General features: G+C 46.3%; 52 protein-coding genes and 1 other RNA gene (1 of these 53 running past the window's edge). 29 read left to right on the top strand and 24 right to left on the bottom strand.

Annotation, left to right across the window (positions count from 1 at the left end; all coding sequences use genetic code 11):
* Positions 1 to 125, bottom strand: partial view of a hypothetical protein gene (locus B5D42_RS17120; RefSeq protein WP_139367224.1) — the 5' end (the start) only. Its footprint begins 649 nt before the window's first position; only the first 125 of its 774 coding nucleotides appear in the window; it begins with the start codon at positions 123 to 125; its stop codon lies off the left edge, out of view.
* A 184-nt stretch (positions 126 to 309) separates the two neighbouring features.
* Here B5D42_RS17120 and B5D42_RS17115 point away from each other — a divergent pair, with 184 nt between their 5' ends.
* Genes B5D42_RS17115 through B5D42_RS17105 form a run of 3 tightly spaced genes read left to right on the top strand, consistent with a single transcriptional unit; the run spans position 310 to position 5,969 of the window.
* A complete protein-coding gene (locus tag B5D42_RS17115) occupies positions 310 to 1,425 on the top strand; it encodes a DUF3667 domain-containing protein (RefSeq protein WP_078832764.1) in 1,116 nt (371 codons plus the stop codon).
* Between the two features lie 9 nt (positions 1,426 to 1,434).
* A complete protein-coding gene (gene mazG, locus B5D42_RS17110; protein ID WP_078832763.1) occupies positions 1,435 to 2,229 on the top strand; it encodes a nucleoside triphosphate pyrophosphohydrolase in 795 nt (264 codons plus the stop codon).
* On the top strand, positions 2,226 to 5,969 hold the full coding sequence (locus B5D42_RS17105; protein ID WP_078832762.1) for a sensor histidine kinase: 3,744 nt from the start codon (positions 2,226 to 2,228) through the stop codon (positions 5,967 to 5,969). The genes mazG and B5D42_RS17105 overlap by 4 nt, the downstream gene beginning before the upstream one ends.
* Here the strand turns inward: B5D42_RS17105 and B5D42_RS17100 are convergent.
* The 5 genes from B5D42_RS17100 to rplU form a co-directional block, all read right to left on the bottom strand.
* Complete coding sequence (locus B5D42_RS17100) at positions 5,932 to 9,066, bottom strand: sensor histidine kinase (RefSeq protein WP_078832761.1); 3,135 nt, start codon at positions 9,064 to 9,066, stop codon at positions 5,932 to 5,934. The two genes, B5D42_RS17105 and B5D42_RS17100, sit on opposite strands and share 38 nt — an antisense overlap.
* Positions 9,067 to 9,136: 70 nt before the next feature.
* Positions 9,137 to 10,810 (bottom strand): DNA polymerase/3'-5' exonuclease PolX, encoded by a 1,674-nt coding sequence (locus B5D42_RS17095; protein WP_078832760.1) that lies wholly within the window; start codon positions 10,808 to 10,810, stop codon positions 9,137 to 9,139.
* A gap of 93 nt (positions 10,811 to 10,903) precedes the next feature.
* Complete coding sequence (locus B5D42_RS17090; protein WP_078832759.1) at positions 10,904 to 11,134, bottom strand: hypothetical protein; 231 nt, start codon at positions 11,132 to 11,134, stop codon at positions 10,904 to 10,906.
* Positions 11,135 to 11,206: 72 nt separating this feature from the next.
* The gene (gene rpmA / locus B5D42_RS17085) at positions 11,207 to 11,473 is read right to left on the bottom strand and encodes a 50S ribosomal protein L27 (protein WP_078832758.1); all 267 of its coding nucleotides are present in this window, start codon (positions 11,471 to 11,473) and stop codon (positions 11,207 to 11,209) included.
* A 70-nt stretch (positions 11,474 to 11,543) separates the two neighbouring features.
* Positions 11,544 to 11,849 carry a 50S ribosomal protein L21 gene (rplU, locus tag B5D42_RS17080; RefSeq protein ID WP_078832757.1) on the bottom strand — a complete coding sequence of 102 codons (306 nt, stop codon included), beginning with the start codon at positions 11,847 to 11,849 and terminating at the stop codon, positions 11,544 to 11,546.
* Between the two features lie 270 nt (positions 11,850 to 12,119).
* Here rplU and B5D42_RS17075 point away from each other — a divergent pair, with 270 nt between their 5' ends.
* From B5D42_RS17075 to B5D42_RS17045, 7 genes are all read left to right on the top strand, one after another.
* Positions 12,120 to 13,613 (top strand): GH3 auxin-responsive promoter family protein, encoded by a 1,494-nt coding sequence (locus B5D42_RS17075; protein WP_078832756.1) that lies wholly within the window; start codon positions 12,120 to 12,122, stop codon positions 13,611 to 13,613.
* Between the two features lie 92 nt (positions 13,614 to 13,705).
* On the top strand, positions 13,706 to 14,863 hold the full coding sequence (locus B5D42_RS17070; RefSeq protein WP_078832755.1) for a 1-deoxy-D-xylulose-5-phosphate reductoisomerase: 1,158 nt from the start codon (positions 13,706 to 13,708) through the stop codon (positions 14,861 to 14,863).
* A gap of 46 nt (positions 14,864 to 14,909) precedes the next feature.
* Positions 14,910 to 16,259: an RIP metalloprotease RseP gene (gene rseP, locus B5D42_RS17065; protein ID WP_078832754.1), complete on the top strand. Its 1,350-nt coding sequence runs from the start codon at positions 14,910 to 14,912 to the stop codon at positions 16,257 to 16,259.
* A 589-nt stretch (positions 16,260 to 16,848) separates the two neighbouring features.
* Positions 16,849 to 17,222: a transfer-messenger RNA gene (gene ssrA / locus B5D42_RS17060) on the top strand.
* Positions 17,223 to 17,370: 148 nt separating this feature from the next.
* On the top strand, positions 17,371 to 17,988 hold the full coding sequence (locus tag B5D42_RS17055; RefSeq protein WP_078832752.1) for a YceI family protein: 618 nt from the start codon (positions 17,371 to 17,373) through the stop codon (positions 17,986 to 17,988).
* Positions 17,989 to 18,398: 410 nt separating this feature from the next.
* On the top strand, positions 18,399 to 18,689 hold the full coding sequence (locus B5D42_RS17050; RefSeq protein ID WP_078832751.1) for a helix-turn-helix domain-containing protein: 291 nt from the start codon (positions 18,399 to 18,401) through the stop codon (positions 18,687 to 18,689).
* Between the two features lie 7 nt (positions 18,690 to 18,696).
* Complete coding sequence (locus tag B5D42_RS17045; protein ID WP_078832750.1) at positions 18,697 to 19,947, top strand: type II toxin-antitoxin system HipA family toxin; 1,251 nt, start codon at positions 18,697 to 18,699, stop codon at positions 19,945 to 19,947.
* A gap of 147 nt (positions 19,948 to 20,094) precedes the next feature.
* On the opposite strand, the gene B5D42_RS17040 is transcribed toward B5D42_RS17045, so the two are convergent.
* Positions 20,095 to 21,414, bottom strand: coding sequence for a serine hydrolase domain-containing protein (locus B5D42_RS17040; protein ID WP_078832749.1), 1,320 nt, complete (start codon positions 21,412 to 21,414; stop codon positions 20,095 to 20,097).
* Positions 21,415 to 21,600: 186 nt separating this feature from the next.
* On the opposite strand from B5D42_RS17040, the gene B5D42_RS17035 reads away from it, so the two are divergent.
* Positions 21,601 to 23,781 carry a TonB-dependent receptor domain-containing protein gene (locus B5D42_RS17035; protein ID WP_139367223.1) on the top strand — a complete coding sequence of 727 codons (2,181 nt, stop codon included), beginning with the start codon at positions 21,601 to 21,603 and terminating at the stop codon, positions 23,779 to 23,781.
* A 173-nt stretch (positions 23,782 to 23,954) separates the two neighbouring features.
* Here the strand turns inward: B5D42_RS17035 and B5D42_RS17030 are convergent, their stop codons facing one another.
* Positions 23,955 to 25,181: an exo-beta-N-acetylmuramidase NamZ family protein gene (locus B5D42_RS17030; protein WP_078832747.1), complete on the bottom strand. Its 1,227-nt coding sequence runs from the start codon at positions 25,179 to 25,181 to the stop codon at positions 23,955 to 23,957.
* A 316-nt stretch (positions 25,182 to 25,497) separates the two neighbouring features.
* On the opposite strand from B5D42_RS17030, the gene B5D42_RS17025 reads away from it, so the two are divergent.
* Complete coding sequence (locus tag B5D42_RS17025; RefSeq protein WP_078832745.1) at positions 25,498 to 26,592, top strand: Fic family protein; 1,095 nt, start codon at positions 25,498 to 25,500, stop codon at positions 26,590 to 26,592.
* Between the two features lie 97 nt (positions 26,593 to 26,689).
* Positions 26,690 to 27,244, top strand: a complete 555-nt coding sequence (locus B5D42_RS17020) for a dihydrofolate reductase family protein (RefSeq protein ID WP_078832744.1) — start codon at positions 26,690 to 26,692, stop codon at positions 27,242 to 27,244.
* Between the two features lie 52 nt (positions 27,245 to 27,296).
* Here the strand turns inward: B5D42_RS17020 and B5D42_RS17015 are convergent, their stop codons facing one another.
* Positions 27,297 to 27,710 carry a VOC family protein gene (locus B5D42_RS17015; RefSeq protein WP_078832743.1) on the bottom strand — a complete coding sequence of 138 codons (414 nt, stop codon included), beginning with the start codon at positions 27,708 to 27,710 and terminating at the stop codon, positions 27,297 to 27,299.
* A 284-nt stretch (positions 27,711 to 27,994) separates the two neighbouring features.
* Here B5D42_RS17015 and B5D42_RS17010 point away from each other — a divergent pair, with 284 nt between their 5' ends.
* The 3 genes from B5D42_RS17010 to B5D42_RS17000 are packed head-to-tail and all read left to right on the top strand — an operon-like array spanning position 27,995 to position 30,824.
* Positions 27,995 to 28,351, top strand: coding sequence for a response regulator transcription factor (locus tag B5D42_RS17010; protein ID WP_078832742.1), 357 nt, complete (start codon positions 27,995 to 27,997; stop codon positions 28,349 to 28,351).
* A gap of 44 nt (positions 28,352 to 28,395) precedes the next feature.
* Complete coding sequence (locus B5D42_RS17005) at positions 28,396 to 29,652, top strand: YaiO family outer membrane beta-barrel protein (RefSeq protein WP_078832741.1); 1,257 nt, start codon at positions 28,396 to 28,398, stop codon at positions 29,650 to 29,652.
* Positions 29,634 to 30,824: a hypothetical protein gene (locus B5D42_RS17000; protein ID WP_078832740.1), complete on the top strand. Its 1,191-nt coding sequence runs from the start codon at positions 29,634 to 29,636 to the stop codon at positions 30,822 to 30,824. Before B5D42_RS17005 ends, B5D42_RS17000 begins: the two co-directional genes overlap by 19 nt.
* Here the strand turns inward: B5D42_RS17000 and B5D42_RS18045 are convergent.
* Positions 30,821 to 34,387, bottom strand: a complete 3,567-nt coding sequence (locus B5D42_RS18045) for a sulfatase-like hydrolase/transferase (RefSeq protein ID WP_217698856.1) — start codon at positions 34,385 to 34,387, stop codon at positions 30,821 to 30,823. The two genes, B5D42_RS17000 and B5D42_RS18045, sit on opposite strands and share 4 nt — an antisense overlap.
* Entirely contained in the window at positions 34,384 to 35,505 is a 1,122-nt protein-coding gene (locus B5D42_RS16985) for a HEAT repeat domain-containing protein (protein ID WP_078832739.1), read from the bottom strand. Before B5D42_RS16985 ends, B5D42_RS18045 begins: the two co-directional genes overlap by 4 nt.
* A gap of 252 nt (positions 35,506 to 35,757) precedes the next feature.
* On the opposite strand from B5D42_RS16985, the gene B5D42_RS16980 reads away from it, so the two are divergent.
* The 4 genes from B5D42_RS16980 (at position 35,758) to B5D42_RS16965 (ending at position 38,334) form a co-directional block, all read left to right on the top strand.
* The gene (locus B5D42_RS16980; protein ID WP_176113050.1) at positions 35,758 to 36,798 is read left to right on the top strand and encodes a TolB family protein; all 1,041 of its coding nucleotides are present in this window, start codon (positions 35,758 to 35,760) and stop codon (positions 36,796 to 36,798) included.
* 347 nt (positions 36,799 to 37,145) lie between these two features.
* Positions 37,146 to 37,655, top strand: a complete 510-nt coding sequence (locus tag B5D42_RS16975) for a hypothetical protein (protein WP_139367222.1) — start codon at positions 37,146 to 37,148, stop codon at positions 37,653 to 37,655.
* A gap of 26 nt (positions 37,656 to 37,681) precedes the next feature.
* Positions 37,682 to 37,888 carry a hypothetical protein gene (locus tag B5D42_RS16970; RefSeq protein WP_078832736.1) on the top strand — a complete coding sequence of 69 codons (207 nt, stop codon included), beginning with the start codon at positions 37,682 to 37,684 and terminating at the stop codon, positions 37,886 to 37,888.
* A gap of 23 nt (positions 37,889 to 37,911) precedes the next feature.
* On the top strand, positions 37,912 to 38,334 hold the full coding sequence (locus B5D42_RS16965; protein ID WP_078832735.1) for a hypothetical protein: 423 nt from the start codon (positions 37,912 to 37,914) through the stop codon (positions 38,332 to 38,334).
* Positions 38,335 to 38,413: 79 nt separating this feature from the next.
* Here the strand turns inward: B5D42_RS16965 and B5D42_RS16960 are convergent, their stop codons facing one another.
* The 4 genes from B5D42_RS16960 to B5D42_RS16945 all read right to left on the bottom strand — a co-directional run bounded on the left by B5D42_RS16960 (position 38,414) and on the right by B5D42_RS16945 (position 42,799).
* Entirely contained in the window at positions 38,414 to 38,761 is a 348-nt protein-coding gene (locus B5D42_RS16960; protein ID WP_078832734.1) for a hypothetical protein, read from the bottom strand.
* Positions 38,762 to 39,011: 250 nt separating this feature from the next.
* Positions 39,012 to 41,159 carry a catalase gene (locus B5D42_RS16955; protein WP_078832733.1) on the bottom strand — a complete coding sequence of 716 codons (2,148 nt, stop codon included), beginning with the start codon at positions 41,157 to 41,159 and terminating at the stop codon, positions 39,012 to 39,014.
* Between the two features lie 99 nt (positions 41,160 to 41,258).
* Positions 41,259 to 41,987, bottom strand: coding sequence for a DUF72 domain-containing protein (locus tag B5D42_RS16950; protein WP_078832732.1), 729 nt, complete (start codon positions 41,985 to 41,987; stop codon positions 41,259 to 41,261).
* A gap of 257 nt (positions 41,988 to 42,244) precedes the next feature.
* Positions 42,245 to 42,799 carry a hypothetical protein gene (locus B5D42_RS16945; RefSeq protein ID WP_078832730.1) on the bottom strand — a complete coding sequence of 185 codons (555 nt, stop codon included), beginning with the start codon at positions 42,797 to 42,799 and terminating at the stop codon, positions 42,245 to 42,247.
* A gap of 188 nt (positions 42,800 to 42,987) precedes the next feature.
* On the opposite strand from B5D42_RS16945, the gene B5D42_RS16940 reads away from it, so the two are divergent.
* On the top strand, positions 42,988 to 44,583 hold the full coding sequence (locus B5D42_RS16940) for an ABC-F family ATP-binding cassette domain-containing protein (protein ID WP_078832799.1): 1,596 nt from the start codon (positions 42,988 to 42,990) through the stop codon (positions 44,581 to 44,583).
* Here B5D42_RS16940 and B5D42_RS16935 read toward each other — a convergent pair.
* On the bottom strand, positions 44,578 to 45,141 hold the full coding sequence (locus tag B5D42_RS16935) for a DUF4256 domain-containing protein (protein ID WP_078832729.1): 564 nt from the start codon (positions 45,139 to 45,141) through the stop codon (positions 44,578 to 44,580). The two genes, B5D42_RS16940 and B5D42_RS16935, sit on opposite strands and share 6 nt — an antisense overlap.
* 236 nt (positions 45,142 to 45,377) lie before the next feature.
* Here B5D42_RS16935 and B5D42_RS16930 point away from each other — a divergent pair, with 236 nt between their 5' ends.
* Complete coding sequence (locus B5D42_RS16930) at positions 45,378 to 47,756, top strand: ABC transporter permease (protein ID WP_078832728.1); 2,379 nt, start codon at positions 45,378 to 45,380, stop codon at positions 47,754 to 47,756.
* 83 nt (positions 47,757 to 47,839) lie between these two features.
* Here the strand turns inward: B5D42_RS16930 and B5D42_RS16925 are convergent, their stop codons facing one another.
* From B5D42_RS16925 to B5D42_RS16895, 7 genes are all read right to left on the bottom strand, one after another.
* Positions 47,840 to 48,289: a heme-binding domain-containing protein gene (locus tag B5D42_RS16925; protein WP_078832727.1), complete on the bottom strand. Its 450-nt coding sequence runs from the start codon at positions 48,287 to 48,289 to the stop codon at positions 47,840 to 47,842.
* 65 nt (positions 48,290 to 48,354) lie between these two features.
* On the bottom strand, positions 48,355 to 49,056 hold the full coding sequence (locus B5D42_RS16920) for a VIT1/CCC1 transporter family protein (protein WP_078832726.1): 702 nt from the start codon (positions 49,054 to 49,056) through the stop codon (positions 48,355 to 48,357).
* A gap of 54 nt (positions 49,057 to 49,110) precedes the next feature.
* Positions 49,111 to 49,812: a hypothetical protein gene (locus B5D42_RS16915; RefSeq protein WP_078832725.1), complete on the bottom strand. Its 702-nt coding sequence runs from the start codon at positions 49,810 to 49,812 to the stop codon at positions 49,111 to 49,113.
* A 58-nt stretch (positions 49,813 to 49,870) separates the two neighbouring features.
* Positions 49,871 to 51,028, bottom strand: coding sequence for an FAD-dependent oxidoreductase (locus B5D42_RS16910; RefSeq protein WP_078832724.1), 1,158 nt, complete (start codon positions 51,026 to 51,028; stop codon positions 49,871 to 49,873).
* A gap of 30 nt (positions 51,029 to 51,058) precedes the next feature.
* The gene (locus tag B5D42_RS16905; protein ID WP_078832723.1) at positions 51,059 to 51,814 is read right to left on the bottom strand and encodes a helix-turn-helix domain-containing protein; all 756 of its coding nucleotides are present in this window, start codon (positions 51,812 to 51,814) and stop codon (positions 51,059 to 51,061) included.
* 85 nt (positions 51,815 to 51,899) lie between these two features.
* Positions 51,900 to 52,271 carry a VOC family protein gene (locus tag B5D42_RS18205; protein ID WP_078832722.1) on the bottom strand — a complete coding sequence of 124 codons (372 nt, stop codon included), beginning with the start codon at positions 52,269 to 52,271 and terminating at the stop codon, positions 51,900 to 51,902.
* A gap of 48 nt (positions 52,272 to 52,319) precedes the next feature.
* Positions 52,320 to 52,916 (bottom strand): dihydrofolate reductase family protein, encoded by a 597-nt coding sequence (locus B5D42_RS16895; protein ID WP_078832721.1) that lies wholly within the window; start codon positions 52,914 to 52,916, stop codon positions 52,320 to 52,322.
* Positions 52,917 to 53,050: 134 nt separating this feature from the next.
* Here B5D42_RS16895 and B5D42_RS16890 point away from each other — a divergent pair, with 134 nt between their 5' ends.
* Both B5D42_RS16890 and B5D42_RS16885 read left to right on the top strand, forming a co-directional pair.
* Positions 53,051 to 53,473: a type II toxin-antitoxin system HigB family toxin gene (locus B5D42_RS16890; protein WP_245825747.1), complete on the top strand. Its 423-nt coding sequence runs from the start codon at positions 53,051 to 53,053 to the stop codon at positions 53,471 to 53,473.
* Between the two features lie 10 nt (positions 53,474 to 53,483).
* Positions 53,484 to 53,915, top strand: coding sequence for a helix-turn-helix domain-containing protein (locus B5D42_RS16885; protein ID WP_078832720.1), 432 nt, complete (start codon positions 53,484 to 53,486; stop codon positions 53,913 to 53,915).
* Between the two features lie 22 nt (positions 53,916 to 53,937).
* Here B5D42_RS16885 and B5D42_RS16880 read toward each other — a convergent pair whose 3' ends face one another.
* Positions 53,938 to 54,510: a dihydrofolate reductase family protein gene (locus B5D42_RS16880; protein WP_078832719.1), complete on the bottom strand. Its 573-nt coding sequence runs from the start codon at positions 54,508 to 54,510 to the stop codon at positions 53,938 to 53,940.
* Positions 54,511 to 54,738: 228 nt separating this feature from the next.
* On the opposite strand from B5D42_RS16880, the gene fabF reads away from it, so the two are divergent.
* The 5 genes from fabF to B5D42_RS18035 all read left to right on the top strand — a co-directional run.
* Positions 54,739 to 55,977: a beta-ketoacyl-ACP synthase II gene (gene fabF / locus B5D42_RS16875; RefSeq protein ID WP_078832797.1), complete on the top strand. Its 1,239-nt coding sequence runs from the start codon at positions 54,739 to 54,741 to the stop codon at positions 55,975 to 55,977.
* Between the two features lie 137 nt (positions 55,978 to 56,114).
* On the top strand, positions 56,115 to 56,309 hold the full coding sequence (locus B5D42_RS16870) for a hypothetical protein (protein ID WP_078832718.1): 195 nt from the start codon (positions 56,115 to 56,117) through the stop codon (positions 56,307 to 56,309).
* The gene (locus B5D42_RS16865) at positions 56,306 to 56,788 is read left to right on the top strand and encodes an RNA polymerase sigma factor (protein WP_078832717.1); all 483 of its coding nucleotides are present in this window, start codon (positions 56,306 to 56,308) and stop codon (positions 56,786 to 56,788) included. Before B5D42_RS16870 ends, B5D42_RS16865 begins: the two co-directional genes overlap by 4 nt.
* Before the next feature lie 3 nt (positions 56,789 to 56,791).
* Entirely contained in the window at positions 56,792 to 57,337 is a 546-nt protein-coding gene (locus B5D42_RS16860; protein ID WP_139367221.1) for a hypothetical protein, read from the top strand.
* 128 nt (positions 57,338 to 57,465) lie between these two features.
* Positions 57,466 to 57,671, top strand: a 206-nt coding sequence (locus B5D42_RS18035) for a hypothetical protein (protein WP_217698855.1), incomplete at its 3' end; no start/stop codon positions are given.

The following is a 57,671-nucleotide window of genomic DNA, read 5'->3' as shown; positions in this document are numbered from 1 at the left end:
TCCTGCTGCAGGGAGATTTCGTCGGATACATTGCCTGCGTTGTCGTAACTGGTTATCTTTACCGTTTTAATCCTGTTGGCGCGCAAAAGCTTGTACTGTTCTGCGCCCTGCTGCAGGGAAATCATATCATTTAAATAATATTGGCCTGAACCCGCTATGAAAAAACAGGAAAACAACATTGCCAGCAACACTTTCATACATCAATTATTTATTCAAAAATAAAGCTTGAGTTTTCAACATTCAAAAAAGACGGTTGGAGAGCTCTTGCCGCTACCATTTAGTTCTGTATTTTTAATCAAACGTTAACAAGTGTCACATTTCCCCGAGAGAAAAGAAAAGGTTTGTCTGAATTGTGGTGCAGAAACCCATGGCCGGTTCTGCCATGTCTGCGGCCAGGAAAATATTGAGCCCAAAGAGAGCTTCTGGCACCTGCTCACCCATTTTGTTTATGATATTACCCATTTCGACGGTAAATTCTTCAGTACCATCAAATACCTGCTCTTCAGGCCCGGGTTCATCTCGCATGAATACCTGAAAGGCCGCAGGGTTGCTTACCTGCATCCGATCAGGATGTATGTATTCACATCCGCCTTCTTTTTCCTGATCTTTTTCGGGTTTTACCAGAAAGATAAATCCATCGTAGAAAAAGAAGAACCGCGCACGGCCGCCCAGGTGATGAAAAAACTGGAAAAGCAGAAGAAAAACCTGGAGAGATCTGTTGCCGACAGTTTTATAGCCGGCATCGCTAAAGACCAGATCAAAGCAAGGATCGCGGCTACCGACAGTGATATCGCAAGACTCCGCGCAGATACTTCCGTTAAGGATAATATGCCCAGTCTGAAGAGTAACGGCGGCACGGTGTTCGGTCCTACCGATAAGAAATACAAAGACCTGAAAAGCTACGATTCGGTACAGAAGGCATTGCCTGCCGCACAGCGCGACGGGTTCTTCTACAGGCGCATCAGCCGGCAGGCGATTCATCTGAAGGAAGTATACAAAGGCGATACGGGTGCGATCATAGAAGCGATCGGGCAAAAATTCATGCACCTTTTCCCACAGATGCTTTTCGTATCGCTGCCGCTGTATGCACTGCTGCTTTTCCTGCTGTATGCGCGCCGAGACCGGTACTATTATGTGAATCATGTGGTTTATACCATACATCTGTACTGCGCCACTTTCATTATCCTGCTGCTCGCAATGTGGATCGGCAGCCTTTTCGATCTGATGCATGTGGATGCAGACGGCTGGATGTCTTTAATCAGCAGCCTGGTTCTGCTCTTTTACTGGTATAAGGCGCAAAGGAATTTTTACGAACAATCCAGGCTGAAGACCATACTCAAATGCATCCTGTTGTTCTTTATGTCGCTGATTATGATGGTGTTTATTTTCGCCATATTCATTGCATTTTCTGCAATGACCATTTAACCTGAGTGTATGAGTGAAACAGAAAAAAGTTTTGGCAGACTGGTGCAGATCATGGATGAATTGCGCGAACAATGCCCCTGGGATAAAAAACAGACCATCCATACTTTAAGACCATTAACGCTGGAGGAAACTTATGAACTGGCCGATTCCATTACCGGCGACGACTGGAAAGGGATCAAGGAAGAGCTGGGCGATCTTTTCCTGCATCTTGTTTTTTACGCACGTATCGGGAAGGAGCAGGAACAGTTTTCCCTGAAAGACGTGCTGGACGGCGTATGCGAAAAACTGATCCGGCGGCATCCGCATATTTACGGTGATACCAAAGTAACCGGCGAAGATGATGTTAAGCGCAACTGGGAGCAGATCAAACTGAAGGAAAAAGAAAAGCAGGGCGCGGAAAAAAAATCAGTTCTTTCCGGTGTGCCGGCATCGCTTCCGGCTATGGTAAAAGCCACCCGGATCCAGGAAAAGGCCAAACAGGTGGGTTTTGAATGGGATAACAGGGAAGATGTATGGAAGAAAGTGCAGGAGGAAATGGGCGAGTTGCAGGAAGCAATGGCCGAAGAAAACCAGGCACATATTGAAGAGGAATTCGGAGATGTGCTGTTCAGTCTCATCAATTACGCACGGTTTTTGCAGGTTGATCCCGAAGGCGTGCTTGAAAAGACCAACCGTAAATTCATAACACGTTTCCAGCTGATGGAAGAGGCTGCCGCTGCAAAGGATAAAAACCTCGCAGACATGACACTGGCAGAAATGGATGCCATCTGGAATGAGATAAAAAAACAAAAAGACCGTACTTGATCCAGACATTACGCAAGGCTGCCTATAAACACGGATACCTGGTTATTACAGCCGCGTGGTTGTATACGATCTCTTTTATCTTCATCAACTACTGGAATTATAATGCTTCGCCGCAGAAGGTACGGTCCAGGCTGGAGCAGCGGCTCAACAACCAGGAGCATAAGATCCGGGATATCCTTACCGATACGGCTGTTCTTACCAGCCTCACCGACAGCAGCGCCAATGCCGAGAAAGATGAAATGGTGAAAGAGCCTTTTGGTCTCTTCATCTATCAGCTGACTGAAGATGGCACACCGGTACAGATCTACTGGAATACCAACCGTATCTATATTACAGATGATGATCTTTACCGCGACGACAGCAGTTATTTTTCCGAAAAAAGAAATGGTCAGTTTGAAGTGATCCGCACGCCGGTGAAGCTGCGTGGTAAAGAACTGCTGGTAATGGCGGCCATCCCGATCCGTTGGGCTTATTTCATAGAGAATAAATACCTCCATTCCGATTTTGCCGGTTACCAGGGGCTCGATCAGCAATATGCGATCAGTATGGAAGACGATGCCCTGCCTGTTCACAGCAGCAACGGCAAAGTATTGTTCAGCATACAGCAAAAGCCCGGAAAATCCTTTATTTCCTATGATAGTGTAACGGTCTTATTCCGTGTACTGGCTGTGATCTTCCTGCTGGTGTTCTGCAATGCAATAGGGCAGGAACTGAGTGCTAAATACGGGTTCAGGCGGGGTTTTATTTTCCTGCTCAGCGTAGTATTGCTTTTGAGGCTGATCGCTTACCGGTTCAGCTTCCCGTTCGATTACAGCAAACTGCCTTTGTATGATCCTGCTATTTACGGTTCCAACTTCCTGCATCCTTCGCTGGGCGACCTGCTCGTGAATTCCATATTGCTGTTCTGGCTCGTTAACTTTTACCGGACCCATACCGATGGCCGTACCTGGCTGCCAAGACCTTTTCCGCGGCATATACGCAGTTACGGAAGTATTATGCTGCTCACCGTGATCTGCTTCCTGCTTACAGGCGTGGTACGGAGCCTGGTACGCGATTCCAAAGTATCGCTCGATGTAACCAACCTTTTCAGCCTCAGTATTTACAGTTTTGTCTGTTTCCTGATCCTTTGCTTTTTAGTACTCACGTTCTTTCATTTCTCGCAGATACTCATCAGCCCTTTAAAAGAACCGCTGCTCAACCAACTGGCCGCTGCTGCCATTACGGGATTTCTTTACCAGGTACTTTTTGTAAAAGCGCCTTCCATTCCCATGCATATGGCGGTACTGGCCTGGCTGCTGCTTTACCTGGTGTTGTTGTATTACAGGAGGAAAGATATGGCTGCGCCGCTGATCCAGTCGGGCTTTTTCATTTTCTGGGTAATGCTTTTCGCTCTTTCTATTTCGGCAATGGTCATGTACCAGAACCGGCTGGTAGAACTGGGGCAACGTAAAAAAATTGCAGAGAAACTGGCCCAGCAGACCGATCCTTCCGGAGAGAACCTGCTGAACATTGCGGCAACCAATTTCAACGATCATTTCCTGCCCGATAATTTTCACCGGCTGGAAAGTGAATATTCCAACAAATTCATCAAAGACAGCCTGATCAATCAGAATTTTTCCGGCTACCTGAATAAGTATGATACCCGTATCTACACGTTCGACAGTCTTTATCATCCCTTGTACAATGAAGATTCAACGGGTTATGCGGCTATCAAAACCATCATACTCAACCAGGCCGATCCTACGGGTATACAAGGATTGTACAGTTATGACGACAACGCGATAGATGGCTTCAGTTACCTGTACGAAAGAGAGATCAGCAACGGCGACCGTACGCTGGGGTATCTCTATGTGATCATGAAATCGAAAAGGTACAAAAGCGAGGCCTTGTATCCCGAGCTGTTTAACCAGGCGCAGGATGTATCTGCCGATCTCAACATCAATTATGCGTATGCCGTATATAACAAAGGGCGGCTGATCAATCATTTTAATAATTACAGTTTCCCGGCCCAGCTTACCAGTAAACAGATCCCCGGCTTTGAATTCACTTATGTGAAAGGTAACCAGTACAATGAACTCTGGTATAACAGCGGCGGCAACAAACAGGTGGTGATTGTAAAACGCAACACCTGGATGATGGAATTCATTACGCTTTTCGCCTACCTGTTCTGTTCCTTCCTGGTGATCATTTTCCTGTTCCATATCAGCAGTTATTTTCTGAAAGCGAGGTTTAAATGGTCGGGCATGAAGAAGATCTTCCTGCTTACGATCCGCTCGCAGATCCAGGCAACCATCATATTCCTGAGTGTGTTCTCTTTCCTGGTAATTGGTGTGGCTACCATTTCTTTCTTTATACTAAGGTTCAACAGGAACAATGAAGAGCGACTGTCTAAGTCGATACAGGTAATGGCCAACGAGATCAACAACAAAGTGAATGCACAGATCAGTTTCGATGATATGTTCACCGCGCATAATATCGGTGTAACGAGTGAGATGGAGCGGACCATGTCCGATATATCTGATCTGCACAATGTAGATATCAATTTTTACGATGTATCGGGCAATCTGAAGCTTTCCACGCAGCCTTATATCTACAATAAATTCCTGCTGAGCGGGAAAATGGAACCACGCGCATACCAGCAGATGCATTTCGACCGGAATATCCGTTATGTGCAATCCGAAAAAGTAGGCGCATTCAGTTATCTGAGTATTTACGTACCGCTCACGGATGATGCAGGTAATAATTATGCCTATCTCAACATACCTTATCTCAACTCGCAGAGCGAACTGAACCAGGAGATCTCCGGCTTCCTGGCCACGCTGATCAACCTGAATGCATTTATCTTCCTTGTGGCAGGTGCGATCGCATTTTTCCTGACCAACCGCATCACAGCGTCTTTCAGCCTCATCGGCGATAAGATGCGTAAGATGAACCTTGGTACCATCAATGAAGAGATCCAATGGAACCGGAACGATGAGATCGGCATGCTGGTAACCGAATACAACAAGATGGTGAAAAAACTGGAAGCCAGCGCCCGCGCACTGGCCCAGAACGAACGCGAAGGCGCATGGCGCGAAATGGCACGCCAGGTGGCGCATGAGATCAAAAACCCGCTTACACCAATGAAGCTCAGCATCCAATACCTTCAGAAAGCCATCCGCAGTGGTGCTCCCAATGTACAGGAGCTTTCTGAAAATATGGCGGAAACACTTATAGAGCAGATCGACCAGCTATCGAAGATCGCCGGCGACTTCTCACAGTTCGCCAACATCGGTAATGCGAGAATGGAAACCTTCGATCTTATGGAAGTAGTGACTTCCGTGCTGCGTTTATACCAGTCGAACCCGCGCGTTGAGATCAGCTGGCAGAAACCGGAAGAAACATATATGGTGTTCTCGGATCGTGTGCAGATGAACCGGCTTTTTACCAACCTGCTGCAGAATGCGGTAGAGGCCTGCGAAGACACGGAAAGCAAAGTACATGTGGCCATTGAACAGCAGGCTGCGGGCGGTAAGATACTGATAGCCGTTAAAGACAGCTCCGGTGGTATTCCGGCAGCCATGCGAAAAAACATATTCACGCCTAATTTTACTACAAAATCCTCGGGAACGGGGCTTGGACTGGCCATCTGCAAGGGGATCGTTGAGAACGCCAATGGGAGGATCTGGTTCGAGTCTGAAGAAGGCGCGGGAACAACATTCTTTATTGAACTCCCGCTGGCTGATCGTCATCAGCGCTGATCACTGCATGCTGCAATGTCAATTTGATGGTACTGCCTTTTCCCGGTTGACTGCTGATTTCAAGCGATGCAGAAAGCAGGGGTAATATTTCCTTGATGATGGCAAATCCCAGTCCGTTCAGTTTGCGCAGGTCTTCCGATAAGTTTCCGGTGATGATCTGTTCGGATGCAGCCGAACTGAAATGCCTGTTATAACCTGCTACCTGCCATTCGGGAATGCCATTGCCGGTATCCGTTACACTGATGATCAATGCTGTGCCCTCTATGCGGCAATCGATGGTAACGCTGCCGGTACCGGTGAATTTTACCGCGTTATCGAGCAGGTTCTGAATGACGGTACCCAGTAGTTCTTCCTTGTCATGAATATAAAGAGAAGGGGGTACCTTGTTGATCAGTGCAATGTCACGGGCCTGTGCTACTGCTGCAAAGACACGGATTTTCTGTTCCACCAGTTCATGAACGGAAAAACGGCTTGCTTTCAGTTTACCTGCTTCGATATTGGTCTTGATATACTGTAGCATTTTTTCTGTAAAATGATATAGCCTGTCCGAGGTCTGGTAAATAATACGCGCTTCTTCCATGGAGATCTGCCCTTTATTTTCTTTTGTACGCAGGCTGCGCTCGGTTGCCATGAGCAGGAATTTGAGTGGTGTCCTGATATCATGAGAAATGCTCGCGATCAGTTTCTCCTGCAGGTGCATGCCTTTGCGAAGACTGGCTTCTGATTCCTGTAAAGCATGTACAGACATATTCAGTTCCTGGGTGCGCGCTTTCACCAGCCTGTCGAGCCTTTCATTCTTGCGGCGTAAACGTTGTGTGCGCAGACGGATGAAAAGATAGATCAGGAGCGCTGCCAGTAGCAGTATTGCGGTCTGGAACAGCGGACGTTCATAAAAAAGCGGCGGGATATCAATGTAGAGTGTTTTATACAGGTAAGTATTATAACTGAAATTATTTTTCTCCCGGATCACCAGCTTGTAAAAACCCGAAGCGATCCTTGTAAAGGTAATGGTCTTGTTTTCCACACGTAGCCATTGCCCTTCTTTACTGTCGGAGCCGATATTGTATTCGAGATTAATGTTGTTGGGGTTGTCGATAAAAGGAACACTGATGCCGATCCGCAGCCGGTTCATATTATTCGAGAGCACGATGGTGTCGCTGATGGGCAGCGGCTTGTCGTCTATGGCAAGGCTGCTGAGATAAATATTTTTCTGCAACGACTCGTTATTTACCTGCAAAGGATTAAAAACGGTGATGCCGTTCAATGCGCTGAAGGCAAAATCGCCATTGTTTAATTTAATGGCCGCCGGATCGCCGCCGCCATTAAATTCATTGGTGGCGAATCCATCCTGGATCGTATACTGCGCATAATAAGGCGTTGCATTTTTATTTGCGGCGTATTGCTGTAATTCTTTGTAGGATGCTTTGAACAAACCGTTATTGGTAGACATCCAGAGAAAACCCTGCCTGTCGAGCAATATCTTGTGACAGGTAGCCAGGTACCTGTTCTGATCCAGCGGAAATTTTGTGAGCTGTCCGTTTTTATACAGGTAAAAACCGTCTTCATAAGTTGTGATCCAGATCTCGCCCTGCCTGAACATCGAAAAGCTGCGTACATAAGTATTGGCAAGTGCATGCAGGGTATCGGTGCGGCCGCTTTGCACGTTCAGCCTGTAACAGCCCGTTCCGGTACCTACCCAAACTGTATTGCTGTTCTCGGGCAATATGGCGGAAATCCCTTTCAGCGAATGATTTACTGTTACAATCCTGGCGTCATTGACAAGCGGAATATAGTAAATGCCAACATTGCCGCCTATCCACAACCTGTTGGCGGCGGTATCCATATGCAGGCCCGTAACCTTCGACGGCATTTTCCAGCTGCGTACGGGTGGCTGCTCTATATTCCGGAAGCGGTATACGGTTGAGTCTTCAAATAGTTTGCTGTATACGTTCCCGGAACGATCCGTACAAATACTGTAAGTGTCGCTTTTTTTAATCAGTTCAGGAAGCAACCTGTAACTGCCGTCGCGAAAAAACTGGTATCCGCTTGAGGAAAGCAGGGTATTATTATAATCGATGATGGCATAAGTGGAGACGGGATAGCCGGCTTTTTTTACAATATGACTTTTGAAATATTGCCGGGTAAATAAGTATAAGCCGTTGGTGAGGCTTCCCAAAAAAAGCATTTGTTTGGTTGGGTCGTAAGTAGCAGAACAAATATTTTCAAGTGCCGCATCGAAACCGCTCAATACAAGCTGGGTATGCATGCTGTTGTCTTTGCTGGCCGTAAGTCTGTACCAGCATTTATTGAGGTAGATCAGAATTTCCTTTTGTCCGTTCATCCAGAATAGTGCCGGCGCCTGCAGGGAGTGGCCGTATGCTTTGTTGTTTAAGAGATCGCCTGTAATAGCCACTTTTTGTTTTCCCGCTGCAGAATATAAAGTGATCTCACAGTTGTTATCGATATTATAGAACTGGTTATGCAGTACGAAAAAACGGCGCGCATTGGATTCGCCCATTCTGGTCACCTGTTGTGCGAATGGCTGCTGCCATTCCGTTTTGTTATTGTTGAGCAGGAGTACTCTGTCGTGTTCTACCACAAAGTAAGTGGCGGCACCGGCGGCGATATAAAACGGCGGAATCTCGGGTCCTCTTTTTCCTGCGGCAGCAACCGCCGGGAGGGGATTATGATAAGACAACCGTTTGCCGGGTGTGCCCGGGAATGTATCACGGCGGTAACGTTCATTCAGCAGCGTAGCTTCGGCATTGCTGATGCGGAGCATTTCGGAATTATTGGTAACGGCAATATAACAGTTGCGCTGGTAATCGTATGTAATAATGGAGAACCGGTTTACAGTGATGCCGGTATTCAGCTTATTCCATACTTTAAAGTCGATCCCGTCAAACCGCACAAGACCGTTCTCCGTAGTGATCCATAAAAAGCCCTCATTTGTATATAAAAGTGACCTGGCGCTGTTCTGCGGCAACCCGTTCTCGGCAGTAAAATGCTGCAGGTGATATTGCAGGCTGTCTTGTTGCGCATAAGACCGCACGGTGCAAAACAGCAGCAGAAAAAGCAGGTAGCGGGGGGAGAGCATATCTTTTTACAGTACTAATTTTTTAAAAGATAAGCAAAACAATCGTTGGTTGTTGTGCAGCGAACCGATTTTATCGTTTACGTTGCTGTAGCTGCACGAAAGATTCAAATTCAGCAAGCGAAAAGCTGCTGAGATTCTGTTCCCTTCTTAAACCGGCTTTCTGGGCAACGAAAACACCATAACGGCAATCGTTGAAGCCGTCTATGGCATGCGCATCAGGGTCGATCGAGATCAATACGCCCTTCTCGGTAGCCAGGTCTATCCACCTCCAGTCGATATCGAGCCTGCGTGGATGGGCATTCAGTTCAATTACTACCTGATTGGCTGCACAGGCATCGATGATCTTCCTGTGGTCTACCGGGTAGCCGTTCCGGCTCAGCAACAGCCTGCCGGTCATGTGGCCAAGAATACTGGTATAAGGATTTTCGATGGCTTTGATCAGTCGCATCATCGCTTTCTCCTCGCTCATCTTAAGGTTGGAATGCACCGAAGCGATCACCAGGTCGAAGCTGGCCAGTACTTCATTGCTGTAATCGAGGCTGCCGTCGTTCAGGATATCGCTTTCAATACTTTTGAAAATACGGAAAGGGGCAAGCCTGCTGTTCAGCTCTTCGATCTGTTTGTGCTGGGCCATTACTTTTTCCTCGTTCAGTCCGCCTGCATAAAAGGCAGATTTAGAGTGATCGCTGATCACAAGGTACTGGTAACCCTGGTCGATGGCCGCCTGAGCCATATCATCGAGGGCGCTTGCACCATCGCTCCATTTACTGTGGCAGTGGATAATGCCGGTGATATCCTGCGGAGTGATCACTTCAGGTAAAACACCATTGCGCGCCTGTTCAAGGATTGCGGCTTTCTCGCGGCGGTAAGCGGGAATAAAAGTTATGCCGGCTGCTTCGAAAATTTTTTCTTCATCCGGGTAATCAGCAACAGCTTCTATATCATGTAGCTTTTTCCAGGCCTGCAGGAATTCTTCGCTGCAACTGGTAAGGAATAATTGCCTGTGTATGGCTTCAGGTGTACAGGAATAAAAGGAGAGGGAAACGTTTTCACGGCCTTTCAGGGAAATGAAGTTGCCGTCACTGGCAGTGATCTCATATTCCTGTTCGGTAAAAAAATCTTTGATGGCACCGGCGGGCACGGTAGTAACCCATTCCAGCCTGTTGATAATTTCAAGTTGCCGCCTGTATTCCCCGGTGAGAAAAAACTGCTGGCCACGGAATACTTCTTTCAGCTTCTGATCGAGAACGGTAGCATAGCTTTCGATCTGCTGGTAGAGGTAGCTGCCGAGGGTGCTGAAATAAAATTCAATGGCATTCCTGATATTGAGCTGCGTTTTTTCGCCGAAGCCGCGGTAAAGTGTGAGGCGGTTTTCATTACAGGCATAGAGCAGTTCACCCAGTGTTTCGATCTCCAGTTCTTTCCAGATGGTAGCGATCTTTTTAGGGCCGATGCCTTTGATGTTCATCATTTCGATGATACCCTGCGGAGTTTTTTCAAGGTATTCCGTAAGAGCGGAGAGTTGACCTGTTTCCAGTTGTTCGATGATCTTTTTGCCGATCGCATCCCCGATCCCTTTGATGCTGAATATTTTTTCATGGGGGAGGGTAGACAGCTCCACCGGCAGCTTTTCTATGGTAAAAGCCGCGGCAGCGTAGGATTTGGCCTTGAAGCTATTGTCTCCGTGAATGTCCATCAGTTTAGACAACAGCGAAAAATGATCAGCGATGCTATAATTATCCATGGGTTGAACAAATTGACAGGGGAAAGATAAAATAAAAAGTCCCGCAATTGCGGGACCTTTCTTAAATCTATTTCTGCTTGCGCAGCCGTAAGATTATTTTTTCTTAGCGGCTTTCTTTGCAGCGGCTTTTTTAGGAGCAGCTTTCTTTGCAGCAGCTTTTTTAGGAGCGGCTTTCTTTGCAGCAGCTTTTTTAGGAGCAGCTTTCTTTGCAGCGGCTTTTTTAGGAGCGGCTTTCTTTGCAGCAGCTTTTTTAGGAGCGGCTTTTTTTGGTGCAGCTTTCTTTGCAGCAGCCTTTTTAGGTGCTGCTTTTTTTGCAGTTGCCATGTTTTTTAGATTTAATGGTTAGTAAATATGCATTAAAAATAAAAAATTATTTGTAACTGCAAAAAAAATTTTTTATGCAGTAGCGGCAGCCGGTTGTACAGAAACAGTATTCTTATCGTTCTTTCCTTTTTTGAATTCAACGATACCATCTGTTAATGCAAACAGTGTGAAGTCAGTTCCTACACCAACATTCTTACCAGGATGGTATTGTGTACCACGCTGACGAACGATGATGTTTCCTGCAGCTGCAGGCTGACCTCCATATATCTTTACGCCTAAACGTTTGCTTTGTGAATCGCGGCCGTTCTTTACGCTACCTTCACCTTTTTTGTGTGCCATAGTTCTTTTTTTTAAGTATTAAAAACAACTTCCTGCTTTCACAGGTACTGTTCTTAATTAACGTTTTTTACTAAGCGATGCTTTCGATTTTGATCCTGGTATAGTGGGTCCTGTGACCGTGCTTCTTGCGGAAGCCCTTCCTTCTTTTCATTTTGAAGGCGATCACTTTATCACCCTGTACTAGGTCGCTGACGATCTCTGCTTTTACAGTTGCTTTTACTGCACTGCCTACAGATACAGCTCCGGCATTGTCTACAAACAATACGTCGCTGAACTCAACTTTGTCTCCGGTTTTACCCTGCAGGTGAGGAACATACAGGCTTTGACCTTCCTGTACCTTAAATTGCTGACCTGCGATTTTTACTACTGCTAACATAGCTATCCAAAATTAGGACGGCAAAGGTATGGATTTACGATGAGAATATGCAAAGATTTTTGAAATAAATCTTGTCCACGGGAGTGGATAAACCACCGAAGCTGTTCCGGGCAGGACAAAGTTAGGTTTTCAGGCAGAAATCCTGGCCGGAATACACCTTTGCATACAGCAGCTTTGGAAAAAAATTAACCATAATATACGCGGCCGGCAATGCAAAGCACCAAGTTACCCCTATTTTTGTCCCGCTGACCATCAGATCAGCCTAACGCCATGAATTTAAAATCCTTATTGGCCCGTCCTTTTGCCAATTATATATATAATAAGACCCGGAAAGGCATGCATACAGCCCTGGAAGACCAGGAAATGATACTGAAAGGGTTACTGAAGACGGGTAAGAACACTATTTTCGGCAAGGATCACCAGCTCACGGCCGTGAATTCGCACCAGGAATTTGCTGCAGCGGTTCCGGTAAGGGATTATGAGCAACTCAAGCCCTATATCAACCAGATCAAGGAAGGAAAACAGAATGTACTCTGGAACGGCAAGCCAATTTACCTGGCCAAGACCAGCGGTACTACCAGCGGGGTAAAATACATCCCTATCACCAAAGATTCCATCCCTAATCATATCAATACCGCCCGGAATGCACTGCTTTGCTATATGGCGGAGACTGGAAATGCGGCTTTTACCACGGGAAAAATGATCTTCCTGAGCGGCTCCCCCGAACTGGAACGGGTAGGCGGGATCCCTACGGGACGGCTCAGTGGCATAGTGAATCATCATGTTCCGGGTTACCTGCGCGCCAACCAGCTGCCGAGTTATGCCACCAATTGCATCGAAGACTGGGAAACCAAGCTCGACCAGATCGTGGCTGAAACGATCAATAAGGATATGACCCTGATCAGCGGTATCCCGCCGTGGATGCAGATGTATTTTGACCGTCTGATCGAAAAAAGCGGCAAAAAAGTGGGTGAACTGTTCCCGCATTTCAGCGTAATGGTGCAGGGCGGCGTGAATTTCGAGCCGTATAAAGCTAAATTATTCGAAAGTATCGGCCGGAAAGTGGATACGATAGAGCTGTTCCCGGCAAGCGAAGGCTTTTTCGCTTTCCAGGATTCGCAGGAAGCGGAAGGCTTGCTGCTGAATACCAACAGCGGTATTTTCTTCGAATTCATACCCGCCGGCGAGATCTTCCAGGAAAACCCGCGCCGCCTTTCGCTGAAAGATGTAAAAGTGGGCGAAAATTATGCATTGATCATCAACAGCAACGCGGGTCTCTGGGGTTATAATATCGGGGATACGGTAAAATTTGTAAGCACAGATCCGTACAGGATCGTTGTAACAGGCCGGATCAAACATTTTATCTCGGCATTCGGGGAGCACGTGATCGGAGAGGAAGTGGAATATGCCCTGCTGAAAACGGCAGCGGAAACAGGTATGCACATCACCGAATTCACCGTGGCGCCCATGATCCAGCAGCACGAGGGCAAAAGTTACCATGAATGGTTCATCGAATTCGAACAGGTGCCGGCCGACCTGGAAGCGTTTGCGGAAAAAGTAGACCGGAACCTGAGAGAGAAAAATGTGTATTACGACGACCTGATCGGTGGGAATATCCTGCAGACACTGAGGATCAGGCCGGTAAGAAAGAATGGTTTTATAGATTATATGCGTGGCATTGGCAAACTGGGCGGACAGAATAAAGTACCCCGGTTGAGTAACGACAGACAGATCGCCGAAGGACTTGCCGGTTTTACAGAATAGCTCATTGTTAAAAAACAGGAGCGGAGCTTGTTTAAGCCAAATCCTCGCTGGTTTGCCTTAAATTGTAAAGGTTTTATATTTAAAATGATTGAATGAGTCAGAAACGCATAGCCATATTCGGATCAACAGGATCGATCGGTACGCAGGCGCTGGAAGTGATAGCCGCAAATCCCGGTCTTTTTTCGGCGGAGATCCTGACAGCACAGTCGAACGCCGACCTGCTGATCAGGCAGGCGCTGCAATTCAACCCTAATGCGGTGGTGATCGGTGATGAAAAGAAATATACCCAGGTAAAAGAAGCACTGGCGGGAACGGATGTGAAGGTATTTGCAGGCGAAAAAGCACTGGAAGAAACCGCGGCGCTGGATTGTTACGATATGATGCTGGCAGCCATTGTGGGTTATGCGGGTTTACGTCCAACGATGCAGGCAATAGCCATTGGTAAACCGATTGCGCTGGCCAATAAGGAAACTTTGGTAGTGGCAGGCGATATCGTGATGCGCAAGGCGATGGAAAAGCAGGTACCGGTGATCCCGGTAGACAGTGAGCATTCCGCCATATTCCAGTGCCTGGTAGGCGAGGGGCGCAACAAGATCGAACGGATCATCCTCACGGCAAGCGGCGGCCCGTTCCTGGGTAAAAAACCAAACTTTCTCGTGAATGTAAAACGCGATCACGCGTTGCAGCATCCCAACTGGAGCATGGGTGCCAAGATCAGCATCGATTCGGCTACGCTTATGAACAAAGGCCTCGAGATGATCGAAGCCAAATGGCTGTTCAACCTGCAGCCGGACCAGATCCAGGTAACGGTACATCCGCAAAGCATTATTCACAGCATGGTGCAGTTCGAAGACGGCAGTATCAAAGCCCAGATGGGCCTGCCGGATATGAAACTGCCGATTCAATATGCCATGGCATTCCCCAACAGGATCGCCAACGATTTCCCGCGCTTCGATTTCAGGAAGCATAACACGCTCACATTTGAAGAGCCGGACCTGAAAACATTCCGCAACCTGGCGCTGGCAACGGAAGCATTGTACAAAGGTGGCAATATGCCCTGTATCCTCAATGCCGCGAATGAAATAGCCGTGTATGCATTTTTGCGCAACCGCATCGGGTTCCTGGACATGACCGAACTGGTAGAACAGACCATGAACAAGATCGCATTCATCGAACAGCCCACCCTGGAAGAGTATTTTGAAAGCGATGGCGAGGCGCGTAACTTCGCTGCATCGCTGATACATATGTAACAATTCATTTCAATACCATTATTCATCATCCCTGCCGGAAAACAATATGACATTATTAGCAATCGACTGGAGTAGCGTAGGCATCAAAACATTACAATTCATTCTGTCTTTCTCCATATTGGTAGTGCTGCACGAAATGGGGCACTTCTTCCCAGCACGCTGGTTCAAATGCCGCGTGGAAAAATTCTATCTCTTCTTTAACCCCTGGTTCAGTCTCTGGAAGAAAAAGATCGGCGATACGGAATACGGCTTGGGTTGGGTACCCTTCGGCGGTTATGTGAAGATCTCGGGTATGGTAGACGAGAGCATGGACAAAGAGCAGATGAAACAGCCGCCGCAGCCCTGGGAGTTCCGCTCCAAACCGGCCTGGCAGCGCCTCATCATCATGACCGGCGGTGTGATCGTGAATGTGATCCTCGCAATCGTGATCTTCATTGGCATTACCTGGGTATGGGGTGAAGAGTATATGCCGGCAAAGAACCTGAAATATGGTGTATATGCAGATTCACTGGCAAAGAGTATTGGCGTACGCGATGGCGATATGATTCTCAGTCTCGATGGTAAACCTGTAGATAATTTCGCAACCATTGAAGCGGAAATGGTATTGAAGGAAGTGAAGCAGATGCAGGTAATGCGCGACGGACAAACCGTAAATGTTCAGATCCCCGATGGATTCATCAAAAAAATGATGAAGAACAAACAGTTTGCCGGTATGCTGTACCCGCGTTATCCCGTGATTGTGGATTCTGTAGCGAAGACCGCTGTATTTACGCAGGGCGAACTGAAGAAAGGAGATACCCTGATCGCACTGAACGGAACAGGTTTTACTTATTACCACGAGTTCGATAAGCTGAAGAAAAGTTATGTGGATTCGATCGTATCGCTCACTGTTCTGCGCGGACATGATACTGCAGTCGTCCGCGCCCGCATCAACGAAAAAGCATCCATCGGTTTCCGCCAGAAATTCCCTGCAGAGCTCTTCGGAACGGTAACCAAAGACTACACCTTCCTCGAAGCGGTGCCTGAAGGATTCAAACGCTGCTGGGAAACCCTCGACAGGTATGTAACTGGTCTGAAGCAGTTGTTCACGGGTAAAGTGAATGCCAGCGATTCGCTCGGCAGTGTGATCAGCATCGGTAATACATTCCCCGGCGTATGGGATTGGGAGCGATTCTGGACATTAACAGGCATCTTCTCCATCATCCTCGCCTTCATGAACATCCTTCCGATCCCGGCATTGGATGGTGGCCACGCCCTGTTCACCCTCATCGAAATGATCACCGGCCGCAAGCCCGGCGACAAGTTCATGGAATACGCCCAGATGGCCGGCATGATCCTCCTGCTTGGCTTAATGGCGTACGCCCTCGGCCTCGACTTCTGGCGTCTCTTCCGTTAAACAGAAAAGAAATAAGAATCTCACTATAAAGCAAGCCCGCCCACCAGCGGGTTTTGTTTTATGTACGCCAACGCCCCTCACTTCACCCGCTAACAATCCCGCATCCCAACGCCCCTCACTTCACCCGCCCACAATCCCCGCATCCCAACGTCCCTCACTTCACCCGCTAACAATCCCCGCATCCCAATGCCCCTCACTTCACCGCCCACAATCCCCGCATCCCAACGCCCCTCACTTCACCGCCCACAATCCCCGCATCCCAACGCCCCTCACTTCACCGCCCACAATCCCCGCATCCCAACGCCCCTCACTTCACCGCCCACAATCCCCGCATCCCAACGCCCCTCACTTCACCCGCTAACAATCCCCGCACCCCAATGCCCCTCACTTCACCCGCTAACAATCCCCGCATCCCAACGCCCCTCACTTCACCCGCCCACAATCCCCGCACCCCAACGCCCCTCACTTCACCCGCCCACAATCCCCGCATCCCAACGCCCCTCACTTCACCCGCCCACAATCCCCGCACCCTAACGCTCCTCACTTCAACAAAATCTCCGTACCTTTACAAACACACTTTACGCAATATGGGGTCGTACTGGTTTTGACAGCATATGTGGCGGTTGGTGTAAGCATGCAGTGCGTTGTGTAATTAGCACTTTAATCTGAATGCTCAAACTTCAAATGGCAATACACAGTATGCCATGGCTGCCTAATCAGAGATTAGCGTAGTCATTCGGGCCGCCGAACAGGTTGACCTGTTACCAGGTTCCGCCGCCGACTCAAAACAAACACAGGTTGCTGTAACAGAAGGCTGTGACTGTTACTTAAGACCATACAGCTAAGTCCGGGATCGGTTTGTTCGTTCCCTGTTCCGGGCCGACAAATAATAATGAAATAAGCATGTAGAAAGCTAATGGTTACGATGTTTGGACAGGGGTTCGACTCCCCTCGGCTCCACAGTTAAGGAAATGCATAATGCATTTCCTTTTTTATTTAAAGTGCGGTCTAAATAAGTGTATCGACAATATTTTACAATGGTTACATTTTAATTTACAATCTGGATTCTTCGCGCCAGTGTACAGCAGGGTAGTTTCGCTAAAACATAAAAATGATGCATAAAGCCGCTACTGCTCTTCTGATACCAATGATGCTCCTTTCTGTAAACTGCAAGGGAAAATTACAACCAGGCTTGCAGCTGGATGTTCAAAAAAGTAAAGTAATGTGGAGTACCCCAAAAAATATGATGGGTGGGCATTATGGTTACTTTCTGTTTCAATCCGGTAATTTAGAGTTTTCAGACACGGGTGAACCTTTAAAAGGAACCTTTCAGATGGATATGAATAGCATCCGGACCACAGATAACCCCACTAAAGCAGGTAATAAAAAAAAGGAAGCGGAGATGAGATTGCCCCAGTTTTTTGCGTCAGACAAATATCCGCTCGCGACCATGGAGGTAAAAAAGATCACCCGGATCGGTTCTTCGGTGAACTATGATGTTTCGGGCGACCTTACGATCAAAGGCATTACCCAGCCAATAGCATTTACAGCAACCATCGAAACAAAAGGCGATACCTGCCATATTACTGCTGCGGTCGACATATCGAACCAGTTATGGGAGATTGGTGATAAAACACATGACAAGCATCGACTTGACTCCTTATCGGCCATCAGGGAAAAGCTTGTACCGCTTATTCATGTATCACTGGACATTACCATGAGCAGGTAAAACACAACGCGACATTTTACGATGTCAGGATTTGATTGATTCTGGAGAAATGAACAAAATCATGAAATATGTACTCATCTATATTTTAATCCCGATGTCTGCTTTTTATACCTCCTATGAGCAACCCAAACAAACGTACCAAAAGATAATACCGGGCTGCAAATAATATATGGAGCCACTTTTTACTGGAATGGCGACAATGTAGCTGTTCAAAAAAAAAGGTAAAAATGGCAAAGAATAAAAAAATCGACACCGGCTATCTGCTTGCGCCGTATAATACGGCTAATGGACTCAGAAAACGCTCGATTATTAGCAAAGTCAAGTTTTTATAAGATCTTTTCTCGAGCAAATTGATATAAATGTTGCTTATTTACAGCAAAATAAATATATTTGTGGATAATAACCAACAAATGAAAACTAAAAAGCAGATACTCTTTCCCAAGTATCAGCGTATTCTGGAACAGCTGGGGGAGAATATTAAGCTGGCAAGAAAACGTCGTCGACTAACTACTATCCAGGTTTCGGAAAGGGCCGGGATAGACAGGTCGACCTTGTATGAAATTGAAAAAGGTACACCCAGCGTTTCTCTGGGTGCTTACTTCAACACGCTGCGTGTATTGGGATTACAGGATGATTTTCTGAAACTGGCAGCCGACGATGAGTACGGTCGCAAACTGCAGGATCTGGACCTGATTAAATAAAACCGACATGGCGACAAATACAGACATATATGTTTACGCAGACTGGAAAGGTTTGACGAAGCCCATGGGTATCGGAGTGCTTACTGCCCGGCAGGCAAAGGCTAAAAAAGCCTTCAGCTTCGCTTATAACAAAGAATGGCTGGATGCATTTGCGCCACTGACACTCGATCCGGATATCGCCTATTACCCAGGCCCGCAATACCCTACCCGGAACAAAGAGAATTTCGGGGTGTTCCAGGACTCGATGCCCGATACCTGGGGAAGAACACTTATGAAAAGACGCGAAGCGCAAAATGCACGTGAAGAAGATCGCGCGCCCAGAACCCTCTATGATATCGATTTTTTACTCGGGGTGTATGACGAGAGCAGGATGGGGGCCTTACGTTTCAAAACAGAGCCGGACGGCCCTTTTCTTGACAACAACGCCGCTTCACCTACACCTCATTGGTCGCATATCCGCGAACTGCAATATGCGGCGCAAATCATCGAAGCGGACAAAGACGACGAAGATATCAAAAAATGGATCGCCCTTCTGATGGCGCCCGGTTCATCACTCGGTGGCGCAAGACCCAAAGCCAATATCCTGGACGACCAGCGACACCCGTGGATCGCCAAATTTCCTTCAGGAGCAGACACCATAGACAAAGCAGCGTGGGAATACTTAGCCTACCTTCTTGCTAAAGATGCCGGTATATACATGTCAGACTCAAGGATCGAACATATAGCCGGTAAGCACCACACTTTTTTCACCAAACGATTCGACAGATCAAATAGTGAAAGAATCCATTTCGCATCCGCCATGACCCTGACCGGTAACAGCGAAGACACCATAAAAGATAATCCCGGAAGCTACCTCGATATCGCAGAGGCCATTCAGAACTACGGTGCGAATATTAATGCTGACCTCGAACAGCTTTGGCGAAGGATGGTCTTCAATATTGCGATATCTAACACCGATGACCACTATCGCAATCATGGGTTCATTGTGATTGGCAATGGCTGGCACTTGTCACCTGCCTATGATATCAATCCCTCGGTAGACAAAAATGGTCTTTCACTGAACATCGATATGGATGACAACACACTGGATTTCGGGCTGGCTAAAAGTGTGGGCAAATTTTTCCGGCTAAATAACCTGCAGATGGATAAGATCATCGCTGAAGTAACCGCAGCTGTAAAAAACTGGAAAACAATCGCTGCAAAGATCGGTATCTCCAGATTGGAGCATGAGCAAATGGCAGGCGCTTTCATGGTGTAGCTTTTGTCAACTGGTTACTCAGAGATGTCCATTCAACGCAAGTACAATATCCATTTCAAGAGCGCAATTTCTACCTCGGTAAGCGATTAGGCACACAGAAAAAGCGGAACAGAGGTTTTGTAATTTTCTATGTCATACCTCCAAGCACTACCCCCTCACAAACAAAAAACTCCGCCCTCCCTGACTCATCACAAAACTTTTCTCCTTCGGATTAAACACCAAAATAACCCCCGCCAGTTCATCCCCAAACTTATCTTTTTCCAGCGCATCGAGTGGTTTGTTTCCCTGGCCGGCAACTTTTGCTATGAGTTTGCTGCCTTCTCTGGCGATGGTTATTTTCAGCGGGATGTCTTTGGATGCGTAATCGCCGAGGTATTGATCAAGTTCTTCGGAAGTGACTTTGTAAGCGCTGAAACGCGGAACCTCAAAAGGCTTGTTGTAGGCCGCGCTCAGCACTGCAATCGAGAGATTGTTGTTATTGTAGTTAGAGCCGTTTGAAATCAGGGCATAAGCTATTTTGTTATCGGGATCGTAGGAGAGGAAGGAGGTAAAGCCGTCGATGCCGCCTGTATGTCCATAGGTTGTCTTATCATAAAAAGGGAACGTGAAGAGGCCGAGGCCATAGCCTTCGTTCAGTGTTTTCATTTCCTGCAGGCTGGCAGCACTGATCAGTTTGCCGCTGAACAGGGCTTCGGCAAAATGGACCAGGTCGGTTGGCGTAGACACGATGGCGCCTGCGCTCATGGGAATGGACATGTCCGTTTCCTTTTCCAGCTTCCAGGTGCCGTCGTACTTGTAGGATTTTGCTTCACCAGCTTCAGGTTTGATCTTGCCGCCTACATAAGTATTGCGCAGGCCAATGGGAGTGGTGATCTTTTCACGGATGAGTTTTGCATAAGGTGTTTTGTATACATCTTCCAGCACAAAGCTCAGCAATACAAAGCCGGAATTACTGTATGCAGCTTTCGTGCCGGGTTCAAAATCGCTGCCTGCAGCGCCAATGATCTTAACCAGTTCGGCCCTGGTCTTCGGTGTGGTGTTCCAGGTCTCGTAGGCGGGATCACTGGTGAAATTATGTATGCCGCTTCTGTGCGAAAGCAGGTGGCGGATCGTTATCTTTTTTGCATTGGGAACTTCCGGGAAATATTTATCGATGGTATCGTCGAGATTTAATTTGCCTTCTTCTTTGGCTTTCAGTACAAGAACCGATGTAAAAGTTTTGGTAATGGATCCTATGCGATACCGCGTATTTTCATCCGGGTGTTTCTGCATCTCACGGTCACTCAGGCCAATCGCTCTTGTATAAAGGAGTTTGCCATCGCGCATTACAGCCGTGCTCCCCATGAACTTTTCATTGGTTTCTAATGCGGTGAACACACTGTCGAGCTTCGCTTTGTTGAAATCCTGCGCAGTTGCTGCCAGTCCGGCCAATGCGATCATTACCGAAAGAATGATTCTTTTCGTCATCGAAATAAATTTTAAAATGATGGCTGAAGTGCGGGGCAATCCCTTTGTAATTGTGCAATGAAAATACACTGAATACCGCTCATCGCAAAATTGTTCATCGTAAAATCGAATGCCAGTGCCAGGCAGGAAACCGCAATTGATCCTTTTTATTGCGTGTTTTTGAAAAATTATGCGTTTCTTTCAGCTATGACTTTACGAATGCTGCTGCTTTTTGCAATAATAGGTGCTTCATACACAATCCTGTCTGCTCAATCCGCTAATACAGATTCGCTCAGGCTCAAAGAAAAAGATACCTTGTCTGCAAAGCAAGCGCTCGATGAAGTTACCGTCAAATCCCGCCAGCAGGTTATCGAAGCTGGTACCACTGCCGGAACCATTATTTACCACGTGGCGCGTTCTGCTGATGCGATCGGACAGACGGCCCTTGAAACCCTGAAAAGAGCGCCGGGTGTTGCAGTGAACAACAATACCGTGATCTCACTCAATGGCCGCACCGGCGTTACGGTAATGATCGATGGCCGCGTCAGTTTTTTGTCGGGCCGGGAAATTATCGACATGCTGCAGTCGATGCCTTCGTCTTCCATCAGATCCATTGAACTGATCAGCAGTCCGGGTGCTAAATATGATGCCTCCGGTACGGCTGGGATCATTCATATCCGCACCATAAAAATGCAGGGGACAGGATTGAACGGCAACATGAATACCGGTGTAAGCATCGGGGTTACGCCTAAACAGAATACGGATCTGTCGTTCAATTATCGCAGGAACCGCTGGAATTACATGCTTGCGTACAATCATTTCATCGGACATTATACTTACGATTACGGCTCCGACCGCTACCAGAACGGAAGGTATTATAACAGCAGCACGTTCGACCGTGATAAACGGTTGCGTTTCAACAGCAGGGCAGGAGTGGACTACAGCATCGATGAAAAGCAAACGCTGGGCCTGATGTTCTCCGCCAATTTCATTCCCGGCGGCGGTAAAACGGAAACGGATACAAAGATCAGCGGGCTAAACACCACTACTGTTGAGCAGGTACTGGATGCAGTAAACGATTATTACAGGCAAAACACTGCGCGTTACAATGTGAACCTGAATTATCAATACGAAGACAAAGGCGGCCGCCAGCTGAATATAGATGTGGACTATGGAGATTTCTCAAAAGAGAATGCCAACCTGCAATCGAATATCTATGCAGATCATTCGGGGAGTTTATTAAACCAGAACCATTACCGTACGCTGAATAACATCGATATCCGTTTGTTTGCGGTTAAAGCCGATTACGCACAGCCTTTGTGGAAGGGCAAACTGGAGTTCGGTGGGAAGTATTCTTCCATCAGTTCGGAGAACAATGGCCGGTTTTATCATATTGTTTCCTACGATAGCCTGGACAACAGGAGATCGAACCGCTTTGCATTTACGGAATCCATTGCCAGCGCTTATGCCTCGTACAGCCGTTCTTCCGGTAAATGGAACTGGCAGTTGGGTTTAAGAATGGAGCATACTGCCAATAACAGCGATACCATGCAACGGCGCTATACACATTTGTTTCCATCAGGTAATGTCAGTTATGCTTTGAGTAAGCGGCAATCGCTCAGCTTATCTTATTCAAGGCGGATCGACCGGCCTGCTTATCCGGACCTGAACCCCTTCATGTATATGCTCGACGAACTTTCTTACTGGCAGGGCAATCCTTATCTGCAACCGCAGCTCTCGCACCGTATCGGTCTGCAATGGGTGAACGGGAGCAGAACAGTGATCAGTCTGAACTATACCAGCACTGCATCCTACATCGCCAGGATCACCGATACAACGGCTAATAACAGCATCATGATGATCCCCCGCAATATCGGCAGGCAGAACAGCTGGGCACTGGTAGCAGCGCAGGGCGTTGCCGCAACACCCTGGTGGGATCTGAACCTGAATGTTACTTTCACTTACCTGCATAATGACATTAATTTCGCTGCCTATAAAGATCTCCAAGCGAAACAGTTTGCGGCACGCTTCAATTTTGTTCAGCGTTTCAAACTTGCGCCAACGTGGAATGCGGAAGTAACAGCCATCTACAATTCAGGAAGACTGAACGCCGCCAATGAGCGCACAAAGGCCATCAGCCAGGTAGACCTCGCACTCGTGAAGAACCTCAGCAGCGCCTGTACCATCCGTATTGCTATGAACGATATTTACAAGGGCAACAAACTACTAACGACCCAGGATATGGGCGGTTACTACATTCAGACTTATGGCTATTATGAAACACAGCAATTCCGGATGAACCTGAGTTACCGATTTGCCAGCAAGAACAGCAAAGCACCCCGTAACCGGAGTTCTGCGCTTGAAGCGGAAAACGGAAGGATCAGGTAACCGGCCTCACAGTATTTTCTTCAGAATGGACAGATCCGTTTCATTTAAATAAGGTTGATGACAAGATGCATTTTTTGCAGTCTTCACATGTTTTTTGAGGTAGGTAATCATACTAAAAAAGGAGTCGCAAAAATGCAATCTCCTTTTTTAGTATTTCTATAATTGTCAGAATTTTATGGATACAAAAGATACTTCTTCCGCATTTCCTTGTACTGGCTTAATCCCGGTTCCCAGCTTTTACGGATCTCTGCTTCAGATACGCCGTTCATCACCTGCTGCCTGAATTCACCTACGCCGATCTGGATCTCTATGGAGTTCATTTCCTTGCTCAGTTTACCATCGAAGAACTTTTCCTTGTACGGATGTGCATTGTATAATTCTATGATCCAGCTGATATTGATCTGTTTGCTTTTCCTCAGCTTTTCTACATCATAGTTTCTGAGATCGAGCCCGAAACATTCCTGGTTCATGAACAAGGGTGTTTCCGACATTCCCTTGATACTGGTTGGCGTATAAGAAAAAGAATAAATGCCTTTCAGTTCAGGACTTCCCAGTACAGTGAACGGAAATAACGTTCCGCGGCCATGGTTCAGGTAGGTTCCTTCAAACATACAGGTAGACGGGTATAACAGGATCGCCTGCTGTGTGTTGAGGTTGGGTGATGGTTTTACCGGAAGCGTATACGGCATATCATGATCGTAATTCGCCACCGGTATTACCGTGAGCTTACATTTCTTTTCTTTGTTGAGCAACCAGCCTTCGCCATTCGCCATCATCGCAAACTCGCCCACGGTAAGGCCATGCGACATCGGTATCGGGAACATACCGATACCTGATTTATATTTCATATCCAGGATAGGTCCATCTACCAGGTAAGCATTGGGGTTGGGTCTGTCGAGGATCAGCATTTCCTTATCGTTCTCCACACAGGCATCCATCAGGCGTGAGAGTGCATTGATGTTGGTATAAAAACGAACGCCCACATCCTGCAGATCATAGATAAGGATGTCGATATCTGCCATGTCTTCTTTGCTTGGTTTGTTCTTTTTGCCATATAAGGAAACCAGCGGAATGCCTGAAGCCGGATCTGTCTCGTCTGCCACATGCACGCCTGCGCTTGCATTGCCACGGAATCCATGTTCGGGGCCAAATACCTTTACAATTTTTACCCCGAGTTTCTGAAGACTGTCTACCAGGTGGGTTTTGCCGATAATGGTTGTCGGGTTCGCCATGATCGCCACCCGTTTGCCTTTCAGCAGGGGCAGGTATTTATCGAGTTGATCGGCACCGGTAAGAATGGGTTTTGCAGCAGGATCAGGTGTAGTTGCATGACTGCTGTTAAAAGATAAGATACTAACAGTCAGTAGTATGCAGGCAATAAAGAGATTGCGTTTTTTCATATGGCAGATTGAGGGATAAATATAAAAGGGTTTTTTCTTCCGATAGTGTTATGGCACTATAGATTTTCAGACAGACAATACAGGAATTGCATTGTAAAGACTGGATTAATGAGTTATTGCTATTAATTGGTATCTTTATGTCGAAATTTTTAGTGAAAATCATCATGATGGAAGGTGAAATGTTGAAGCATTCGACATATCTTAGTTGTTATGTCGAAATGATCGCTCTTTTTCAACATGAAACTTATTTTATGATGAATCAATAACGATCGAAAGAAATTAATGTCGATAAAATAGTGAAAAAGCATAATAAGTAATGTACAATAAGCTTACTCCTTATAATGATCTTCCGGATTTGCCGCCAGCTGGGTTTTCTGAAAGCCCTGAAATACTGAAACAGTTAAGCCTTGCTTCCCGTTATTTGGGTGAGCTTAATGGTTTATGCGCATCCTTGCCCGATCCCAATTTATTGATCAATACTATCGTGCTTCAGGAAAGTAAAGACAGTTCTGCAATCGAAAATATTGTGACCACTCTGGATGAGTTATATAAAGCGGCCGCAGAAGAAGCATATGCCAGTTATGCAGCAAAAGAAGTATTGAGTTATAAAGATGCGTTGTACAAAGGACTTGAAAAAATGAAGTTGCAAGGCAACCTGCTTGTAACCAATACAATGATCGAGGTAGTGCAAACTATTAAACAAAATAATTCAGGCATAAGAAATACACCAGGTACAGCCTTAAAAAATGCTATTAATGGCGAGATCATCTACACGCCTCCCTGTTGTGAAGATGTGTTGAGAGAAAAGCTGGCTGCATTGGAACGATTCATAAATGACGCCACTGTATCTCCAATGGACCCCTTGATTAAAATGGCCTTTATTCATTACCAGTTTGAATCAATACATCCATTTATAGATGGAAATGGCAGAGCAGGAAGAATTCTTAATGCATTATATCTGGTACAGCAGGGATTACTGACGCAACCGGTGTTATATCTTAGTTCTTATATCGTAACATACAAAGCCGAATATTACCAATTGTTGCGGGGGGTGACGGAAAAAAATAACTGGAATGATTGGGTCATGTATGTATTAACAGCTGTGATGGAAACTGCACAACTCAGTACCCGGAAGATCCGGGAATTGCTGGCACTTAAGCAGGAATATGAACGAAGAATGCGCGAAGTGCTGGGCGGGTCATTCAGTTATAATTTATTACAGTTGATGTTCACACTCCCATATCTGAAAATAGAATTGCTGGAGAGAAAAAATATCGCACATAGACAAACAGCATCAGGCTGGCTGAAAAAACTATCAGAAGCAGGGCTCTTAAAGCCGCAAAAAATAGGCCGGACTACCTACTATATTAATCACAGGGTAATAAACTTACTTACAGTTCATGGAAATTAACTCCCATTCAAATACATGGTAGACGTTTAATGTTGATTGTGTGTAAACGGATATTTCGGCTCTTTCTTAATTTTAGAAGCTTTAAATATATCTTCAAATGGGAAAACTAATCTTCGCGATCAACATCACTTTAGACGGCTGCTGCGATCACACAAAAGGGATCGGCGATGAAGAGATCCATGAATATTTCACAAATCTCCTCGGCGAAGTGGATGTACTCGTTTACGGTCGTAAAACCTATGAGCTGATGGTTCCTTTCTGGCCGGATATAGCAAGGAACAATTCCGGAACCAACGAAACAATGAATGCGTTTGCGCGGGCTTTTGATGCTGTCGGGAAGATCGTTGTGTTTTCCCGTTCGCTGCAGCAGGCAGATGATGGAAAAACAAAGATCGTCGGCACAGATCTCCGGGAAGAAATCCTTAAACTGAAACAGGAAGAGGGTAAGGATATTTTACTCGGCGGCGTGGATCTTCCGTCACAATTAATGCAAATGGACCTGATCGATGAATACCGTTTCGTGGTTCAGCCGCTGATCGTTGGCGAAGGCCGGCGTTTGCTGGAAGGAATCAGCCTTGAAGGCTTGAAATTGAAGCTCGTCAGCTCGAAAGTGTTTAAATCGGGGTGCATGGCGCTTCATTATGTGAAATAAAAGGTTCCCTATGCGGGAACCTTATGTATGTAGTATCTCGTATTACCATTTATCACTCCTGCGGCCTGTAAGACAACATCCAGTCTACCCCGAACTTGTCCGTTAACATTCCGAAAGTATCACCCCAGAATTCAACGCGCGGTGTATGTGTAGCGGTGCCGCCGGCTGATAATTTATTGTAGATATCGTGCAGTTCCTCATCACTGCTGCAGTTAAGACTAAGCGCCATAGTCTTGCCCTTTACCAGCGTATTGCCCATGCAGTTATCGGCTCCATGTAAGATCACTCCGCCATTGATGAGGCTCGAATGCATGATCAAGTCTTTCTTATCGGCCGGCATCTGGTCGGCCACGGCAGATTCACCCATCGGCATCAGAGAAAGATCGCCGCCCAGGCATTGCTGGTAAAAAGTCATCGCCTCGCGGCACTCATTTTCAAAAAACAGGTAAGCATCGATCCGTTTCATGATGTTTGATTTTTTGGTTTCGGTTTTATCGTTATCAACAATATAAAGGTACCTGCCGTTCTGTAAAACAGTCTATGCTGTTTACGGCTTTTTAAGGGGTTATTTGCGACAGAACAGTTCACGTATTTATACCTAAATACCTGAACAACACATAAAATCTTTCAATTATTGTTCTAACGCTGATCGGTAATACGGCCGCTATTTCAACCGGCTAGGAAATAAGATGAAAAAGATATATAAGTCAACCGTTAAAATCAATATTTTACATGCCAAAATCCACCCGAATGAAAATACTTGTAGCGGAAGACGAGCCGTTATTGCTGAAAACGATTGAGCTGAAATTAAAGAAAGAAGGGTATGAAGTGATTATCACACAGGATGGAAAGCAGGCACTGGAACATATCCGGAAAGAGAATCCCGATCTTGTGATCACGGATATAATGATGCCATATGCATCCGGAATGGAGATCATTAATTTCATCAGGCAGAAAATGGAGAAGAAGATCGCTGTGATCATGCTCTCAGGTATGGAGCAGGAACAGGTGAAAATGGAAGCATTCGACCTCGGCGCTGATGATTATATCACTAAACCTTTCAGCCTCAACGAACTCGCTATCCGCGTAAAAAGACTGCTCCGTTAACCGGAATAACTGAAAAGAAACTATTCGATACTAATTTCCTGTCTATGAGAAAAACCAGTATCTGCCTGTCTGTACTGTTCATATCCCTGCTGACTGCTTCAGGGGTAGCCGCCCAGGATACCACTTCAGCCGATGGCCTGCTGACCGAAGCAAGAAAAGCTGCTTTCGAGAAGGATGATTACACGCTTGCAAAAAAATACCTTCACAAGGCGCTGGCCATCAGTCCCGGCTATGCCGATATCAAAATATTCCTGGGCCGGATTTACACCTGGACAAAAGTATACGACAGCGCGCGTTACTATTTTCATGATGTACTGACTAAAGACCCCGCCTACGAAGACGCTTCTGTTGCTCTCGCTAGCCTTGAATACTGGAACGATCAGAATGCTGCGGCTTTACGTGTTCTTGACAGCGCATTACAATATCATCCTGCCTCCGAAAACCTGCTGTTACTGAAAGCGAAAGTGCTGAATGCAGAGCGGAACTATGCAGCTGCCCAACTGGCGATCGATCAGCTTTTTAAGGTAAACAGGAACAATACTGAAGCCCGTGCACTCGAAGGCAGGATCCGCGAATCTGCTGCAAAGAACAAGATCGGTATCAGTTATGATTACGTGTATTTCGACAAGCAATTCCCTGATCCCTGGCATCTTGTTTCGCTTGATTACGGAAGAGTAACGGGCATCGGTACTGTCACCGGCCGCATCAATTACGCCAACCGCTTTGCGGAAAACGGGATCCAGTACGAGTTGGAAGCATACCCACGCATCTCCAAAACCTTTTATACATATGTCGGGGCCGGTTATTCGGATAAGATCGGTGTGTTCCCGCATTGGCGCGGCGGCTTTTCCCTGTATGCCAACCTGCCCAAAAGTTTTGAAGGCGAGCTCGGTGTACGATATCTCCGGTTTTCCGGCGACCCCGTTTGGGTTTATACCGGGTATGTAGGTAAGTATTATAAAAGCTGGCTCTTCGGGGGGCGTGTCTATATCACACCAGGTACATTCACTAAAACACTGTCCACTTCCTACAGTGTTTCAGCTCGGTATTATTATGGCAGTTCCGACGATATGATCGGCCTGATTGCGGGGTACGGCATTTCTCCCGACGATCGCTTTAATGCGATACAACTTGGTGATAACATTCGCCTCACTTCCTATAAGGCGGGCTTCTCTTTCAGGAAAAAAGTCAGCCGGTTAAATGTGCTTAGTGTGGATGGTAACTGGTTTAACCAGGAATATCTTCCGGGTACCAAGGGCAATCAATATCAAATCAGTCTGGGATGGCTCTTTCGTTTTTAAAAAGAACAGGAACGGGTACGGTCATCCGTACGCTGCTGGTATTGCTCCTGCTGCTGCCGGTATGGATGTACATTGCCTGGCTCTGTGCGCCCAAACGTGAACTGGTGATCGCGATCATTGATAAAACGGTGCTCAATACGAAAGACCAGGAACATGTTTCCCTCAACTGGGTGCTCGATCAGGAAAAATTTACCAAAGACGGCAGACAATTATACAAAAGCGGAAAAGATTATTATGGCTTTTTCCCGCTTGAGGGTAAACGTTATGAACTGCACGGACTGGAAGAATTCAGTACGGAAAGGCTGGACAGGCTTGCAGTTGATGCAGATGTCATGTATATCACCGATGCATATGGAATTTTCAGGAACGAATGGCTCAAAGAAGGCGATGCCAAAGAAAGATCCGGTATTGTATACGGAGGACTCAGCCAGCAGGACTTTTATCTCCTCAAACAAATGCGTGATAAAAAGAAATTGCTGATCACGGAATTCAACTGCCTTGCTTCTCCTACACCTCCTGCGGTACGGGCTGAATTTGAAAACCTTTTCGGCGTGCGGTGGACTGGCTGGATCGGCCGCTTTTTCAGCAGCTTCGATACCACGGTCAACAAAGAACTTCCGAAATGGCTGATCAGTAATTACAAACAACAGCACAATGGTGCCTGGCCTTTTTCAAAACCTGGCATTGCTTTTATTCATTCCGATGATACCGTAGTGATCCTTGAAGAAGGCAGCGGATTGGAAACAACGGTGCCTTATATTTATTCAACAGCAGATGCCCGGAAGAAGTATGGCCTGCCGGAAAAAATACCTTATTCTTTCTGGTTCGATATTGTACAGCCGGATCCGCGTGTAAATAAGATCCTGTCATCCTATCAGATCGAAACGACTGCAAAAGGTAAAGAGGAACTGAACAGGCACGGGTTGCCTGCCAGCTTTCCTGCAGTAACTGCACATATTGCAGACGATTACCGCTTCTATTATTTTTCCGGCGATTTTGCCGATGCGCCGGTTTCGGTATTCTCCTCTCATTTTAAAGGTATCGGAGCGTTCAAAAGATTCATGTTCAACCCGCACGATGAGCAGGACAGGAGAGGATTCTTCTGGTCTTTTTACCGCCCGCTGGTTACATCGGTACTGAATGATTATTACAGCAAGATCAAACCTGATTAAGGAAGGTATTTCCGCAACAGGCTGTCGGGCACGATCTTATTGGTCCGGATGAATTTCTCATTCCTGCTGCGGAAGTTTGCGAATGCATCAATAAGTGCCCGTTGCCTTGCATTGTCATTCTCAGGAGATAATCCCATATTGTTGTTGATCCTGAAAAAGTTGTCGCCGCTCACCATATATTCACCCATTACGAAATCGTTCAGATCGGTCTTGGTCTGCTTTAAAGGATAAGCATGGATATTGCGGAATGTTCTTGCTGTATCCAGTCCGCTGCCGATCCAGCTCACGCTGTCCGGAACATGCCAGTTATAGCTTTTCTTCATCCAGGCCAGCAGTGATGGCGTGATATCGAAATGTGAGGAAACGGAAGAGAATTTCGCGGTTCTTTTCAGCAGGGGCGAGTAAATGATCAGTGGAACATGATAACGGTCTAATTTGGTAGACATCGGTATTTCCGGCATCCTGTGATCGCCGGTGATCAGGAATACGGTATTGCTGAAATCAGGTCTTTGGGAATATTGCGCAAAAAAGTCTCTTAATGCATCATCTGTAAAAAGAATACTTGCGTACTGGCGACTGTAGTTACGGCTCTGCTTTTTAAGATCATCGGTAAAACCCAGGTACTGCATCCGCTGTTCAAAAGCCTGCAGGTATTTGTCCTGCTCGTTGATAAGGAATGGATTGTGTGTGCTCACCGTCAGCAACACATTAAGAGAAGGCTGCGCGGAAGTAGGCTGCACCTGCAGGTAGCGTCTGAACAATTCCTTGTCTCCGTAACCCCAGCTAAATCCGTTTTCGCCGGGCATTTTTATATAACCCGCAGGAAATGTTTTTTCATCATTCACGGAACTGATATGGTTCTTCTCCATATAAGTATCCATAAAGTCAAAATGAGCATCGCCTCCATAATAAAAGGATGTGCGGTAGCCATTCCCGGCAGCCAGATTGATCAGCGAAAAATGCTCCGGCATCGCATTACCCAGTTCTGAAAATCCCTGTGATGCAAAAGGCAGCGAGCCCATGATGGATGGCAGTGCGGCAAATGTTCTTCCTCCCGCACTCAGGAAGTTCTCCCAGTACAGGCTTTTATCCGACAATGAATCGAGGAACGGCGTAAAATTGCCGAGGTAAGCGCCTTTATTGGTAAAAGCCCTGCCGAGTCCTTCTACGAGAAGGATAACAATATCCGGCGCACGCGGCGACCTGTTGAAAAATGGCGATAATACATCCAGCGTGCTGTCCGTAGTATGCAGAAAGGGAAAATTGTTTTCATCGATATACCGGTAAGAAGCCAGTGCCGTATCTGCTGTACCATCCGGTATACGCCCTGTATAAGCAGCGGAATAAATATCAACGCCCGCTTCCGTTGGGAAGAAGTGTCGGTAAGATTCGCTGTAGAAAAACCAGGATTTGTTTACAGAAAGCAGGTTGCTGTATTCCTGTCCAGGCATTTCTTCCTGTACCGACTCTGAGGCGCGGGAAAGCGACAGCAGGCACAAAATGAAGAAAAGACGAACCAGCCATTTGTTATTCCTGCGCTGACGGGGAAGAAATACAAATGCGCTGATGATCATCAGAACAGCAGCTATGAACATAGCGATAGATGCCGCGTTGATGCTGCCTGCAGAGCCGACGGTTTGCCGGATCTCTGCCTTTGAATAGCCCCACAGATCTGCACCCAGTGGTACCAGCGTGCTCACAAAATAAAAAGAAAGTCCCAGCTGGATCAGTACAATAAAAAGAGACAGGATAATAAAGAACCAGCGTGCCACCGGTTGATGAATCGCGTACAGAAGCACAAACAAAGGATAACAGATAGTGATGGTCCGGAAGAAAAAAGCAAGGTCTTTCAGCGCAGCCGATAAGATCACTTTGCCGAATAATGGTGCGGTTCCGTGCTGAATATTATCGTACACCAGTTCAAATACCCGGGCACATACAAGCAATAATAGCAGGATCAACGCATGCTGCACATAGTACCTGAATGATTTGTTCAGGAACATACGCGACCGCCCGATGGCAGGAATGATCTTTGTCTCCATTACCCAGCCCTCCTCATCCTTTGCTTCCGGTTCAGGAACGCTGGCGGTAACGGCAGGGTTTACGGGAACAACTGTTCCTGCAATGACCGTGTTTTTCTTTTTGGTAAAACCCTGCCGCGTCATTTCGCCCCAGCCTTTTTTCTTTTTGATCAGGTCGAGGTAGCCGCGGATCGCACTCCATACAACAAAAGGGTGGTAGTAAAACGGTTCGGAAAGCCCGGTGATGAGCAGGCGGAATATGTCTACCCGTCGCTTATACTGGTTAAAGGTCAGTACTTCCATCAGTATGGCGAAGGCCGAATAGAGATAACCGAAACAGGTGATGAACAAAAGGAATGCGATGAAGAACTGCCAGTCGAGGTAGCCTGTCAGTGCGAAAATGAAAAAGCCGATAAAACCCAGGAACTCTACAACCGGAGCACACATTTCAAAAAAGAACCAGTAAGGATAACTGAGCATCCCGAGCAAACGATACCTCGGATTAAAGAACATCACTTTATGAAATTTCAGCGTTTCATAGGTTCCCCGTATCCATCTGTTACGCTGTCTGCCCAGGATCCTGAATGTAGATGGCGCTTCTGTCCAGCATAATGGGTCCGGAATATAAGTGACCACATAAGGCTCGTTCTTTTCCTCCATATACCGGCGCATCCGTACCACCAGTTCCATGTCTTCACCCACTGTATTGTGGTTGTAACCGCCGCATTTGACTGCAATTTCTTTATCGAATGCACCGAAGGCGCCGGAAATAAGCATCAGCCCGTTGAGACGGGTCCATGCCATCCTGCCCAAAAGAAAAGCACGTATATATTCGAGGATCTGTATGCGCGGGAGATAATCTTCTGCCAGTTTTACCTTGATGAGCCTGCCGTCTTCAATAATACAGGAGTTGGCAATCCGTACCACGCCACCTGTAGCGATCACCCTTTTATCGGTCTGCTCCATAAAAGGCTTGATCATTTTTAAAAGCGCATCCTGTTCCAGGATGCAATCTACATCAATACATACAAGAATATCGTTCGATGATACATTGATGCCGGCATTGAGCGCGTCTGCCTTGCCGCCGTTTACCTTATCCACCACCAACAGCTTATGATAGATACTGTTCCTGCTTTTGTAAACAGCTTTTATTTCCTTGCAGGGCAGCTTTACATCGATGAACATTTCTGTCTTTTCCAGGTCGTATGCGGCGATCAGTTGTTCGAGTCCGTCGTCTTTACTGCCATCGTTGATCACGATTACTTCGAGATGTGTATAATAAATGGACAAGAGGGAACGTACATTCTCAACAATGGTTTTGCCTTCGTTATAAGCAGGTGCAAGTACACTTACGGAAGGTGCATGAACGGAAGCCGCCAGCACACGGTAATCGGTAAACTGGTTCTTCCGCATGTATTTCCGGGTTTCACCGATGGAGAACAGGCCGATGAATATATAGGACAACAGCAACAATACCGAATACGCGAAAATGGTATAAGTGATAAAATGGAATAATATGTCGATGATAGCTTCCGGGTTCATTTTTTGCTGTTTACCGCATTGTAGATTCTCTGGTAAGGCTCCGGCTGCTCAGCCGCTTTGGCCAGAATAAAGTCCAGTCCGTCGGGTGAAGTTGCCGTGAGCAGCGCAGCCGCTTTCAGTTTAACGATATGATCGGGGTGTTCCAGCTGCTGCTTCAGAAAATCTGACTGTTCTCCGGTGATAATGTCTGATAGTGCATCCAGGATCGCAACCTGGTTTTTCAATGGTTCCTTGCTGAAATAACCGCAAAGGACCATCGGTGTTTTTTCATCCGCTAATTGCACAAGCGTTCTCACGGCCTGCTTCCGCACCAGCGCATCCGGATGAACAAGGCATTTCTGAACGTATTCCGTAGCACCAAACTGCTGGTAATCTTCGGTGAGCTTGAGTGCAAAGCTTACTACGGTATTGTTTTCCGACCGCAGCCATTTGGGTAAATTGTCTGCAAACCCTTCCTTGTTGGGATAACGGCGCAATTGTTCCATCAGTTTCAGCTGCTGCCATTCGGTGAGCGGGTAGGAGATGATATCGAGGAAACGAAGTCCGCTGAAACCTGTCAGATGGATAACACCGGTCTGGGCTTCCATCCGTACAAACTCATTCCTGTTATCGGTATACTTATAAATATCTGCCAGCGCATCTTCCTGGCCCATGAGGTATAACTCCTGTATGCCCCGGGCTTTTACATGCCATTTATTGCTGCGTTTCAGTTTCGCAAGGGAGAATTCCCTGAGTCCGAGCTGTATATACAGGTTGGCAATGCCTTCCCCGATCGTACCTGAGAAGTTTTTCCTGCAGCGCACCAGTTCATCTACTGCAAATTGCCTGGCAAGCCGGTTGTCCAGAATCTTGTACAACCTCCCGGGAACCTCATATCCTACAGCGCTTTCTTCGGCAATGATCTGTGAAATGATATCTTCCATGTATTGCCGTATCCGCTCGATATAAATGAATTTTTTCTTTTTAAAGAACAGGTAGAGATAGATAGATGCCACTACCAGCGCGATAAGAACGATCAGCACGAGTACCGATAACAACAGCGTGTCCCCCTGGGTCATACGGGTGATGAACCGCGTGAGAATACTGTCCAGCAGGCAACCGGTTTCATATGGATACATACTTAAATATATGACGGCAAGATGGTTTCTGCAAAATCTAAGGACAGGAGTTAGCAAAACGCAAATTCCAGCCTGTAACGGGTACGTCATTGCCACTGTTATATAGTTGTTTTTGCCTGTTATTCAAAGGATAAATAAACCGGGCGGATGCATGACCGGGTCCGGAGGAGCAGGTTTACCGGAAGCAGTAAAAATAGAGCAGGCAGCGCTTTTCATTTGTATGGTATCTTACGGGTACCAAAACAAACCCATATGAGACAAATCCTGCTCCTTATCCTGGCTGGCCTGAGTCTTGCCGGCTGTAAACGTGTTGATCCCACACCTGAATACAAAGGAAGTTTCCCGTTAACGCCTGTTAATCTTGGTGATATTAACTCGCCGTATGACGATTATAATTCCACTTCCCCATGGGTGGGAGGCAGTTTTCCTTTACTGTTCTCTTCCAACAGGCAAAGCGGAGGTAAGGAGTTCGATTTTATCTTTAAAATGCTGGAAATATCGATGCTGAAAACTGATCCCACAGGAACGGTCAACGTAAAAGAATATATCCCCGGCGGCGGTTCTATCAGTGATGATTACTACCAAAACGCCAGTCTCAGCAATGTAAATGTGAATACTTCTGCCAATGAACTCGGACCTTATCTCGTAAACCTGGGCAAAGCGGATGCTAAAAATGCCCAGGGAAATAATGTCCGCACCACCCGTTTTGCATTGCTGTATGCCACCGACCAGGGCGGCAACCTCGATATCCGTTTCGTGGAGAATACAGCTACCGGTAACTATGGGCAGGCCAGGGATATCAGTTTCCTGAACTCTTCCAAAGACGATGCTTATCCCTGCATCATGCCCGATACTTCTGCTGTTTATTTCTGTTCGGACAGGGATGGCAATTTTGATATTTACAGGGCTGAATTATCTGCTGCCAGTGGTTTCCTGAATACCCTGCAGGATAACAGCAGCAGGAAGATCACGAAAGACAGTTTGCTTTCTTCAGGGTATGAAGACAAATGCCCGTTCATTTTCGGTAAATTACTGGTATTCGCTTCCAATCGCCCCGGTGGTTATGGCGGATTCGATCTCTATTATTCAAAATGGGAGAATGGCCGCTGGGCAGCCCCGGTTAATTTCGGCAACAGGATCAATACCGCTTCGGACGAATACCGGCCGATCATCCTGACAGATTCTGATTTCGGGGCATTTACAAATAATATGATGCTGTTTTCATCCAACCGCGCCGGTGGAAAAGGTGGCTTTGATCTTTATTATGTGGGAATTGATAAGATGACGAAATAGCCTCCCTCTCAACGAATAAGGCAATTATTTCTTCCCGTTGTCCGAACCGGTATTTCCGGAACAGCAAATGCAGGCTTCGGGTATTCCGCTGGCGTATTTCCATTACCTGTCTTCCATGAATGCATCGGGATTATCTTTTGTAAAGGATTGCCGTTGTACAACCATGCCATATCCCCGCGCTGAAATATGTAGAAGCGAATGTACTTCCCGTCAACCGAAAATGATGGAGGAGGAGAATATTCGTCACTTCCGGGGCATTTTTTTCACCACAGGCACGATTGAGATGTTGCGATCCGAAAACCGGAGGAGGTATATGTTTTGATGCGGTACTGAAAAATATTTCTGGTATGGCAAACCCCTTCTTCGACCGGCGGCATATAAGCGAATACCTGCTGTATGGTGGCCTGGCTGCTGTATTGTATTCACTTACTGTATGGTATTATCTCTGGAAAGCCGAATATGAATCTTCCTGGATAGCGTACCTGGGTTCCGGGCTTTTCATGCTCGTGATCATGTGGTACAATATCCGGCTCACACAACGCAGGAGCGATTATAAAAGCGCAGTGAAAATGATGTTTGCAGGGCATCTGGCGGCTATTACAGGGGTAATGCTCAGTGTGATCATTTCCATGCTGCTATGTTATAGCTACATTCCGGGATTTATGTCAGGCGACAGCCAGGATGCTTTTTTAGATAATGCACCGGCAGGATTGAACGTCAATAATTCCGGCACCCTGCTAATGATTTTTTTACCCGCCACTATCGGTAATCTTGGCGCCGGCGCTTTTATTTCCCTGGTAATCTCCTATGTGATAAAACCTGATCAGACGAAAGACAAGCCTGCGCCTATTGTATAAGTATTCCATCACCAAAACCCCTTCATATGAAAAAAACACTCTTTCAGATCCTTTCATTTCTTTTACTTCTTACAGCAGTTGCATGCGGAAACCAATCCGGCAATAAAAACGAAGCACCTTCTGATACCGCCGGAATGTCTGCCCAGACCATGCAAACTGATACAGCCCGCAGGGATAGTTCTGCCATGACTCCCGCCGGGAGCGATACCGTGCAGTCCCGAAGCCCTGATTAAATCAACACATTAAACACTTTCCTATGAAAAAACTTATTCTTTTAACGGTACTGCTTACCATGATTGTACCGTTTGCCGTTAAGTCGCAACAACAGGGCTCAACAGCAAAAAAAACAACGGATGCCACTATACAGGATCTTCCTGCATGGGCACAACTGCAGGGGTATAAGAATGATTCCTATGTGTATTTCCAGGATTATTATACTTTTTATTCACCCGGCAGGGGATATATCTATTGGGATGCAGACAGGTGGGCAACCACGAAAAAGCCGCCGGTAAACATGTCGGGTGCCAACCTTGGAACTGCGCGGATACAAATGCTGAGGGATGTTTCGCTCGACAGCTTTCCTGAAAGGAATTTTTCTTCTTACAGAACGCGTTACCCGGGACAGCGTGTTAACGGCGACAGTATCCCGGCGCCAGATATTCCCATACAACAACCTTAAACCTTGCTGTGATCTCTGTCTTAAAATTTGGCCCCGTAATCATCAATACGGGGCCTGTTTTCTGAAAAACAAGGGGAAACTATATAGCAAAAAGCATCTGATCTTCATGTCCCCGCACAGGTACCAGGCGTATGAAGTTATCGTAACCTTCTTCATCATCGTGATCGCTGTATGCGCCATAAGCGTTCAGGCTGTAGCCAATCCTGCCATCGCATGCAAGCAGCAGGTAAACAATACACATGTCTGCAGGATCGGTAATGCCTTCGAAACGGAATACACGGATGATTTCCAGTTCTCCGGGCTGGTAAAAATTCTGATCGCCGGTACTGAAGCCTTCAGGCGACCAACGGAACTCAAGGTCCATGTTCCGCTCTTTCAGTCGCTCCAGTACGCGTGTTAATGTGGTCATCTGGTGTGGTAATTCCATGCGATTCTTTTATTTAATATCAGCAAAGCTTATACCAGCATGGAATTGAAATTATTTTCAAGGTACTGTTCCACGATCAGTCTTTGTAATTTATTGTTACCAACATCAATTATGCCAGTGCATAGTTCAAAGAATGCAGAGATACGGATATGATAGTGGTCTATTTTTTTACGAACCCGGATTGTGTACATAAAAAAGCACCAGTCGTAGACTGGTGCCGGCTGTTATTCTCACAACCTGTCGTTCAGCATCAGGCCGGAACTTTGCGGGGTTTCTCCCTTTCCCAGATCCTGTGCTGTGCGATGAGCATTACAAAAGCTTCCGAAATATCGGCTGTAGCCCCTGTGAGGATTCCGTTGTCCAGTTCTACTTTATTACGGAAATAAGTTGCATCAAGGAATTGCCTGGCATCAGGGTGAGCCGCAATGGCTTTACAGTGTTTCCAGGCTTCGTTTACAAAATGAAGTGCATCGGGTTCTGCTTCGAGTGTTGCTGCACAATTGATACCACCGGGTATATAAACGGCGTCATAAAATACAGAAGCATCGGTGAGGAAGCTGCGGGCAGCGATCAGTTCTTCTCCGTTTTCCCCGGTGATGGGTCCGAGTCTAGGTGCGATTACGTTAATAATACCGCCCTCTGCTTCGAGTGCATTCTTCATCTCCTGCAGGGATGACATTTCAAAACCGTCGGCAACCAGGAAAGCGATCTTTCGGGTTCTGATGGTATTCTTGATGGTGTTAGCCATACTGAGTGCTTCCGAACGGGCCGGCTGGGTTACATCCCTCACAGGGTGAGGCTGAACGCTCGCAGGATCGGTATCCGCTCCGAAACTCTGATTGAGCTGCTCCGGGTAATCGGGTATATGTGCACCTATGTTATATGCTACTCCCGCAGCCAGGCCATGATCGATCTGGTAAAGGATGGAGAGCATTCTTTCGCGTATAGCCATGATCTGTACTTTACCCAGCTCAAAGCTGAGCGCGTCTGTGATATGGTTCTTTTCCTCATCGCTCTGGCTGTTGAAAAAAAGCTTTGCCTGGCTGAAATGATCATGGAAACTGGGACTTCGTTCCCTTACTTTTTTTGCATCGATCCGTTCAGCATAAGAAGTAAAACCTCCCTGCGCCATGCCGGCCTGGAACGGGCAGCCGCCGCCGATTGAATTCGGACTATAGCTGACACGTCCCTTATTGATGGTCTGCCGCATAAATCCGTCGCGGTGATGATTATGCACCGGGCATACAGGCCGGTTTACGGGGATCTCGTGGAAATTAGGGCCACCGAGGCGGATCAGCTGTGTGTCGAGATAGGAGAAGAGCCTGCCCTGGAGCAAAGGATCGTTGCTGAAATCGATGCCGGGAACGATATTGCCCACATGAAAGGCAACCTGTTCGGTTTCTGCAAAGAAATTATCAGGGTTCCTGTTCAGTGTCAGTTTACCGATTCTTTGTACCGGTACCATTTCCTCGGGGATGATCTTTGTGGGATCAAGAAGGTCGAAAGGGAACTGGTGTTCATCTGCCTCGGGTACGATCTGCAATCCGAGTTCCCATTCCGGGAATTGACCGGCTGCAATAGCTTCCCAAAGATCACGGCGGTGAAAGTCAGGGTCTTTGCCCGAGATCTTCTGTGCTTCGTCCCAGGCAACAGAATGAACGCCAAGTAACGGCTTCCAGTGGAACTTGACAAAAAAAGACTCGCCGGATGCGTTAACAAGCCGGAAACTATGCACCCCGAAACCTTCCATCATGCGATAACTGCGCGGAATGGCACGGTCGCTCATCAGCCACATGATCATATGGGCAGATTCGGGCATCAGTGAAATAAAATCCCAGAAAGTATCATGCGCTGAAGCAGCCTGCGGCATTTCATTGTCGGGTTCAGGCTTAACGGCATGTACAAGGTCCGGGAATTTCATGGCATCCTGGATAAAGAAGACCGGCATGTTATTACCTACCAGGTCGAAGTTGCCTTCCTGTGTATAAAACTTAACCGCGAAACCACGCACATCGCGTGCAAGATCAGTAGAGCCCCGTGAACCTGCTACTGTTGAAAAGCGGACAAAGACAGGTGTTTCTGTTTCCGTGTCATTTAAAAAAGCCGCTTTAGTGTATTTCGATAATGGCTCGTATAATTTAAAAACGCCATGAGCGCCCGAGCCTCTTGCATGAACGATCCGTTCGGGGATTCGTTCATGATCGAAATGTGTGATCTTTTCGCGCAGGATAAAATCTTCCAGCAGGGTAGCCCCGCGCGGGCCTGCGGTGAGCGAATTCTGGTCGTCGTTGATCTTAACGCCCTGGTCGGTCGTCATCAGCTGATCGGCGCTGTTTTCTGTAAATTGCTGCAGCTGCTCAGTTTTGGAATTGAGTGGATCTGGTTGCGATGTTGGCATAGTATTTAATTTAAGATGAACAACACATCGCTTAAAAAAATAAGCCGGTATTAAAACGCATCGCATTACCTGTTGTTGTGGAATTTTTACCACCGCAGATCACTGCACCAGTTGCAGAAATGTTACTGCATTGAATGCTGCATAGCCTTCCTGGTCGTTATCGAAATAGACATACACATCTTTGCCTGCCCTTTGCCAGGAAAGGCATCGGCTGGCCCATTCCTGTAAAGTTTCAGCCGGATAACTTCCCTGGTACTTTGCGCCCGGGCCGTGCAATCTTACATAAACAAAACCGGCGGTAACCGTCAGCGGTGAGATATGGCCTGCCAGTTCATAGATGCAGAACGCGCAGTTATGGCTTCGCAGCAGTTTGTATACTTCTTCATTATACCAGCTGGTATCACGGAACTCAAAGCAACAGCGGATCTTTTCGGGAAGCAGTTCCAGAAATCCGGCAAGGCGTTCCACATTACATTTCCAGCGCGGCGGCAGTTGAAAAAGAACGGGGCCGAGCTTTTTACCGAGATGCATGGCCCGTTCAAAAAAGTCTTTAAGGGCGGGGCGATCGGCTTTCAGTTTTTTAAGATGCGTAAAATACCGGCCTCCTTTAACTGCGAATAAAAAATCACCCGGCGTCTTTTTTCGCCAGTTGATAAAAGTCTCTTTATCAGGAATACGATAGAATGAGTTGTTCAGCTCCACAGTTTTGAAAATGCTGCAGTAATAACTGAACTCAGCTGCGGCAGCCAGGCCGGCGGGATAAAATTTACCTTTCCAGTGCCGGTAACTCCAGCCCGATGTACCGATATGGATTTTGCCTTTACGCATGATGGATCCGTTTGAAAGAAATGTGCCACATGGTATTACTCCGGCAGTGAAGAATAAATGGGTTTCATTAATTTTAAGCAACCTGCTTTCATTCAAAACAAATCCTATGCTAAGGCGTTGAGAGATTTTCTGCAGCAATTCGGCTATCCTGCCCGGGCTCCCGTTTCTACAGATCTGATCAACGCGATTTTAAAAGTAAGTGATGCAAAATATCATACTCAGAGCAGGGATTTGTTTGAAAAAGAATAACGACAGGCTTACACCGGAACAGATTGATGATGTTTGGCAGGAAGAATAGCTGCATCGATCTGTTCCATTAAACCATACCTGATTTTTTCAAGCCTGGATATGGCATTTGTATGACGGGTTACCAGCTCTGCAAGCTCATGCTCCAGGGCGCGGATCGTTTCATGGTGATTATTATAACGTGCGATGGCAAGTTCTTTTTCAAGGTCACCTTTTTCATGATCCATCTTGTAAATGGCAACAATGATTTCATTGAGGGTAAGCGACGGTGAGATGGTCGCATTCAATAAGCCGGTAGCGAAAGCTTTATCGATCAGTTGGCAGAACCTGTCATTGGCACCTGTATGTGCACAGCCCAGCGTCATTTTTCTTAATTCCGGTCTGCACAGACCGTCACGTTGAAAATGATAGGAGCTGGCATCTTCGTCAGCGCCATTGCATGCAGTGATCCCGCTGATCTGCTCATGTGCCAGCCGGCAGGATACGGTACGGAACAAAACCAGTTGCTCACGCAATTGTAATAATTGCTGTTGCTGATTTTCCGTTAAAGCCTCACCAGGTATCATCGATACATCATTATGTATGATGTGAATATAATATAAAATGACTGTCCGGGCGACAGGTGGCGGGAATTTAAATTAATCCGTACATTTGTAATTCAAAAGTCACATCTATCATGTAGCAGATCATTTCTTACAGACTTATAACACCGGCAAAATGCTGTTGTATTATCTGACTCTAAAAAGAAATGAAAATGCTTATTCTTCAGCATATCTCATATACCTACCCCGGCGGGGATCCGTTATTCGATCATATAGACCTTTCCGTTCAGCGGCACCAGAAAATTGCGTTGGTTGGCCATAACGGAGCCGGTAAATCAACCTTGTTAAAACTTATTTCAGGGGAGTTGAAGCCTTTGTCGGGCATAATCATCCGCGATGTCATTCCTTATGTTGTGCCACAGGTTTTCGGGCAATATGATCAGCTCACTATTGCCGAGGTGCTGAAAGTGGACCGGAAACTGCATGCATTGCAATCGATACTGGCAGGCGAGGTAACAGACGCTCACTTTGAAATACTCAACGATGATTGGACCATCGAAGAGCGTTGCCTGGAAGCATTGCGTTACTGGAAACTGGGGCATCTTCACCTTTCACAAAAAATGGAAACGCTCAGCGGAGGCCAGAAGACCAAAGTATTCCTCGCCGGTATTTCCATTCACCAGCCCGAACTGATCCTGCTGGATGAACCGGGGAATCATCTGGATACAGGCAGTCGTGAACTATTATATGAATTGCTGCGATCAACAGCCAGCGGGTGGATCATGGTCAGTCACGACCGGCAACTCCTCGGATTACCCGATACGATCTGCGAGCTGGGCAAAGCAGGCCTGGTAACTTATGGGGGCAATTATGATTTTTATGCGGAACAGAAAAAGATCGCGCAGGAAGCATTAAGCCAGGAATTGCATAGCAGGGAAAAAGAGTTGCGGAAAGCAAAAGAAAAAGCACGTGAAACACTCGAGCGACAGCAAAGGCTGGATGCACGTGGAAAGAAAAAGCAGGAAAAAGCCGGTGTGGCCCGCATCATGATGAACACGCTGCGGAACAATGCAGAGAACAGTACTGCCAAAGTAAAAACAGTACACGCGGAAAAGATCGGCAACATTGGTGAGGAATTAAAAACACTGAGAGCTGCCATGCCTGATATGGATAAGATGAAACTCGGATTCCGGCATCCGGATCTTCATAAGGGCAAACGTTTATGGACAGCTGTAAACGTTAATTTCAGATATGACAACGGTAATCAATGGAAGGACAACCTGGATATTACGATCCTGAGCGGGGATCGCATAGCGGTCAGGGGCGATAATGGTTCGGGCAAGACTACATTGATGAAGCTTATTATGGGACTTCTGCAACCTACGTGCGGAACAGTAATGAATGCCGCTGGCAAGGTAACTTACATCGACCAGGATTATTCCCTTATCAATAACAAGATCAGTGTATACGAACAGGCACAACTCTATAATGATGGTGACCTGCAGGAATCGGAAATAAAAACCAGGCTGAACAGGTTTTTATTTCCGAAAGAAGCCTGGAATAAACCCTGCGCCGCTTTAAGCGGCGGCGAAAGAATGCGCCTGGCCTTGTGCTGCATTACCATCAGTAATCACCCGCCGGACATGCTGCTTCTTGATGAACCAACGAATAACCTCGATATGGAAAGCGTGGCAATCCTGGTCGCAGCTGTACAGCATTATAACGGAACATTGATCGTAGTGTCGCACGACCGTTATTTCCTTGAAGCGGTAAATATTGAAAGGGAAATATGGCTGAATAAATCATAACCGTAAACAACCGCGGAAACCTCTCGCTGCATAGTAAGAAGATGCGCCGTTGTGATATACGAACACATGATCATAACGTTTATCGCAGAAAAGTGCACCGCCCAGTTTGCGGATAGCTGCCGGTGTCTGTATCCAGCTGGATGTTTTGGTGTCAAAATCGCCAAGCTGCTGAAGTTCGCGGTATTGTTCTTCTGTGAGCAGATCAATACCCATTTCGTCGCACATGTCAATCACGTTATCGGCAGGCGGATGCTCTTTTCTTGATTCCAGGGCTTCCCGGTCGTAGCAGGTACTTCTGCGGCCTTTCGGACTTTCGGCCGAACAATCAAAGAAAATGTACTGGTCTTTCTTTTTATCGTAACCCACAACATCGGGCTCGCCGCCGGATTCTTCCATTTGTTGCAGCGACCACAGTTTATCCGGTGAAGCTTCAAGCTTTTTCTGTACACCAGCCCATACAATACCCTTATGACGGTTCTTGTGCTTCTCAAAACGCGCGCTTAACAACTGGAGCAGAGCGGTATTTTCTTGGGAAGTCAGGGAGGGCTTACGTTTCATGGTATTGCGATTAATTGAGCCGGTTTCCCGGGAAGTGAATGTATGAAATTTAAACTGCCGAACCTGAACGGCTGGCTGTAGCAGTTTCGTACAGAACTGTTCATTTTCGGACAGTAGTGATTGTAAGATGTAGTGCAATAAGTTTATAAACAATGAGTTATGTCGTGGCATAGTTGTTGGAACTGAATGCCGATGATCGGTTAATATTCCTATTCAACATCACAATAACTGCGTTTATGTTCAAAAACTATTTCAAGACGGCCTGGAGAAACCTGAGGAAGAACAAAGTGTTTTCTTTTATCAATATTCTCGGGCTGACCATTGGGATCACTACCTGCATGATGATCTTCCTGTTCATCATGAATGAGTTCAGTTTTGACCGTTTTCACAAAGACGGCGACCGGATCTACAGGGTGATGCGCGGTTTTTCGAAAGACGGGGAAACAAAATCAGTTTCTTACTTATCGGGTCTGTATGCACCGGCGCTTCAGAATGAGTATAAAGGGCTGATCGAATCGGTTGTCAGGGTAAGTCAGAATAATAACCTGTTCACAAACGGAGATCGTTCTTTTAATGAAAAAAAGGTCGTTAACACAGATGCGAATTTCTTTACCTTTTTTTCATTCCCGTTATTGAAAGGTGACCCGAAAACCGCGTTGCAGGAGCCGCATAGTGTTGTGATGACGGAAACCACGGCCAAAAAATATTTCGGTAATGCGGAAACGGCCATGGGGAAGACGGTTATGCTGGATAAAGAAACGCCTTTAACAGTTACAGGTATCGCCAAAGATGTTCCATCGAACTCGCATCTTGAATTTGACATTGTAGTGCCATTGGAAAATTATAAAAATGCAGGCTGGATGACAGTCTGGATCAATAATGGTACTTACACTTACGCCAAACTCGCACCTAATATCACTGAAGCACAGGTAGAAAAGCAATTGCCGGCTTTTATGGAAAAGTACCTGGGCAGTGAAATGCGGAAATATGGTTTCGATTTCAGCCTGTCGCTCATTCCTTTAAAAGAGGCTTATTTCAGCGACACCACTTTCGATGCAACAAAACATGGCGATAAAACTGTTGTATATATATTCCTGTCGATAGCGATCCTGATCTTACTGATCGCCTGCATCAATTTTATCAATCTCTCAACGATCCGTTCTGCAGAACGTTCCAAAGAAGTTGGTCTGCGTAAAGTGCTGGGTGCATTGCGTAATAACATTATATGGCAATTTATAGGCGAGTCGGTATTGCTTACCGCTATATCCTGCGTATTGTCCTTATTGCTGATCCTGCTCCTGATGCCCTGGTATAACCAGTTGCTGGGTTATTCACTGACGATCTCCTGGAATTCCTGGCCTATTTACCTGTTTCTTGCTGGTGTAATTGTTACGGCCGGATTGCTGGCGGGTAGTTACCCGGCATTTGTGCTGTCTGCATTTTCTCCTGTAGAAGCCCTGAAAGGAAAGCTTCGTTTGGGAAAAGGCGGTGCTTCATTCAGGCAGGCGCTGGTGGTTATTCAGTTTACGATCTCTGTTTTCCTGATCGTGGGCACTTTTGTGATCAACAAGCAGATGAATTATGTAAAGAACAAACAGCTTGGATATAACAAAGAACAAACCCTGCTTATCCGTATAGACAATGAAGATATTTACCGGAACACGGTTACGTTTAAAAACGCATTGCAGGGCGAAAGTAAAGTACAATCCGTATCACTCATGTCCGGAGAGCCTGGCGGGTTCTTCGACGGGCATATGTTTAATGTGGAAGGTCGCGATGGCAAATGGAATGCCAGGACCGAGTTCGCAGATTTTGAATTCGCGAAAACACTGGGTGTGAAGGTAATTGCGGGCCGGGATTTCTCCGCAGCATTTCCGACAGATTCAACCGAAGCATTGCTGATCAATAAAACCGCGGCCACCAAACTGGGCTGGACGCCTGAACAGGCCATCGGTAAATGGATAGAGAATACACTTCGGGACAAATCAAAACGACGCGTCATCGGTGTGGTGGAGGATTTTAATTTCCAGTCACTGAAAAACGATATAGAACCTTTGGTGATTGCACCTAATATAGACAGAAGGGTAGCAGTGGTAAAACTGAAACCCGGCAATATCGAAGCAGGCGTTGCTGCGGTAGAGAAAGTGTACAAGAGCATTGCATCGGCATATCCTTTTGAATACCGTTTCCTGGATCAGCAGTTCGATGAGATGTACAGGAAAGATATCCGCCAGCAGACCGTTCTCTCCGTATTTGCGGTCATGGCCATATTTGTAGCCTGCCTTGGCCTGTTCGGGCTCGCGTCATTCACCGCTATCAAACGTTTCAAAGAGATCGGAGTCCGTAAGGTGCTGGGTTCATCGGTGCAGGGAATTGTGGTGCTGCTGTCAAAAGACCTGCTGAAGCCGGTCATCATTGCAACCTGCATTGCGCTGCCTGTGGGCTACTGGGCCATGAACAAATGGCTGCAGAATTTTGCGTATAAAACAACTTTGAACTGGTGGGTATTTGCATTTGCTGCGCTGCTCACTTTCGGTATCGCATTTGTGACCATTTGCGCCAAAGCGATCAAAGCTGCCCTGGCCAATCCTGTAAAAAGTTTAAGATCAGAATAGAATCAGTTGCATTCTGATGCGCAGTGATAGATGCAAAAAAGCTTCAGTTTTCTGAAGCTTTTTTGTTACGACTCAACTACAGTTTAGTTAATGCTTTTCTGTAAACTGTCTGCCCAGGCAATGAGCTGTTGTTTCTCGCCGGCGGAGAGAACAGCGTTGCGATGGATAACAGTATAAATGCCCGGAGGCATCTTATCGTCTTTGATCTCATCCACAAATTCCTCGAGCTTGTGTTTTTTCTTCGGATTGGGATAGGCATTGAATTCGTCAAAATTAAAATGCCTTTTGCCATCCTTTACATCCTTGGCGATCAGCCAGGCTACGGGCTGGAAATTATTGTACCAGGGATAGACCGTATTGTTGGAATGACAGTCGTAACAACTTCGTTTCAGTACCTGGTAAATTCCTGCGGGAACAGTAAAATGTTTTTCAATTGCGTTGGCTGAAGGACCGGAAGCAATATTTTTCTGCGGCCTGAAGAATTGGATAACGATCAGTGCAGTCAATAAAAGGATCAGGATTTTTTTGATCATATGCTCGTATATGGGTTTGAATAAAAATATGATTTTGCTGATAGATATCCAATCAGCCGGCTATATCAGAATTTAACACCAAAAAGATAGCCCACCAGTGCAGACAAGCCCATAGCCAGTGTGCCCCAGACAGTAATTCTTACAATGGCTTTCCGTATGCCCGAACCGCCGGTTTTTGCTGCAATCGCACCCAGGACTGCAAGGAAGACAATCGTAAAGCCATAGAGGTAATACTCCATATTCTTTAAAGGAACGAACAGGATCACCAGCAATGGCAGAACGCCTCCAGCCGTAAAGGAAGCGCCGGATGCCAGCGCAGCCTGGATCGGGTTGGCCTGGCTCATCTCGGTAATGCCGAGTTCATCTCTTACATGCGCAGCCAGCGCGTCTTTTTCGGTCAGTTCTTTTGCAACAAGCGCTGCTGTATCCGGTTTCAGCCCTCTTTTTTCATAGATCTGTGCCAGTATCCGGAGTTCTTCTTCGGGCATCTCTTCGAGCTCTCTGGCTTCACGTTCGATATCGGCTTTTTCCGTATCTGTTTGAGAGCTTACCGATACATATTCACCTGCGGCCATAGAGAGGGCACCAGCCACGAGACCGGCAACGGTGGTGAGCAGAATATGTTCTTTTGTTACATTGGCTGCGGTTACGCCTATCGCAAGACTAGAAATAGATATAATGCCATCATTGGCACCCAGTACGGCTGCTCTCAGCCAATTGCTCCGGTGGATATAATGGCTGTCCAGGTAGTTGTCGAGTGTTAACATGTGCCGGCAATTCAGTACAAGTTAACAAAAAAGAATTTTTAAAACCCGGAACTTTTATTTCAGATTCGCTTTCGCCCAGGCCACTATTAAATTGTTCGTGTCTGAGTTTAAGGCTTTTTTATACTCTTCCCGAACCGCATCCCGCCATTTATGATCTGTAACATCTATGCCCGGAAATAAAGCGTTATACTGTTCTCTCGTTGTGCTGATGATCCTGCCAAAACGTTTGGTTACGGTGATCTTGTCTTCCGTTACACTGTCAGGATCCAGGAGGTTCGGAAAATTCTGCGCCGGACCGATCGTTACACCATCCTTAAAAATATAAGGTGTATTGTTTTCCACCACTGCGCCCAATACAGGAAATTGCCCGTTGGATGCTTCGTTGATCCTGAAGATCAGCAATGAAGTATGCGCGAACTCCAGTTTACCCGTGGCTTCAACACAGGCAGTAATGACCCAGGCCGCAATCTTTCCCGCACTGGCATCGGCAAGGTAAACTCTTGCCAGTGGCGCATCAGCCGTTTCCTTGTATTCATAAAGCCCCACAGTAATACCTTCCCAGTTTTTTAATGTCGTTGTCTGGGAAATGAGATTTTTTTCCATGTATCTGCCACGGATGATTTTATTTTCAACACGGGCAGTAATAACGGCAAGGCTGTCCTTCAGGAATATTGCTTTCTGCTCTGCTATGTTCTGGGCAGTTGCTGCACCGGAAAAAATACCAAGGGTAAGAAGGGAAAATACAATTCGTTTCATGATGTATGTCTTTAAAAGCAGCAGCTACGCGAACTGCTGCCTTTAAAGATAGCAGTTATTACCGGGCAAATATATTCAGCATCAGGTTCAGCGCTTCCTTCGAATGCATGCGTTCTCCGTTTACAAGCGATTCTTCCGCTGCTCCGGCTGCCCTTTTGCGCATACGGGTTTCATAAACGGAAATGGCTTCTTTTAATGTGCTGTAATCATCAGCCGTTAAACATTCACTCAGCTCCAAGGCATCCAGCATGGCCATGTTTACACCTTCGCCGGCGAAGGGTGGCATCACATGAGCTGCATCGCCAAGCATGGTTAAGTTGGATTGAGATTCCCAGTTTTGGTCCAAAGGCATACAATAGATGGGGCGGGGGATAAATGGCGGGGAAGCGTTTTCAAACAATTCATGCCAGGTGCTGCTCCATTCGGGGTATTCTTTTTTGAACCAGGCCAGTATCTGCGTATTGTCTGCGTAATCGAGTCCGTTATCGGCTGCCCAGGCGGCATCTGTTTTAATACTGGCATAGAATCCGATCTCGCCGTTTCCTTTCTGCCCCATTAACAGGCATTTCTCATGTCCGAATGCCATGATCTTTCCTCCTTTCAGCAATGCGGCAATATGAGGAACATTCTTTTGTGCATCGTATACATTTCCTTCCAGCATGGTAATGCCTGAATAAAACGGTTTGATGTCTGTGATATACGGCCGGAGCTTCGAATTGGCTCCATCGGCGGCAATCACAATATCCGCTTCTGCTGATAAACCGTTTTTAAAATGGATCAGCCAGCCGGAGCCTTTTTTTTCCATCGAAATAAAATGACTGTTCCATATAACAGTACCAGGCTTCAGCGATTCCAGCAGGATCTTTCTTAATGCGCCCCGGTCTATTTCGGGGCGAAAATGTTCCGCACCATAATTTTCTTCAGGCTTGGTGGCGTGATCGCTGAAAAAGATCACAGCCTGTTCATTCATGAGCTGCATTTTGTCTGCGCCGGGAAGAAAATTTTGTTTAAACTCATTTAAAAGCCCGGCCTTGCGTAATGCTGCCAGACCGGATTCATCGTGGAGGTCGAGCGGAGAGCCCTGTACGCGGGCATTTTTATCCAGGTCTCTTTCGTATACCGCTACTATCGCATCCTTAAGCTGCAGAAGCCTTGCAAGTGTTAATCCGCCGGGGCCGCCGCCGATAATGGCGATCTTCTTATTCTTCAATTTCATGTCTCAGATTTTTAGTTTGACAACACAAAATTATTTTTGCTTCAGCACGGATAATAGTATAAATCGGTCATTCTTGTTCCTGGATAATTCTTTCGGAACCACACCGGAGAATTTTTTGATTTCCTTGATGAAATGTGCCTGGTCGGTGAAATTCAATTCAGGGAATAAGCGCCCCTGTGCAATGTGTTCAAGCGAGGCCCTGAAGCGAAGGATATTACAATACGCTTTTAATGAAAGGCCCAGTTGCTGGTTGAAATAACGGTTGATCTGCCTGCTGCTCCAGAATACTTTCTCCGAAAGCTCTTTAACACTCATTTCGCCGTTGGACGAATAGATCAGACTGAACAGCTGTAACTTTTTCGCTTCCGTTTCTTGCGGCAGGAGAGTGGTTATGGTTTGTGATGCTTTTTTATGGAATGATTCAAAATCTGCCAGGTCGGTTTCATTGAAATCCCAGAAATGGCTGTCGAGATCCCGGGCTGTATCCAGGATGCCGGCAATGGAGGTACGGAGAATATATTCAACAGCAAGAGGTCTGAAACTGACTACATAGTTTAAGGTATGCGGTGCAACGATTCTTTTTTCCGGTGCAGTCTCCAGTCCGATCAGCATTACCCGGAATGGCCCGGAGCCCGTTTTTGAAAAGAACAGGTCGACCCTCCCGTCTGGCATTACCACCACTTCTTTCGGTTCATCTGAAGGATTGTGGAACATGCCGATACTTTCCACGAAAGCGGAAAGTGATGTGTCGGGGTTGACGAATTTATAATAGAAATCGGTGTTCATAACAGGATTGAACCGGATGCAAAAGGGACAAACTCAAATCCGAATTTGCCCCTTTGTACTGTATAGATTTCTGAGTGATGCAGGTCTAAGCCGGTTCCCAGAGTTCGATAGCATTTCCTTCCGGGTCGAGGATATGCACAAATTTACCATAATCATACGTAGCGATCTCATCGATAATAGTAACGCCGGCATCCTTTAACTGCGCTACGAGGCCCACAAGATCTGCTACACGGTAATTGATCATGAACTCTTTCCTGGAAGGATCGAAATATTTAGTGTCAGCCGGGAAAGTATTCCAGGCGGTATAGCCATCCTTGCCCGATTCTTTCTCCTGCCATTCGAACCCGCCGCCATATTCGCCGGATTCGATGCCGAGATTTTGGGCATACCAGGCTTTCATTTTTGCAGTGTCTTCGCATTTAAAGAAAATGCCACCGATGCCAGTTACTTTTTTCATGCTCAGTTGTTTTTTGTATGGTAATAATACGGAATTTGATCGGTTTTTTTAGACGGTCAGATCGCCGGTTTTAACTTCTCCCGACCGGGAATAACTGGCGAGAATCACACTTTTTGATGTGGCGGTACATTCTGTTAATGTAAATGCAGCCGGAATTGCGCCATTCGGGAAAAGGTGCTTGCCTTGTCCAAGGATCAGCGGGTAAATCTTGAGTCTCATTTCATCCACCAGGTCATGTTCCAGCAAAAGCCTGACGAGTTTGCTGCTACCCCAGACCTGGAGATCCGGACCTTCTGAACTTTTCAGTTTTTTAATATCCTCAATGTCTTTAAGGAATACAGTTTTTTCCCAGTCCGAACTTTTTAAAGTATTCGATAAAACATACTTGGTGCCATTATTGATGCCAGGCCATACAGCAGCATGTTTGGGCCAGTAATCAGCCCAGATATCAAAAGTTTTCCTGCCCAGAAGATAGTCTACGGGCTGGTTCATCTCTTTCTGAATTGCTTTATTACCGGTATCGTCACCATATGGCGCAACCCAGCCGCCGAATTGAAAGCCATCGGATGGATCTTCTTCCGGCCCGCCGGGTGCCTGCATCACCCCATCCAGCGTGATCATTGAGAGGACGGTTATTTTTCGCATGACTATATTTTTTACAAAATGAATTTCGGGAAAATAACCCGAAAGGAGAGGGGGCGATTGCGACAGTTGAGTAGCGTTTTGCGCAGCAGGCATTTTCAATGCTTAAAATATATACGATCAGCTGCAATAAAGTTATGCCGGAGTGGACAACGATATTTTTGAATGATATTTTAAAAATAAAGTTCACAAAATGTGAACTTCAGAAAAGAAAACATATTTTTGTTATGAAAGTTCATTTGATACGAAAAGAAACAATAGAAATATTTGCGCGGCAGAATGCCCAGAGCAGAATTGCTTTTGATGCATGGCTTGCTGTGTTAAAATATGCAGACTGGGAATTGCCGGGAGATATGCAGCTGACTTTTCCCGGAGCAGATTTGTTGGGGCGGGGTTCATGCCGGGCTGTTTTTAATGTCGCTGGTAATAAATACAGGCTGATCTGTAAGTATGTATTTGGTGAAAAGCAGGTGCATTTATTTGTATGCTGGATCGGAACTCATGCAGATTATGATAAACTATGTCATGCTGGAGCACAATATCAGGTAAGTAACTATTAAAATAAATACTATGGAAACGCTTAAATACAAAGTAATAGCCAGCAGGAAGCAATACAGGGAATATTGTAATGTATTGGAACAGCTGGTATTTTCCGGGGCTAAGGACAAAAACACCAGAGACGAGATTGATCTTCTTACCTTGTTGATCGAAAAGTGGGATGCAGACCATCTGTCATCTGCACACCTGGATCCGATCCAGTTGCTGCATTCTCTTATCCAGGCGCATCACCTGAAAGCAAAAGATTTGGCGGAAATACTCGGGATCAGCAAGGGTTATGTTTCAGATATCCTGCATTACAAGAAAGGCCTTTCCAAAGAAGTGATCCGGAAACTGGCACAGCATTTCAAAGTGTCGCAGGAAGCGTTTAACCGTCCTTATGAGCTGGATATTCAGGAAAATTCAACTACAGGTAAGGCCAGTAAAGTTCCGGTGATTGCCTGATGCATTGTTCCTGCTGTAAAGATCAGAGTTGCCGTTTTACATAATGCAATCCAATAACCCCGCTTTTTAACGGCGTGGCTTTTACGAGTTTCAGATCGGTCTTGTTTTGTATATGCTGGTATACAGGAATGCCGTTTCCCAGCAAAACCGGATTGAGCGTAAGTTGGTATTCGTCGATCAGGTCGAGTTCCATTAATGAATGCGCCAGACCAGGACTTCCGAATATCACAAGGTCTTTACCTGGCTGTTGCTTTAGTTTATTTATTTCCTCGCTGATATGATCGTTGATAACGATAGTATTATTCCAGTCAGCTTTTTTCATAGTCCTTGAAAGCACAATCTTGGGTGCATTTTCTACCCATTGCGCATGTGCTTTATCATGCGCGCTGGCTTTGGGATCATTGAGCACAGTTGGCCAGTAACCTGCCATCAGTTCATAGGTGTTACGGCCATATACAGGCGAGCCAACTGTAGCCACAATTGCGTCGGCATATTGCTGTAATTCACTGTCGTACGAGATCCAGCCCAGGCCTTTATTGATGTCAGCCGCAAAACCATCGAGCGATATATGCATGAAGAGAACGAGTTTTCTCATAACTGTTTTTTAAGGATTGAGTACTTCGGGGGAACGAAGGTTAAATGTAAACATTATTACCTGTCTTTAAACATCTAATCAATAAAACTGACCGGTATTGATGATGAATTAATATCAGCGTAATTATTTATACCAACCGGTATAAAATAACTATCTTTGAATGAACATTCCGTTTTCGGGTGTTTTTTTATTCATGTATATACCAAATGGTATATGAAAAACAACATTATGGAAAAAGTTGTAATTACAGGTCTTGGAGCAATAACTCCCATCGGCAATAATATTGATGATTTCTGGCAGGCACTGATCAGCGGTGTAAGCGGTGCCGGGCCTATCACTAAATTTGATACAACGAAGTTTAAAACAAAATTCGCCTGCGAGCTTAAGAATTTCGACCCGTTAAACCATATCGAAAAATCAGAAGCGAGGAAATATGACCTGTTTACCCAATACGCGCTGGTAGCGGTTGAGGAAGCGATCAGGCAAAGTAATATCAATTTTGAGCAGCTCAACAGGAACCGGATCGGGGTGATCTGGGGTTCGGGTAATGGTGGCATCGGTACTTTTGAGCAACAGGTGCGGGAATATGTTCTGGGGGATGGCACACCGCGTTTCAGCCCTTTCTTTATTCCTAAAATGATTGTGGATATTGCTCCCGGTATTATTTCAATCAAATACGGTTTAAGGGGTATTAACTACGCAACGGTTTCCGCCTGTGCCACATCGAACACCGCCATCATCGATGCATTCAATTATATCCGCTGGGGCAAAGCCGATATGATCATCACCGGTGGTTCTGAAGCGCCGATCACCGAAAGTTCTGTAGGTGGTTTCAATGCTTCCAAGGCATTGTCGACCCGGAATGAAAATCCTGCAGGGGCTTCCCGGCCTTTCGACATAAACCGTGATGGCTTTGTAATGGGCGAAGGTGCAGGTGCAATTATCCTGGAAAGCTATGAACATGCCGTAAAACGAAATGCGCCCATCATAGCAGAGATCGTTGGCGGCGGAATGGCGGCAGATGCCTACCATTTAACGGGCACGCATCCGGAAGGTGAGGGGGCTTACCTGGGAATGCTGGCCACCCTGGAAGACGCGAACCTTGCGGCACATGAAATCGATTACCTGAATGCACATGCTACTTCAACGCCGCAGGGTGATATCAGTGAATTGAAAGCGGCTGAACGGGTATTTGGTAAAGAAAGTAAACTGCATATCAGCGCAACCAAATCAATGACCGGGCACCTGCTGGGCGCTGCCGGCGCAGTGGAAGCGATTGCATGTATCAAAGCTGTTCAGACGGACATTATTCCGCCTACCATTAATTCAACAGAGATCGAACCTGAATTTAAAGACAGCTTTAATTTCACTCTGCATACCGCACAGCGCAAGCAGGTGAACTATGCAATGAGTAATACTTTTGGGTTTGGCGGGCATATTGCCACAACCGTTTTCAGGAAATTCTGAACAGGGAAACAGAACATGGGACATTTCTTCCTGTATCTGTTCTCCGGCCACAGAAAATCCACAAGAAAAATGTCTGTAAATATGCGGTATCTGTAAGTTTTAATACATTTCTTCAACTAATTCTCTAAAATCACGCTATGAAGAAAGTATTTTCCATCGCTATTGCATTTACTGTGGCAGCATGTGGCCGGGAATCGTCGCCTGAAGGCCGGTCGGTCATGAGAGATGAACAGCTGCAGGCAGAACTGAACCTGGTGAAAGAGCAAAATAAAGCCCTGCTCGACAGTATTGCCGTTTTCAGACTTGAATTAAATGCAATGAAGGCCAGATGAAACAGCCTCATGAAACGGCATTTCTGCAGCTGATCAATGAACATAGTGGTATCATCCATAAAATTTCACGTCTATACCGGGATAATACCCAAGACCGGGAAGATCTCTTCCAGGAAATCATCTTTCAGTTATGGAAATCTTATCCTTCTTTCAGAGGTGATTCCGGAACAGGCACCTGGCTGTACCGTATTGCGCTGAATACGGCGATTGGTTCTTTCCGTAGGAAAAAGGTGGAAATACAGTATGCGGAATCTGTTCCGGATGTTGCGGACCTATTGCCCGGTCAAGAAGCGGATCCACGTCAGGAGCGCTTGTTTGCTGCGCTTATGCAATGTGATGCGGCTGAAAAGGCGATCATCTCACTCTACCTGGAAGGACTCAACTATCAGCAGATTGCGGAAATATCGGGCATTACTGAAAACTATGTTGGCGTAAAACTGAACAGGATCAAAACAAAAATTCAAAAATTAATTCGATGAGTTATGGAAGATGATGAATTAAAGTCGGTCTGGAAATCGATTGAGCCGCATCCGAAAACAGAAAGAGAACTAGGGGCTATGATGAAAGAAAAGACACACCCGGTACTGCAAGGCATCAGCAGGCAGATGAAACTGGAAATAACCGGCTGGATCGCTTTTTTAGCATGTTATTATACCATGTTTGATGGTGCCGCCAGGCCTTTTATAATTAACCTGCTATTGATCATTGCTGTACTTACACCACTTTTACATAATCTCTACGGTTACCATCTTGCCAGGCACCTTGCAGAACCCGTGGCGATAACGGATTATCTGAAAAATAGAACCGCCAAACTGAAAAATTATGTTATTAGCTCCATTATATCAAGGCTCGTGTTTGCCTGTGGCCTGGTGTTATTCTTTTTTTACAATGTGAATCTTGCCGGGACAAAATATATAACTGCACTGATCATTATAGCTCTTGTGATGTTGGTTCAGGTATTCATTTTATACAGGATCTGGAACAGGCGGATCGGGGATTTGCGTAAAACGCTGGAAGGGCTCAGCTGATTTGCGGTTGCTGGTCGCCTGACCACAGGTGTTCGAAAGATAAATTATTGCTATTAGACAATAAATTGCGTAAAAGACGTTAAGGAAGAATGTTCCTTGATAAAGTTTTGTCGTTAATTCCTTCGGATATGCTGGTAGAGCTGGCTGCAGAGACGGAAGTTGATATCTTTTCGAAGAAGTTACAGGCCGAGGTTATTTTCAAATTGTTACTTCACTGTTTGATTAGTCATAAGGACAATAGCCTCAGAACGATGGAGTCGGCCTACGAAACATTATTGTTTGCTTCAATCAATCAAAATTTCCAAAAGAAAAGCATCCGCTATAATTCAATCAG

This window comes from Sediminibacterium ginsengisoli (assembly GCF_900167075.1).
Taxonomy (GTDB): Bacteria; Bacteroidota; Bacteroidia; order Chitinophagales; family Chitinophagaceae; genus Sediminibacterium; species Sediminibacterium ginsengisoli.
This window is presented reverse-complemented; position numbering and strand designations above follow the sequence as displayed.

Coding starts and splice junctions, on each gene's coding strand:
- mazG (WP_078832763.1), top strand. CDS start 1,435: ATGAGTGAAACAGAAAAAAGTTTTGGCAGACTGGTGCAGATCATGGAT.
- B5D42_RS17100 (WP_078832761.1), bottom strand. CDS start 9,066: ATGCTCTCCCCCCGCTACCTGCTTTTTCTGCTGCTGTTTTGCACCGTG.
- B5D42_RS17095 (WP_078832760.1), bottom strand. CDS start 10,810: ATGGATAATTATAGCATCGCTGATCATTTTTCGCTGTTGTCTAAACTG.
- B5D42_RS17090 (WP_078832759.1), bottom strand. CDS start 11,134: ATGGCAACTGCAAAAAAAGCAGCACCTAAAAAGGCTGCTGCAAAGAAA.
- rpmA (WP_078832758.1), bottom strand. CDS start 11,473: ATGGCACACAAAAAAGGTGAAGGTAGCGTAAAGAACGGCCGCGATTCA.
- rplU (WP_078832757.1), bottom strand. CDS start 11,849: ATGTTAGCAGTAGTAAAAATCGCAGGTCAGCAATTTAAGGTACAGGAA.
- B5D42_RS17075 (WP_078832756.1), top strand. CDS start 12,120: ATGAATTTAAAATCCTTATTGGCCCGTCCTTTTGCCAATTATATATAT.
- B5D42_RS17070 (WP_078832755.1), top strand. CDS start 13,706: ATGAGTCAGAAACGCATAGCCATATTCGGATCAACAGGATCGATCGGT.
- rseP (WP_078832754.1), top strand. CDS start 14,910: ATGACATTATTAGCAATCGACTGGAGTAGCGTAGGCATCAAAACATTA.
- B5D42_RS17055 (WP_078832752.1), top strand. CDS start 17,371: ATGATGCATAAAGCCGCTACTGCTCTTCTGATACCAATGATGCTCCTT.
- B5D42_RS17050 (WP_078832751.1), top strand. CDS start 18,399: ATGAAAACTAAAAAGCAGATACTCTTTCCCAAGTATCAGCGTATTCTG.
- B5D42_RS17045 (WP_078832750.1), top strand. CDS start 18,697: ATGGCGACAAATACAGACATATATGTTTACGCAGACTGGAAAGGTTTG.
- B5D42_RS17040 (WP_078832749.1), bottom strand. CDS start 21,414: ATGACGAAAAGAATCATTCTTTCGGTAATGATCGCATTGGCCGGACTG.
- B5D42_RS17035 (WP_139367223.1), top strand. CDS start 21,601: ATGACTTTACGAATGCTGCTGCTTTTTGCAATAATAGGTGCTTCATAC.
- B5D42_RS17030 (WP_078832747.1), bottom strand. CDS start 25,181: ATGAAAAAACGCAATCTCTTTATTGCCTGCATACTACTGACTGTTAGT.
- B5D42_RS17025 (WP_078832745.1), top strand. CDS start 25,498: ATGTACAATAAGCTTACTCCTTATAATGATCTTCCGGATTTGCCGCCA.
- B5D42_RS17020 (WP_078832744.1), top strand. CDS start 26,690: ATGGGAAAACTAATCTTCGCGATCAACATCACTTTAGACGGCTGCTGC.
- B5D42_RS17015 (WP_078832743.1), bottom strand. CDS start 27,710: ATGAAACGGATCGATGCTTACCTGTTTTTTGAAAATGAGTGCCGCGAG.
- B5D42_RS17010 (WP_078832742.1), top strand. CDS start 27,995: ATGAAAATACTTGTAGCGGAAGACGAGCCGTTATTGCTGAAAACGATT.
- B5D42_RS17005 (WP_078832741.1), top strand. CDS start 28,396: ATGAGAAAAACCAGTATCTGCCTGTCTGTACTGTTCATATCCCTGCTG.
- B5D42_RS17000 (WP_078832740.1), top strand. CDS start 29,634: ATGGCTCTTTCGTTTTTAAAAAGAACAGGAACGGGTACGGTCATCCGT.
- B5D42_RS18045 (WP_217698856.1), bottom strand. CDS start 34,387: ATGAACCCGGAAGCTATCATCGACATATTATTCCATTTTATCACTTAT.
- B5D42_RS16985 (WP_078832739.1), bottom strand. CDS start 35,505: ATGTATCCATATGAAACCGGTTGCCTGCTGGACAGTATTCTCACGCGG.
- B5D42_RS16980 (WP_176113050.1), top strand. CDS start 35,758: ATGAGACAAATCCTGCTCCTTATCCTGGCTGGCCTGAGTCTTGCCGGC.
- B5D42_RS16975 (WP_139367222.1), top strand. CDS start 37,146: ATGGCAAACCCCTTCTTCGACCGGCGGCATATAAGCGAATACCTGCTG.
- B5D42_RS16970 (WP_078832736.1), top strand. CDS start 37,682: ATGAAAAAAACACTCTTTCAGATCCTTTCATTTCTTTTACTTCTTACA.
- B5D42_RS16965 (WP_078832735.1), top strand. CDS start 37,912: ATGAAAAAACTTATTCTTTTAACGGTACTGCTTACCATGATTGTACCG.
- B5D42_RS16960 (WP_078832734.1), bottom strand. CDS start 38,761: ATGGAATTACCACACCAGATGACCACATTAACACGCGTACTGGAGCGA.
- B5D42_RS16955 (WP_078832733.1), bottom strand. CDS start 41,159: ATGCCAACATCGCAACCAGATCCACTCAATTCCAAAACTGAGCAGCTG.
- B5D42_RS16950 (WP_078832732.1), bottom strand. CDS start 41,987: ATGCGTAAAGGCAAAATCCATATCGGTACATCGGGCTGGAGTTACCGG.
- B5D42_RS16945 (WP_078832730.1), bottom strand. CDS start 42,799: ATGATACCTGGTGAGGCTTTAACGGAAAATCAGCAACAGCAATTATTA.
- B5D42_RS16940 (WP_078832799.1), top strand. CDS start 42,988: ATGCTTATTCTTCAGCATATCTCATATACCTACCCCGGCGGGGATCCG.
- B5D42_RS16935 (WP_078832729.1), bottom strand. CDS start 45,141: ATGAAACGTAAGCCCTCCCTGACTTCCCAAGAAAATACCGCTCTGCTC.
- B5D42_RS16930 (WP_078832728.1), top strand. CDS start 45,378: ATGTTCAAAAACTATTTCAAGACGGCCTGGAGAAACCTGAGGAAGAAC.
- B5D42_RS16925 (WP_078832727.1), bottom strand. CDS start 48,289: ATGATCAAAAAAATCCTGATCCTTTTATTGACTGCACTGATCGTTATC.
- B5D42_RS16920 (WP_078832726.1), bottom strand. CDS start 49,056: ATGTTAACACTCGACAACTACCTGGACAGCCATTATATCCACCGGAGC.
- B5D42_RS16915 (WP_078832725.1), bottom strand. CDS start 49,812: ATGAAACGAATTGTATTTTCCCTTCTTACCCTTGGTATTTTTTCCGGT.
- B5D42_RS16910 (WP_078832724.1), bottom strand. CDS start 51,028: ATGAAATTGAAGAATAAGAAGATCGCCATTATCGGCGGCGGCCCCGGC.
- B5D42_RS16905 (WP_078832723.1), bottom strand. CDS start 51,814: ATGAACACCGATTTCTATTATAAATTCGTCAACCCCGACACATCACTT.
- B5D42_RS18205 (WP_078832722.1), bottom strand. CDS start 52,271: ATGAAAAAAGTAACTGGCATCGGTGGCATTTTCTTTAAATGCGAAGAC.
- B5D42_RS16895 (WP_078832721.1), bottom strand. CDS start 52,916: ATGCGAAAAATAACCGTCCTCTCAATGATCACGCTGGATGGGGTGATG.
- B5D42_RS16890 (WP_245825747.1), top strand. CDS start 53,051: ATGCCGGAGTGGACAACGATATTTTTGAATGATATTTTAAAAATAAAG.
- B5D42_RS16885 (WP_078832720.1), top strand. CDS start 53,484: ATGGAAACGCTTAAATACAAAGTAATAGCCAGCAGGAAGCAATACAGG.
- B5D42_RS16880 (WP_078832719.1), bottom strand. CDS start 54,510: ATGAGAAAACTCGTTCTCTTCATGCATATATCGCTCGATGGTTTTGCG.
- fabF (WP_078832797.1), top strand. CDS start 54,739: ATGGAAAAAGTTGTAATTACAGGTCTTGGAGCAATAACTCCCATCGGC.
- B5D42_RS16870 (WP_078832718.1), top strand. CDS start 56,115: ATGAAGAAAGTATTTTCCATCGCTATTGCATTTACTGTGGCAGCATGT.
- B5D42_RS16865 (WP_078832717.1), top strand. CDS start 56,306: ATGAAACAGCCTCATGAAACGGCATTTCTGCAGCTGATCAATGAACAT.
- B5D42_RS16860 (WP_139367221.1), top strand. CDS start 56,792: ATGGAAGATGATGAATTAAAGTCGGTCTGGAAATCGATTGAGCCGCAT.